This window comes from Streptomyces sp. NPDC043861, from assembly GCF_056435905.1.
The window spans coordinates 242294-298465 of record NZ_JBWKDP010000005.1 but is presented as its reverse complement, the minus strand read 5'-3'; the positions used below and the strand labels follow the sequence as shown (position 1 = coordinate 298465).

General features: G+C 71.6%; 56 protein-coding genes (1 of these 56 running past the window's edge). 37 read left to right on the top strand and 19 right to left on the bottom strand.

All coding sequences use genetic code 11. The annotated features are described in order from the left end of the window. The 10 genes in view from hisD to AC068D_RS14850 are tightly spaced (at most 57 nt apart) and all read left to right on the top strand, a layout consistent with a single transcriptional unit that may run on beyond the window. Nucleotides 1–1065, top strand: the 3' portion of a protein-coding gene (gene hisD, locus AC068D_RS14895) for a histidinol dehydrogenase (protein ID WP_478823414.1). 303 nt of this gene lie to the left of the window's left edge; 1065 of the gene's 1368 nt are visible here — the last part of the coding sequence; its start codon lies beyond the left edge, outside the window; its stop codon occupies nt 1063–1065. 41 nt (nt 1066–1106) lie between these two features. Further along, nucleotides 1107–2225, top strand: coding sequence for a histidinol-phosphate transaminase (locus AC068D_RS14890; RefSeq protein ID WP_478823413.1), 1119 nt, complete (start codon nt 1107–1109; stop codon nt 2223–2225). Beyond that, entirely contained in the window at nt 2222–2815 is a 594-nt protein-coding gene (gene hisB, locus AC068D_RS14885; RefSeq protein WP_478823412.1) for an imidazoleglycerol-phosphate dehydratase HisB, read from the top strand. Before AC068D_RS14890 ends, hisB begins: the two co-directional genes overlap by 4 nt. A 2-nt stretch (nt 2816–2817) precedes the next feature. Beyond that, on the top strand, nt 2818–2982 hold the full coding sequence (locus AC068D_RS14880) for a hypothetical protein (protein WP_478823411.1): 165 nt from the start codon (nt 2818–2820) through the stop codon (nt 2980–2982). Further along, nucleotides 2979–3620, top strand: a complete 642-nt coding sequence (gene hisH, locus AC068D_RS14875) for an imidazole glycerol phosphate synthase subunit HisH (RefSeq protein ID WP_478823410.1) — start codon at nt 2979–2981, stop codon at nt 3618–3620. Before AC068D_RS14880 ends, hisH begins: the two co-directional genes overlap by 4 nt. Nucleotides 3621–3622: 2 nt before the next feature. Continuing rightward, a complete protein-coding gene (gene priA / locus AC068D_RS14870; RefSeq protein ID WP_478823409.1) occupies nt 3623–4351 on the top strand; it encodes a bifunctional 1-(5-phosphoribosyl)-5-((5-phosphoribosylamino)methylideneamino)imidazole-4-carboxamide isomerase/phosphoribosylanthranilate isomerase PriA in 729 nt (242 codons plus the stop codon). Further along, complete coding sequence (locus AC068D_RS14865; protein WP_478823408.1) at nt 4348–4761, top strand: RidA family protein; 414 nt, start codon at nt 4348–4350, stop codon at nt 4759–4761. Before priA ends, AC068D_RS14865 begins: the two co-directional genes overlap by 4 nt. Beyond that, the gene (gene hisF / locus AC068D_RS14860) at nt 4758–5513 is read left to right on the top strand and encodes an imidazole glycerol phosphate synthase subunit HisF (RefSeq protein WP_478823407.1); all 756 of its coding nucleotides are present in this window, start codon (nt 4758–4760) and stop codon (nt 5511–5513) included. The genes AC068D_RS14865 and hisF overlap by 4 nt, the downstream gene beginning before the upstream one ends. Nucleotides 5514–5520: 7 nt before the next feature. Next, complete coding sequence (locus AC068D_RS14855; RefSeq protein WP_478823406.1) at nt 5521–6174, top strand: hypothetical protein; 654 nt, start codon at nt 5521–5523, stop codon at nt 6172–6174. 57 nt (nt 6175–6231) lie between these two features. Next, nucleotides 6232–7476, top strand: a complete 1245-nt coding sequence (locus tag AC068D_RS14850; RefSeq protein WP_478823405.1) for a serine hydrolase domain-containing protein — start codon at nt 6232–6234, stop codon at nt 7474–7476. Between the two features lie 4 nt (nt 7477–7480). Here AC068D_RS14850 and AC068D_RS14845 read toward each other — a convergent pair whose 3' ends face one another. Beyond that, complete coding sequence (locus tag AC068D_RS14845) at nt 7481–8122, bottom strand: TIGR03085 family metal-binding protein (protein ID WP_478823404.1); 642 nt, start codon at nt 8120–8122, stop codon at nt 7481–7483. 84 nt (nt 8123–8206) lie between these two features. Between AC068D_RS14845 and hisI the strand changes: the two genes are divergently transcribed. From hisI to lgt, 11 genes are all read left to right on the top strand, one after another. Next, the gene (hisI, locus tag AC068D_RS14840; RefSeq protein ID WP_478823403.1) at nt 8207–8566 is read left to right on the top strand and encodes a phosphoribosyl-AMP cyclohydrolase; all 360 of its coding nucleotides are present in this window, start codon (nt 8207–8209) and stop codon (nt 8564–8566) included. A gap of 11 nt (nt 8567–8577) precedes the next feature. Beyond that, nucleotides 8578–10089, top strand: a complete 1512-nt coding sequence (locus tag AC068D_RS14835) for an anthranilate synthase component I (RefSeq protein ID WP_478823402.1) — start codon at nt 8578–8580, stop codon at nt 10087–10089. Between the two features lie 23 nt (nt 10090–10112). After that, nucleotides 10113–10754 (top strand): TIGR02234 family membrane protein, encoded by a 642-nt coding sequence (locus AC068D_RS14830; protein ID WP_478823401.1) that lies wholly within the window; start codon nt 10113–10115, stop codon nt 10752–10754. A 94-nt stretch (nt 10755–10848) separates the two neighbouring features. Next, entirely contained in the window at nt 10849–11112 is a 264-nt protein-coding gene (locus AC068D_RS14825) for an HGxxPAAW family protein (protein ID WP_478823400.1), read from the top strand. A 205-nt stretch (nt 11113–11317) separates the two neighbouring features. Then, on the top strand, nt 11318–11788 hold the full coding sequence (locus AC068D_RS14820) for a DUF2752 domain-containing protein (RefSeq protein WP_478823592.1): 471 nt from the start codon (nt 11318–11320) through the stop codon (nt 11786–11788). Nucleotides 11789–11915: 127 nt separating this feature from the next. After that, on the top strand, nt 11916–12725 hold the full coding sequence (gene trpC, locus AC068D_RS14815) for an indole-3-glycerol phosphate synthase TrpC (protein WP_478823399.1): 810 nt from the start codon (nt 11916–11918) through the stop codon (nt 12723–12725). Between the two features lie 9 nt (nt 12726–12734). Further along, nucleotides 12735–12950, top strand: a complete 216-nt coding sequence (trpM, locus tag AC068D_RS14810; RefSeq protein ID WP_478823398.1) for a tryptophan biosynthesis modulator TrpM — start codon at nt 12735–12737, stop codon at nt 12948–12950. 70 nt (nt 12951–13020) lie between these two features. Further along, complete coding sequence (trpB, locus tag AC068D_RS14805; RefSeq protein ID WP_478823397.1) at nt 13021–14313, top strand: tryptophan synthase subunit beta; 1293 nt, start codon at nt 13021–13023, stop codon at nt 14311–14313. Next, nucleotides 14310–15122, top strand: a complete 813-nt coding sequence (trpA, locus tag AC068D_RS14800) for a tryptophan synthase subunit alpha (RefSeq protein WP_478823396.1) — start codon at nt 14310–14312, stop codon at nt 15120–15122. The genes trpB and trpA overlap by 4 nt, the downstream gene beginning before the upstream one ends. 95 nt (nt 15123–15217) lie before the next feature. After that, entirely contained in the window at nt 15218–16045 is an 828-nt protein-coding gene (locus AC068D_RS14795) for a DsbA family protein (RefSeq protein WP_478823395.1), read from the top strand. Between the two features lie 153 nt (nt 16046–16198). Continuing rightward, nucleotides 16199–17155: a prolipoprotein diacylglyceryl transferase gene (lgt, locus tag AC068D_RS14790; RefSeq protein WP_478823394.1), complete on the top strand. Its 957-nt coding sequence runs from the start codon at nt 16199–16201 to the stop codon at nt 17153–17155. Nucleotides 17156–17619: 464 nt separating this feature from the next. Here the strand turns inward: lgt and AC068D_RS14785 are convergent, their stop codons facing one another. From AC068D_RS14785 to AC068D_RS14755, 7 genes are all read right to left on the bottom strand, one after another. Further along, nucleotides 17620–18456: an HpcH/HpaI aldolase/citrate lyase family protein gene (locus tag AC068D_RS14785; RefSeq protein WP_478823393.1), complete on the bottom strand. Its 837-nt coding sequence runs from the start codon at nt 18454–18456 to the stop codon at nt 17620–17622. Continuing rightward, on the bottom strand, nt 18453–19685 hold the full coding sequence (locus AC068D_RS14780; RefSeq protein WP_478823392.1) for a CaiB/BaiF CoA transferase family protein: 1233 nt from the start codon (nt 19683–19685) through the stop codon (nt 18453–18455). The genes AC068D_RS14785 and AC068D_RS14780 overlap by 4 nt, the downstream gene beginning before the upstream one ends. Before the next feature lie 340 nt (nt 19686–20025). Further along, a complete protein-coding gene (gene rbsK / locus AC068D_RS14775) occupies nt 20026–20937 on the bottom strand; it encodes a ribokinase (RefSeq protein ID WP_478823391.1) in 912 nt (303 codons plus the stop codon). Continuing rightward, nucleotides 20934–22325, bottom strand: coding sequence for an ADP-ribosylglycohydrolase family protein (locus AC068D_RS14770; protein ID WP_478823390.1), 1392 nt, complete (start codon nt 22323–22325; stop codon nt 20934–20936). The genes rbsK and AC068D_RS14770 overlap by 4 nt, the downstream gene beginning before the upstream one ends. Then, on the bottom strand, nt 22322–23491 hold the full coding sequence (locus tag AC068D_RS14765) for an ADP-ribosylglycohydrolase family protein (protein WP_478823389.1): 1170 nt from the start codon (nt 23489–23491) through the stop codon (nt 22322–22324). Before AC068D_RS14765 ends, AC068D_RS14770 begins: the two co-directional genes overlap by 4 nt. 117 nt (nt 23492–23608) lie before the next feature. Beyond that, the gene (locus tag AC068D_RS14760; RefSeq protein ID WP_478823388.1) at nt 23609–24793 is read right to left on the bottom strand and encodes an ADP-ribosylglycohydrolase family protein; all 1185 of its coding nucleotides are present in this window, start codon (nt 24791–24793) and stop codon (nt 23609–23611) included. A gap of 497 nt (nt 24794–25290) precedes the next feature. Next, a complete protein-coding gene (locus tag AC068D_RS14755) occupies nt 25291–26301 on the bottom strand; it encodes an ADP-ribosylglycohydrolase family protein (RefSeq protein WP_478823387.1) in 1011 nt (336 codons plus the stop codon). 218 nt (nt 26302–26519) lie between these two features. On the opposite strand from AC068D_RS14755, the gene AC068D_RS14750 reads away from it, so the two are divergent. The 5 genes from AC068D_RS14750 (at nt 26520) to AC068D_RS14730 (ending at nt 35231) form a co-directional block, all read left to right on the top strand. After that, complete coding sequence (locus tag AC068D_RS14750; protein WP_478823386.1) at nt 26520–27248, top strand: VIT1/CCC1 transporter family protein; 729 nt, start codon at nt 26520–26522, stop codon at nt 27246–27248. A 754-nt stretch (nt 27249–28002) separates the two neighbouring features. Continuing rightward, nucleotides 28003–32562, top strand: a complete 4560-nt coding sequence (gene gltB / locus AC068D_RS14745) for a glutamate synthase large subunit (protein ID WP_478823385.1) — start codon at nt 28003–28005, stop codon at nt 32560–32562. Continuing rightward, nucleotides 32555–34015, top strand: a complete 1461-nt coding sequence (locus tag AC068D_RS14740; RefSeq protein ID WP_478823384.1) for a glutamate synthase subunit beta — start codon at nt 32555–32557, stop codon at nt 34013–34015. Before gltB ends, AC068D_RS14740 begins: the two co-directional genes overlap by 8 nt. A gap of 179 nt (nt 34016–34194) precedes the next feature. Next, nucleotides 34195–35025 carry a helix-turn-helix domain-containing protein gene (locus AC068D_RS14735; RefSeq protein ID WP_478823383.1) on the top strand — a complete coding sequence of 277 codons (831 nt, stop codon included), beginning with the start codon at nt 34195–34197 and terminating at the stop codon, nt 35023–35025. Then, on the top strand, nt 35022–35231 hold the full coding sequence (locus AC068D_RS14730; RefSeq protein ID WP_478823382.1) for a DUF397 domain-containing protein: 210 nt from the start codon (nt 35022–35024) through the stop codon (nt 35229–35231). Before AC068D_RS14735 ends, AC068D_RS14730 begins: the two co-directional genes overlap by 4 nt. Nucleotides 35232–35321: 90 nt before the next feature. Here AC068D_RS14730 and AC068D_RS14725 read toward each other — a convergent pair whose 3' ends face one another. Further along, nucleotides 35322–36233, bottom strand: a complete 912-nt coding sequence (locus AC068D_RS14725; protein ID WP_478823381.1) for a rhomboid family intramembrane serine protease — start codon at nt 36231–36233, stop codon at nt 35322–35324. Nucleotides 36234–36577: 344 nt separating this feature from the next. Here AC068D_RS14725 and AC068D_RS14720 point away from each other — a divergent pair, with 344 nt between their 5' ends. Continuing rightward, nucleotides 36578–37300: a vWA domain-containing protein gene (locus AC068D_RS14720; RefSeq protein ID WP_478823380.1), complete on the top strand. Its 723-nt coding sequence runs from the start codon at nt 36578–36580 to the stop codon at nt 37298–37300. Nucleotides 37301–37331: 31 nt separating this feature from the next. Here the strand turns inward: AC068D_RS14720 and AC068D_RS14715 are convergent, their stop codons facing one another. Both AC068D_RS14715 and AC068D_RS14710 read right to left on the bottom strand, forming a co-directional pair. After that, nucleotides 37332–37928, bottom strand: coding sequence for a GNAT family N-acetyltransferase (locus AC068D_RS14715; protein ID WP_478823379.1), 597 nt, complete (start codon nt 37926–37928; stop codon nt 37332–37334). Between the two features lie 74 nt (nt 37929–38002). After that, nucleotides 38003–38551, bottom strand: coding sequence for a hypothetical protein (locus AC068D_RS14710; RefSeq protein ID WP_478823378.1), 549 nt, complete (start codon nt 38549–38551; stop codon nt 38003–38005). A gap of 83 nt (nt 38552–38634) precedes the next feature. On the opposite strand from AC068D_RS14710, the gene AC068D_RS14705 reads away from it, so the two are divergent. Next, nucleotides 38635–39075: a GNAT family N-acetyltransferase gene (locus AC068D_RS14705; RefSeq protein WP_478823377.1), complete on the top strand. Its 441-nt coding sequence runs from the start codon at nt 38635–38637 to the stop codon at nt 39073–39075. Nucleotides 39076–39085: 10 nt separating this feature from the next. Here AC068D_RS14705 and AC068D_RS14700 read toward each other — a convergent pair whose 3' ends face one another. After that, entirely contained in the window at nt 39086–40120 is a 1035-nt protein-coding gene (locus tag AC068D_RS14700; protein WP_478823376.1) for an acyl-CoA dehydrogenase family protein, read from the bottom strand. An 85-nt stretch (nt 40121–40205) separates the two neighbouring features. Continuing rightward, entirely contained in the window at nt 40206–41357 is a 1152-nt protein-coding gene (locus tag AC068D_RS14695) for an acyl-CoA dehydrogenase family protein (protein WP_478823375.1), read from the bottom strand. Between the two features lie 63 nt (nt 41358–41420). On the opposite strand from AC068D_RS14695, the gene AC068D_RS14690 reads away from it, so the two are divergent. From AC068D_RS14690 to AC068D_RS14680, 3 genes are read left to right on the top strand one after another with little or no spacing between them, the layout of a single operon-like run. Beyond that, nucleotides 41421–42221, top strand: a complete 801-nt coding sequence (locus AC068D_RS14690; RefSeq protein ID WP_478823374.1) for an SDR family oxidoreductase — start codon at nt 41421–41423, stop codon at nt 42219–42221. A gap of 25 nt (nt 42222–42246) precedes the next feature. After that, on the top strand, nt 42247–42864 hold the full coding sequence (locus AC068D_RS14685) for a TetR/AcrR family transcriptional regulator (protein ID WP_478823373.1): 618 nt from the start codon (nt 42247–42249) through the stop codon (nt 42862–42864). Nucleotides 42865–42894: 30 nt separating this feature from the next. Continuing rightward, the gene (locus AC068D_RS14680; RefSeq protein ID WP_478823372.1) at nt 42895–44052 is read left to right on the top strand and encodes an acetyl-CoA C-acetyltransferase; all 1158 of its coding nucleotides are present in this window, start codon (nt 42895–42897) and stop codon (nt 44050–44052) included. Between the two features lie 22 nt (nt 44053–44074). Here the strand turns inward: AC068D_RS14680 and AC068D_RS14675 are convergent, their stop codons facing one another. Further along, the gene (locus tag AC068D_RS14675; RefSeq protein ID WP_478823371.1) at nt 44075–44716 is read right to left on the bottom strand and encodes an SIMPL domain-containing protein; all 642 of its coding nucleotides are present in this window, start codon (nt 44714–44716) and stop codon (nt 44075–44077) included. A 270-nt stretch (nt 44717–44986) separates the two neighbouring features. On the opposite strand from AC068D_RS14675, the gene AC068D_RS14670 reads away from it, so the two are divergent. Then, nucleotides 44987–45190, top strand: a complete 204-nt coding sequence (locus AC068D_RS14670; protein ID WP_478823370.1) for a cold-shock protein — start codon at nt 44987–44989, stop codon at nt 45188–45190. 93 nt (nt 45191–45283) lie between these two features. Then, nucleotides 45284–46855, top strand: a complete 1572-nt coding sequence (locus tag AC068D_RS14665; protein WP_478823369.1) for a DEAD/DEAH box helicase — start codon at nt 45284–45286, stop codon at nt 46853–46855. Between the two features lie 659 nt (nt 46856–47514). On the opposite strand, the gene AC068D_RS14660 is transcribed toward AC068D_RS14665, so the two are convergent. From AC068D_RS14660 to AC068D_RS14645, 4 genes are read right to left on the bottom strand one after another with little or no spacing between them, the layout of a single operon-like run. Next, nucleotides 47515–48591, bottom strand: a complete 1077-nt coding sequence (locus AC068D_RS14660) for an NAD(P)H-dependent flavin oxidoreductase (protein WP_478823368.1) — start codon at nt 48589–48591, stop codon at nt 47515–47517. Beyond that, entirely contained in the window at nt 48591–49343 is a 753-nt protein-coding gene (locus tag AC068D_RS14655; protein ID WP_478823367.1) for a CoA-transferase subunit beta, read from the bottom strand. Before AC068D_RS14655 ends, AC068D_RS14660 begins: the two co-directional genes overlap by 1 nt. Further along, a complete protein-coding gene (locus AC068D_RS14650) occupies nt 49340–50200 on the bottom strand; it encodes a CoA transferase subunit A (RefSeq protein ID WP_478823366.1) in 861 nt (286 codons plus the stop codon). The genes AC068D_RS14655 and AC068D_RS14650 overlap by 4 nt, the downstream gene beginning before the upstream one ends. After that, nucleotides 50197–50946: an enoyl-CoA hydratase family protein gene (locus AC068D_RS14645; RefSeq protein ID WP_478823365.1), complete on the bottom strand. Its 750-nt coding sequence runs from the start codon at nt 50944–50946 to the stop codon at nt 50197–50199. The genes AC068D_RS14650 and AC068D_RS14645 overlap by 4 nt, the downstream gene beginning before the upstream one ends. 66 nt (nt 50947–51012) lie before the next feature. On the opposite strand from AC068D_RS14645, the gene AC068D_RS14640 reads away from it, so the two are divergent. Together AC068D_RS14640 and AC068D_RS14635 are read left to right on the top strand one after the other, a co-directional pair. After that, nucleotides 51013–51789 carry an SDR family oxidoreductase gene (locus AC068D_RS14640; protein WP_478823364.1) on the top strand — a complete coding sequence of 259 codons (777 nt, stop codon included), beginning with the start codon at nt 51013–51015 and terminating at the stop codon, nt 51787–51789. Beyond that, on the top strand, nt 51779–52708 hold the full coding sequence (locus tag AC068D_RS14635; protein WP_478823363.1) for an SDR family oxidoreductase: 930 nt from the start codon (nt 51779–51781) through the stop codon (nt 52706–52708). Before AC068D_RS14640 ends, AC068D_RS14635 begins: the two co-directional genes overlap by 11 nt. A gap of 236 nt (nt 52709–52944) precedes the next feature. On the opposite strand, the gene AC068D_RS14630 is transcribed toward AC068D_RS14635, so the two are convergent. Then, on the bottom strand, nt 52945–53415 hold the full coding sequence (locus AC068D_RS14630; protein WP_478823362.1) for a MarR family winged helix-turn-helix transcriptional regulator: 471 nt from the start codon (nt 53413–53415) through the stop codon (nt 52945–52947). A 124-nt stretch (nt 53416–53539) separates the two neighbouring features. On the opposite strand from AC068D_RS14630, the gene AC068D_RS14625 reads away from it, so the two are divergent. Both AC068D_RS14625 and AC068D_RS14620 read left to right on the top strand, forming a co-directional pair. Then, nucleotides 53540–55012, top strand: a complete 1473-nt coding sequence (locus AC068D_RS14625) for an MFS transporter (protein WP_478823361.1) — start codon at nt 53540–53542, stop codon at nt 55010–55012. A 100-nt stretch (nt 55013–55112) separates the two neighbouring features. Beyond that, nucleotides 55113–56030 (top strand): hypothetical protein, encoded by a 918-nt coding sequence (locus tag AC068D_RS14620; RefSeq protein WP_478823360.1) that lies wholly within the window; start codon nt 55113–55115, stop codon nt 56028–56030. Nucleotides 56031–56172: the final 142 nt, after the last annotated feature.

Sequence of the window (56172 nt, the reverse complement as noted above, 5' to 3'; positions counted from 1 at the left end):
CAGCGCCGCGACACGCACACGACCCAGGTCGTTCCCGGCGGCACGGTGACCGAGAAGTGGGTGCCGGTCGGGCGTGTGGGTCTGTACGCGCCGGGCGGACGTTCCGTCTACCCGTCCTCCGTGATCATGAACGCGGTTCCGGCGCAGGAGGCGGGCGTCGAGTCCATCACGCTCGCGTCGCCGCCGCAGAAGGAGTTCGGCGGGCTGCCGCACCCGACGATCCTCGCCGCCTGTGCACTGCTCGGCGTCGACGAGGTGTACGCCGCCGGGGGCGCCCAGGCCGTCGCCATGTTCGCGTACGGCACCTCGGGACCCGACGGGTGCGCGCCGGCCGACATGGTGACCGGCCCCGGCAACATCTGGGTAGCCGCCGCTAAGCGCTACTTCACCGGCCGCATCGGCATCGACACCGAGGCCGGACCGACCGAGATCGCGGTGCTCGCCGACGCCACCGCCGACCCGGTCCACGTGGCGGCCGATCTGATCAGCCAGGCCGAGCACGACCCGCTGGCAGCGGCCGTCCTCGTCACCGACTCGCCCGAGCTCGCGGACGCCGTCGAGCGGGAGCTGGAACCGCAGATCGCGGCGACCAAGCACGTCGAGGACCGGATCGTGCCCGCGCTGTCCGGCAAGCAGTCCGCGATCGTCCTCGTCGACGGCATCGCGGAGGGCCTGCGCGTCGTCGACGCCTACGGTGCCGAGCACCTGGAGATCCAGACGGCCGATGCGACCGCAGTCGCGAACCGGGTCCGCAACGCGGGCGCGATCTTCGTCGGCCCCTGGGCCCCGGTCTCCCTCGGCGACTACTGCGCGGGCTCCAACCATGTGCTGCCCACCGGCGGCTGCGCATGCCACTCCTCCGGACTCTCCGTCCAGTCCTTCCTGCGCGGCATCCACATCGTGGACTACACGCGTGATGCGCTCGCCGAGGTCACCCACCACGTGGTGACCCTGGCGGAGGCGGAGGACCTTCCGGCGCACGGCGCGGCGCTGAAGGCACGGTTCGGTGGGGCCATCCCCACGCGCGAAGCGCAGTGGGGGAGGAAGGTACCCGAGAGCAAGTGAGCACGAAGCAAGTGAGCACAGAGCGCGTGGGCACGGAGCACATGAGCACGAGCGACGTCGGCATCGACGACCTCCCCATCCGGGACGAGCTGCGGGGCAAGTCTCCCTACGGCGCGCCCCAGCTCGCCGTACCCGTGCAGCTCAACACCAACGAGAACCCCTACCCGCTGCCCGAGCCGCTGGTCGAGCGGATCGCGGAGCGGGTCAGGGAGGCCGCCCGCGGCCTCAACCGCTACCCGGACCGCGACGCGGTGGAACTGCGCACCGAGCTCGCCAGGTATCTCACGCGCACCGGGAAGCACCCGGTCGCCCTGGAGAACGTCTGGGCGGCCAACGGATCCAACGAGGTCATCCAGCAGCTGCTGCAGACCTTCGGCGGCCCGGGCCGTACGGCCATCGGTTTCGAGCCCTCGTACTCGATGCACGGTCTGATCGCCCGAGGCACCGGTACCGGCTGGCTCTCCGGACCCCGCAACGACGACTTCACCATCGACGTACCGGCGGCCGCGGCGGCCATCGCACAGCACAGGCCGGACGTCGTCTTCATCACGTCCCCCAACAACCCGACGGGGACCGCCGTCGACGCCGCAACGGTTCTCGCCCTGTACGACGCCGCCCAGCAGGCCAGGCCGTCGCTGGTGGTCGTCGACGAGGCGTACGTCGAATTCAGCCACCGTCCCTCGCTGCTGCCGCTGATCGAGGGCAGGCCGAATCTGGTCGTCTCACGGACCATGTCCAAGGCCTTCGGCGCGGCGGGGCTGCGCCTCGGCTATCTCGCCGCGCACCGGGCCGTGGTCGACGCGGTCCAGCTCGTACGGCTGCCGTACCACCTCTCCGCCGTCACCCAGGCCACGGCGCTGGCCGCCCTGGAGCACACCGATACGCTGCTGAAGTACGTCGAGCAGCTCAAGGAGGAGCGGGACCGGCTGGTCGCCGAGCTGCGCGCGGCCGGTTATGAAGTGACCGAGTCCGACGCCAATTTCGTCCAGTTCGGACGCTTCGACGACTCCCATGACATGTGGCAGAAGATCCTCGACCGGGGTGTCCTCGTCCGTGACAACGGCGTACCGGGGTGGCTGCGGGTCACTGCCGGCACCCCCGAAGAGAACGACGCGTTCCTCGACGCGGTCCGTGAGTTGAAGAAGGAGCAGAGCGCATGAGCCGCGTAGGGCGCGTGGAGCGCACCACGAAGGAGACCTCCGTCGTCGTCGAGATCAATCTCGACGGCACCGGAAAGGTCGATGTGTCGACCGGGGTCGGCTTCTACGACCACATGCTGGACCAGCTCGGCCGCCACGGTCTGTTCGACCTCACCGTCAAGACCGACGGCGACCTTCACATCGACTCCCACCACACCATCGAGGACACCGCCCTCGCGCTGGGCGCCGCCTTCAAGCAGGCCCTCGGCGACAAGGTGGGGATCTACCGCTTCGGCAACTGCACCGTGCCCCTGGACGAGTCGCTCGCCCAGGTGACCGTGGACCTCTCCGGCCGTCCGTACCTCGTGCACACCGAGCCGGAGAACATGGCGCCGATGATCGGCGCCTACGACACGACGATGACCCGGCACATACTGGAGTCCTTCGTCGCCCAGGCGCAGATCGCGCTGCACGTCCATGTGCCGTACGGCCGCAATGCCCACCACATCGTGGAGTGCCAGTTCAAGGCGCTGGCCCGGGCCCTGCGGTACGCCTCCGAGCGCGACCCGCGCGCCGTCGGAATCCTGCCTTCGACGAAGGGTGCGCTGTAACCGTGACGGGACTCTCCACCCTGCTGATCGTCGTCGGGCTCTTCCTGGTCGGCGGCATCATCTCCTTCGCCAGGCAGCAGATGCCCAAGGGCCTGATCGTGCTGCTCTCCATCGGCGCCGCGCTGTGTCTCGCCGCGGGCGTCCTGCGCCTGGACGTGTGGTCATGACCGAGCGCAAGAAGGTCGTCGTCTTCGACTACGGTTTCGGCAACGTCCGGTCGGCCGAGCGGGCCCTTGCCCGCGTCGGCGCGGACGTCGAGATCACCCGTGACTTCGACACGGCCATGAACGCCGATGGACTCCTCGTCCCCGGCGTCGGGGCCTTCTCCGCCTGCATGGAGGGGCTGACGGCGGCGCGCGGTCACTGGATCGTCGACCGCCGGCTCTCCGGCGGCCGGCCGGTCATGGGCATTTGCGTCGGCATGCAGATCCTCTTCGAGCGCGGTATCGAGCACGGGGTCGAGACGGACGGTCTCGACGAGTGGCCCGGCACGGTCACGCCGCTCAAGGCACCGGTCGTCCCCCACATGGGCTGGAACACCGTCAAGGCTCCCGAGGACAGCGAACTGTTCGCCGGGCTGGACGCCGACGCCCGCTTCTACTTCGTGCACTCGTACGCCGTGCACGAATGGTCCCTGGAGATCACCAACCCCGCGATGCGCGCCCCCAGGGTCACCTGGGCGACTCACGGCGAGCCGTTCGTCGCGGCCGTCGAGAACGGCGCCCTGTGGGCGACCCAGTTCCACCCCGAGAAGTCCGGCGACGCCGGCGCCCAGCTCCTCACCAACTGGATCGAGACCCTCTGATCATGGCTCAGAAGCTTGAACTCCTTCCCGCCGTGGACGTCCGCGACGGCCAGGCCGTCCGGCTCGTCCACGGAGAGTCCGGTACGGAGACCTCCTACGGCTCCCCGCTGGAGGCCGCCCTCGCCTGGCAGCGCGCGGGGGCCGAGTGGCTGCATCTGGTGGACCTCGACGCGGCGTTCGGGACCGGCGACAACCGGAATCTGGTCGCCGAGGTGACCGGGGCCATGGACATCAAGGTCGAGCTGTCCGGCGGCATCCGCGACGACGCCTCGCTCGCCGCGGCCCTCGCCACCGGCTGCACCCGCGTCAACCTGGGCACTGCCGCCCTGGAGACCCCCGAGTGGGTCGCCAAGGTCATCGCCGAGCACGGCGACAAGATCGCGGTCGGTCTCGACGTGCGCGGCACGACGCTCCGCGGCCGGGGCTGGACCCGTGACGGCGGCGACCTCTACGAGACGCTGGCCCGTCTCGACTCCGAGGGCTGCGCCCGGTACGTCGTCACCGACATCGCCAAGGACGGCACCCTCCAGGGCCCCAACCTGGAGCTGCTGCGCAATGTCTGCGAGGCCACCGACAAGCCCGTCGTCGCCTCCGGCGGTGTCTCGTCGCTGGACGACCTGCGCGCGATCGCCGAGCTGGTCCCGCAGGGGGTGGAGGGCGCGATCGTCGGCAAGGCGCTCTACGCCGAGGCGTTCACCCTCGAAGAGGCGCTCGAGGCGGTGTCGCGATGAGCGACGCCGTCCGCCGCGTCGCCGGCAGCGGTCCCTGGGAGGAGGCCTTCGGGTACTCCCGGGCGGTCGAGCTGCCGAACGGCATGGTGCTGGTCTCCGGCTGTACGTCGGTGATCGACGGCGTGTTCGCCGACGGCGGTCCCTACGAGCAGGCGGTCAACTCCTTCAACGTCGCTCTCGACGCGCTGAAGGAGCTCGGCCTCGGCACCGGGGACGTGGTGCGCACGCGGATGTACCTCACGCACGCCCGTGACGTGGACGAGGTGGGCCGGGCCCACAAGGAGCTGTTCGGCGCTGTGCGGCCCGCCGCATCGATGCTCATCGTCTCCGGCCTCGTGGACCCGCGCCTGGTCGTCGAGGTCGAGGTCGAGGCGATCCGGCCCGCCGGAGAATTCGGAGGAGCGGCATGACCCTGGCGGTCCGAGTCATCCCCTGCCTGGACGTGGACAACGGCCGGGTGGTCAAGGGGGTCAACTTCCAGAACCTTCGGGACGCGGGCGACCCGGTCGAGATGGCCAAGCTGTACGACGCCGAGGGCGCCGACGAGCTGACCTTCCTGGACATCACGGCATCGTCCGGCGACCGCGAGACGACGTACGACGTGGTGCGCCGCACCGCCGAGCAGGTCTTCATCCCGCTCACGGTGGGCGGCGGCGTCCGCTCGGCGGACGACGTCGACAAGCTGCTGAGGGCCGGCGCCGACAAGGTCGGAGTCAACACGGCGGCCATCGCCCGCCCCGAGCTGATCCAGGAGATCGCCGAGCGCTTCGGCCGCCAGGTGCTCGTGCTGTCGGTGGACGCCCGCCGCACGCCCGGGGGCACGTTCGAGGTCACCACGCACGGCGGCCGCCGCGGCACCGGCATCGATGCCGTCGAGTGGGCCCACCGGGCCGCCGAACTGGGCGCGGGCGAGATCCTGCTCAACTCGATGGACGCGGACGGCACCAAGGACGGCTACGACACCGAGATGATCGCCGCCGTGCGGAAGCACGTCACGGTCCCCGTCATCGCCTCCGGCGGTGCGGGCAAGCTCGCCGACTTCCCGCCGGCCGTCGCGGCGGGTGCGGACGCGGTCCTCGCGGCATCGGTCTTCCATTTCGGCGATCTGCGGATAGGGCAGGTCAAGGAAGCCCTCCGGGACGCCGGGCACCCCGTCCGGTGACCGGAAGGTGAGGAGTTCCTGGGACCGCCGGCTCGGCTGGACCCGCGGACTCGTGTCCGAGGATCCCGCCGAGCATGCGGCGGCGCTGCGGCGCCACATCGCCCTCCACGCCGTCCTCGACGAGCCGGTGCCGCGCGGGCACCGTCGCCGGCTGCGGTTCCGGCACTCCATGAGGAGGTACCGGGCGCGCAGGCACCTGCTTCCGGGCGGCCTCTGGTCCGGCCTGCACGAGGTCACCGAACTCGTGCGGCCGCCACGGCTCCCCTACGCACTGAACCTGCTCGAGTGGGAGGCCCGCCACCCGCAGGAGTGGACCGCTCATGCCAAGGACTGGGGCACGAAGGAGCAAGTCCTGCGCAGTCTCACGCGCGCGCGGCCGGACGAGACGACACGAGCGCGCCTGGCCGCGCTCGTCCTGCTCGTCGTGGACCGCCCCTACCGGTGCAAGGACCGGCACTACGTGGGCGTCGCACGCGCGGTGGACAGCCCCTCGCTGCGCGCCGGTCTGGAGACGCTGGCCGCCTCGTCCACCCCGTGGGCCCGGCTGCACGCCGCGTACGTGCTGAAGCTGCTGGCCGATCCGGCGATCCCCAACACCCGTGCGACGTGGGAGCGCCATCTCGCCGCCGATGCCGCCGGGGAGCCGTGTCCCGCACGCTGAGCCCGCCGGTTCCCCACCGGCATGGCTCGGTCCGGCCGATTGGTCGACAATGTCCGTATGGGACGCATGTGGTCCGCCACACTTCTCCTGGCCGGGACGCTCGTGGCCGCGAGCCTCCAGGCCACTGCCACTGCCGACGCGGCCGCCCCCGCCCCTTCCGCACCGGGCAACGGGCGGCCTTGCGTCAGTTCCCCGAAACCCACGGACGGACCGTCCCGCGAGGTCCTGCGGATCGCCGAGAGCGCCAAGAAGGAGCTGGGGCTCAATTCCGTGCTGCTGCGGGTCACCAGGCAGGGCGAGGAGGTCGTCACGGCGGGCCTGGGGGAGTCGATGACCGGAGTCCCCGCCACACCCGCCATGCACTTCCGCTCGGGATCGGTGGCGATCGCCTACATGGGCACCGTCCTGATGCAACTGGTGGAGGAGAAGAAGGTCGGACTCGACGACCCCGTCTCCCGGTGGCTGCCCGACCTGCCGCACGCGGACGAGATCACCCTGCGGATGCTCGGCGACTCCACCTCGGGCCTCGCCGACTACGTCACCGACCCCGCGTTCGTCGCCGCGCTGGAGGCCGCCCCCTTCCGCCAGTGGACGTCCGGGGAAACGGTGGACTACTCGACCAGCCGTCCTCTCCTGTACGAGCCGGGCACCAACTGGAGCTACTCCCACGCGAACTTCCAGCTCCTCGGCGCTGCTCTGGCGAAGATCACCGGAACGCCGCTCGACGACCTGCTGGAGCAGCGCGTGATGGGGCCCCTGGGCCTGGACAACACCAGTAACAGCTTCACCCCGGACATCCCCGGACCGGTGCTGCACGCCTTCACCGCCGAACGGGGAAAGTACGAGGAGTCCACCTTCTGGAACCCGTCCTGGACCACGGCTCCCGGTGCCGTGCAGACAACGAACATCTGCGACCTGGCCCGCTCTGCGACCGCCATCGGCTCGGGGGAGCTGCTCTCGCCTGCCGCGTTCCGGACCCAGCTCGACCCCGGCACCGTCGGCCTCGGCAAGGCCACGAAGAAGTGCCCTGCCACGGTCTGCCGCACCAACACCCGAGCCGGGCACTTCGGCATCGGCGTACTCGTGGTGAACGGCTGGGTCGTCCAGAACCCGTCGTTCTCCGGGTACGCCGCCGCGCAGGGCTATCTCCCCGCCGAACGTCTGGCCATCGCGGTCGCGACGACGCACGGGCCCAGGACCCCGGAGCGCAACAGCGCCGAGACGATCATGGGCCGGATCGCCGAGGCCCTCGCCCCGGACCACCCGGGCCCGGTCACCCCGGCGATCCTGCCGCCCTCCTGACGGGCTACAGCCCGCTCATCCCCAGCTGGGCCGTGCCGATCCTGGCGATCGCGTCCTTGTCGCCCTCGAGCTCCACCCTGGCCGCGTCCTGCCGCCCGAAGGCGAACATCGTCAGCTCACCGGGCTCGCCGGTCACCGTGACGACCGGAGCGCCACGGTGGGCCACGGCCGTCTGGCCGTCGGGGCGGCGCAGCACCACGCCCACCGGTGCCTTGCGCCCGAGGAGCCTGGCGGCCCTCTCCAGCCGGGACCACAGTGCGTCCGCGAAGACCGGGTCGAGATCCCGCGGGGTCCAGTCGGGCTGGGCCCGCCGTACGTCCTCGGTGTGCACATAGAACTCGACCGTGTTCGCCCCCTCGTCCACCTGCTTGATCGCGTACGGCGACATCCTCGGCGGACCGGTACGGATCAGCTGGATCAGTTCCTCGTACGGTTTCGCGGCGAACTCGGCCTGCACCCGCTCCAGACGGTTCCTCAGCGGACTCAGCAAGATCCCAGCGGCCGCGTCCGGGCGGCGCTCACGCACCACAACGTGGGCCGCCAGATCACGGGTGTTCCACCCCTCGCACAGGGTCGGTGCCTCGGGGCCCGCCGCCTCCAACAGATCGGCGAGCAGAAGCCGTTCACGCTTGGCATGGGTCGACATGCCGGCCAGCCTACGGCCGTCGCGCCGAGTCCGCCCAGTGGACGCACCGCCGGACGGGGCGTGCGGGCGCGGCACAATGGCTTCATGACCAGTACGCCCCGTGCACTCGACCCCGCCATCGCCGCCCGCCTCAAGCGCAGCGCCGACGGCCTGGTTCCGGCCATCGCCCAGCAGTACGACACCGGTGAGGTGCTCATGCTCGGCTGGATGGACGACGAGGCCCTGCACCGCACCCTCACCACCGGGCGGGCCACGTACTGGTCGCGCAGCCGCCAGGAGTACTGGGTCAAGGGCGACACCTCCGGCCACGTGCAGCACGTCAAGGCGGTCGCGCTCGACTGCGACGCCGACACCGTCCTGGTCAAGGTCGACCAGATCGGCTCCGCCTGTCACACGGGCGACCGCACCTGCTTCGACGCCGACGTGCTGACGCTGGGCCAGTAGGGTCGTACGCCATGGATCTCGAGACCTTCCGCAAGCTGGCGGCCGACCGCCGTGTCATCCCCGTCAGCCGCCGCCTCCTCGCCGACGGCGACACCCCGGTCGGCCTCTACCGCAAGCTCGCGGCTGAGCGGCCCGGCACCTTCCTCCTCGAATCCGCCGAGAACGGCAGGTCCTGGTCCCGCTACTCCTTCGTCGGCGTACGGTCCGCCGCCACGCTCACCGTCCGCGACGGCCAGGCCCACTGGCTCGGCACCCCGCCCGTGGGCGTCCCCACGGACGGTGACCCGCTCAAGGCGCTCAGCGCCACGGTCGAGGCCCTGCACACTCCCCCCACGCCCGGCGGTGTCGGCGGGGACATGCCGCCCTTCACCGGCGGCATGGTCGGCTACCTCGGCTACGACATCGTCCGGCGGCTGGAGAAGATCGGCGAGCACGGCCGGGACGATCTGCGGCTGCCCGAGCTGACCATGCTGCTCACCTCGGACCTCGCCGTCCTCGACCACTGGGACGGCAGCGTCCTGCTGATCGCCAACGCGATCAACCACAACGACCTCGACACGGGCGTCGACGAGGCGTACGCGGACGCCGTGGCCCGTCTCGACGCCATGGAGGCCGACCTGGCCCGGCCCGTCGACGGCCGGCCGCACGCCCTGCCGCCGTCCGAACTGCCCCCGTACTCCGGGCCGATGTGGAGCGGTGAACAGTTCCAGGACGCCGTCGAGGACATCAAGGAGCGCATCCGCGCGGGCGAGGCCTTCCAGGTCGTGCCCTCCCAGCGCTTCGAGACCCCGTGCGCGGCGAGCGCCCTCGACGTCTACCGGGTGCTGCGGGCCACCAACCCCAGCCCCTACATGTATCTGCTGCGCTTCCCCCACGAGGACGGCGGCTTCGACGTCGTCGGCTCCAGCCCGGAGGCGCTGGTCAAGGTCGAGGACGGGCGCGCCATGGTGCACCCCATCGCCGGGACCCGCCCGCGCGGCGCCACCCCGCAGGAGGACCAGGCGCTCGCCGAGGAACTGCTCGCCGACCCCAAGGAGCGCGCCGAGCATCTGATGCTGGTCGACCTGGGGCGCAACGACCTGGGCCGCGTCTGCGAGCCCGGCTCGGTCGAGGTCGTCGACTTCATGTCGATCGAGCGGTACTCGCACGTCATGCACATCGTCTCGACCGTGACCGGCAAGGTCGCCGAGGGGCGTACCGCCTTCGACGTGCTGACCGCCTGCTTCCCCGCGGGCACGCTGTCCGGCGCCCCGAAGCCCCGGGCCATGCAGATCATCGAGGAGCTGGAGCCGTCCCGGCGCGGACTGTACGGCGGCTGCGTCGGCTACCTGGACTTCGCGGGCGACTCCGACACCGCCATCGCCATCCGCACCGCCCTGCTGCGCGACGGCACCGCTTATGTGCAGGCCGGAGCGGGGATCGTCGCCGACTCGGATCCCATGGCCGAGGACGCCGAATGCCGCAACAAGGCGGCCGCGGTGCTGCGTGCCGTGCACACGGCGAACCGGCTGAACGGCAACTGAACGCATAAGGGATAGTGGGGTGCGTGAGTGCTGCATCCGTACCCCAGCCCCGTACCGAGAGCGCCACGGCCGCCGCGAGCAGTCGGCGCGGTCTCGCGGCCGCACTGCTGCTCGGCGCCGTCGGCGCCGCCGTGGTGCTCCTCGCCTCCGGTCAGCCCTGGGCCGCGGGCACGACAGAGACGCTCGGTGCCGATGTGCGGCTGGAGGCCGGCGGCCGCGACGTCACCGGTGTGCCGGCCGCACTCGCCGTCGTCGGCCTGGCCGCACTCGTCGCGCTCTTCGCGGTCCGCGGCAAGGGCCGGCTGCTCGTCGCCGTCCTGCTCACCCTCAGCGGTGCGGGCGTGGCGATCGCCGCGTACGACAGCGTCTCCGGGACCGCGGCGCTCGACGACCAGGCACGGCGGACCACCGGGGACAGTGCGGCCGTGGTGGACTCGCTCACCCACACCGCGTGGCCGTTCGTCAGCGCCGCCGCCGGACTGCTGATCCTGGCCGCGGGTGTGCTCGCCCTGCGGTACGGCGCGTCCTGGCCCGCGATGTCCGGTCGCTACGAACGCGACGGAGGCGGAGGCGCCCGCAAGGCCCGCCCGGTGGCTGATCCGGACCGGCCCGAGGAGCTGTGGAAGGCCCTCGACCGCGGCGAGGACCCCACCCGCGATCAGTGACGACCCCCACGTCCCGGCAGCCCCGGGCGTACGGGACAATGGGGTACGAGCGCCCGGCTCACCCCACAGCGCACCACCGACGAGGAGCACATTCATGGCGGGCAGCAGCCACGGACACACCCCGGCCGCCTGGACCGGCGTCATCATCACCATCATCGGCTTCTGCATCGCGGGGGGCTTCATGGTGGCGGCCAACCCGCTCGGCTTCTGGGCCGGAATGGCGGTGACCCTGCTCGGCGGCGTCGTCGGCCTCGCGATGAAGGCCGCGGGACTCGGCATGCCGAAGCAGCAGGCCATCCGGGTGCAGTCCGCCGCCCCGGTCGCGCAGCCCACCCCGGCCGAGGCCACGGCCTCCTGACCCGGCGGGGCCCCGAGCACCCCTGAGCGCTCCGAGCGAGGCGCAGTCCGGCGAGCCCGGGCTGCGCCTCTCGGCATGCCCGGGGGACAATTACTGGGTGGATGCCATTCCTGCCGCCGCCGCTGTCCCGGACGAGCCCTCCGTGACGGGGCCCGCACCCGTACCCACGTCCGGCACCGGGCACGACGCCGGGCCGTGGTTCCGGGTGGCCTCCGATCCCGGCTCCGTGCCCGGCCCGGCACCCGACCTCGCGCCGGGGCGGCCCGGGGGCGGTTCCGTCCCGCTCGCGCGGCGGCTCGCCTCGCCACTGGCCACCATGGCGGGTGTGGTCGCCGCCTTCGCCTACGTGGGCACGGTCGACCCCAACGAGCCCGGCCACTACCCCGTCTGCCCGCTGCTGCGGATCACCGGGATCTACTGTCCCGGCTGCGGCGGCCTGCGCAGCGCCCATGCCTTCGCCCATGGCGATCTCGGCGCGGCACTGGGCGCCAACGCCCTCGCCACCGCCGGCTACGGGATCTTCGCCGTGCTCTGGGCCCTCTGGCTCGTGCGCTCGGCGCGTGACCGGCCCCTGCGGATCGGCCTCGCTCCCGTCTGGTGGTGGGGTCTGGGAGGAATTCTGCTGGTCTTCACCGTCGTCAGAAATCTTCCGTTCGGGGCGGTCCTCGCCCCATGACCCGCAGTAAGCGGTTCCAGGTAGTGGGACGCCCGTCAACCGGATGCGGGGCCTACGCCCTCCTACGGATACCATCGACATTGCTGACAGTGATCCACCATCAACCTCCCGGAAGGGGGCCGCTCGCGTGAGTGTGCTCGACGAGATCATCGAAGGCGTGCGCGCGGACCTCGCGGAGCGGCAGGCGCGGGTCAGCCTCGAGGAGCTCAAGGAGCGTGCCGCCAAGGCGCCCCAGGCCAAGGACGGCATCGCCGCGCTGCGTGGCGAGGGCGTCAAGGTCATCTGCGAGGTGAAGCGCTCCAGCCCCTCCAAGGGCGCGCTCGCCGCGATCGCCGACCCGGCCGCACTCGCCGCCGACTACGAGGCGGGCGGCGCAGCCGTCATCTCCGTCCTCACCGAACAGCGCCGCTTCGGCGGCTCGCTCGCGGACCTCGAGGCCGTGCGGGCCAGGGTGGACATCCCGGTGCTCCGCAAGGACTTCATCGTCACCTCGTACCAGCTGTGGGAGGCTCGCGCGTACGGCGCCGACCTGGCCCTGCTGATCGTCGCCGCACTCGACCAGGAGGCACTCGTCTCACTGATCGAGCGGGCCGAGTCGATCGGCCTCACCCCCCTCGTCGAGGTCCATGACGAGGAGGAGGCCGAGCGGGCCGTGGAGGCCGGGGCCAAGGTCATCGGTGTCAACGCGCGCAACCTCAAGACCCTCGAGGTGGACCGCGCCACGTTCGAACAGGTCGCACCCGAGATCCCGGCGGGCATCGTCAAGGTCGCCGAGTCCGGCATCCGCGGCCCGCACGACCTGATCGCGTACGCCAATGAAGGCGCCGACGCGGTCCTGGTCGGGGAATCCCTGGTCACCGGTCGTGACCCGAAGGCCGCCGTGGCCGATCTGGTCGCCGCCGGCGCCCACCCGGCCCTGCGGCACGGGAGAGGCTGAGCCCCACCCATGACCTCCGTCGTCCGTCGCGCATCCGCCACCCGGCCGGGTTTTCGTCGCCCGGCCGGAGCGGCTGCCCCGGCACGCCTGCCGCACGCGCCCCTGGCGCGCGGCTGCCGCCCCCGCGGCTGCCGGGCCCCGGCGCGGCGGGTGCACGGACGACGTGTCCGGTATGTCATCGGCGACGAGCCCGGCCAGGTCAACGGCATGCGATGGCGTCGCTGAGCCACGCGCTCAGCGATCACACGTCATCACCATCACTTCTTCCGGCTTTCAGCTCACAAGGAGTTCTGGCATGCCCAGCGACTACTTCATTCCCGACCCCGAGGGCCTGGTGCCCGACGCCAAGGGCTACTTCGGGGACTTCGGCGGCAAGTTCATCCCCGAGGCGCTCGTCGCCGCCGTCGACGAGGTGGCCGTCGAGTACGACAAGGCCAAGGCCGATCCCGCGTTCGCGGCCGAGCTCGACGATCTGCTCGTCAACTACACGGGGCGCCCCAGCGCCCTGACCGAGGTCCCCCGCTTCGCCGAACACGCGGGCGGAGCGCGGGTCTTCCTCAAGCGCGAGGACCTCAACCACACCGGCTCCCACAAGATCAACAATGTGCTGGGGCAGGCCCTGCTCACCAAGCGCATGGGCAAGACCCGGGTCATCGCCGAGACCGGCGCCGGGCAGCACGGCGTCGCCACCGCGACCGCGTGCGCGCTCTTCGGCCTCGACTGCACCGTCTACATGGGGGAGATCGACACCGAGCGCCAGGCGCTGAACGTCGCCCGGATGCGCATGCTCGGCGCCGAGGTCATCCCGGTGAAGTCCGGCAGCCGCACGCTCAAGGACGCCATCAACGAGGCGTTCCGCGACTGGGTCGCCAATGTCGACCACACCCACTACCTCTTCGGCACGGTCGCGGGCCCGCACCCCTTCCCGGCCATGGTGCGCGACTTCCACCGGGTCATCGGTGTGGAGGCCCGCCGCCAGATCCTGGAGCGGGCGGGCCGCCTCCCGGACGCCGCGGTGGCCTGTGTCGGCGGCGGATCCAACGCCATCGGCCTGTTCCACGCCTTCATCCCGGACACCGGCGTACGGCTCGTGGGCTGCGAGCCCGCGGGCCACGGCGTCGAGACCGGCGAGCACGCGGCCACGCTGACCGCCGGTGAGCCGGGCATCCTGCACGGCTCGCGCAGTTACGTCCTCCAGGACGACGAGGGCCAGATCACCGAGCCGTACTCGATCTCGGCCGGGCTCGACTACCCGGGCATCGGCCCGGAGCACTCGTACCTCAAGGACAGCGGGCGCGGTGAGTACCGGGCGGTGACCGACGACGCCGCGATGCAGGCGCTGCGGCTGCTCTCCCGCACGGAAGGGATCATCCCGGCCATCGAGTCCGCGCATGCGCTGGCCGGTGCGCTGGAGATCGGCAAGGAGCTCGGCACGGACGGACTGATCGTCGTCAATCTGTCCGGCCGCGGGGACAAGGACATGGACACCGCCGCCCGCTACTTCGGGCTGTACGAAGCAGAGGCCGACGCTGCCGTCGAGGCCGACGCGGCGGGCGAGATCGCCGAGATCGAGGGGGACGCCAAGTGAGCGGGAACATTCGGCTGCTGAGCGACACCCTGGCGCGTGCGAAGTCCGAGAACCGGGCAGCGCTCATCGCGTACCTCCCGGCCGGTTTCCCGACCGTGGACGGAGGCATCGAGGCGGTCAGGGCCGCGTTCGACGGCGGTGCGGACATCGTCGAGGTCGGTCTGCCGCACAGCGACCCGGTCCTCGACGGCCCCGTCATCCAGACCGCCGACGACATCGCCCTGCGGGGCGGGGTCAGAATCGCGGACGTCATGCGTACGGTTCGCGAGGCGCACGAGGCCACCGGGAAGCCGGTCCTGGTGATGACCTACTGGAACCCGATCGACCGGTACGGCATCGAGCGCTTCACGGCCGAGCTCGCCGAGGCGGGCGGCGCGGGCTGCATCCTGCCCGATCTTCCGGTCGAGGAGTCCGCCGTGTGGCGCGAGCACGCGGACAAGCACGGCCTCGCCACGGTCTTCGTCGTCGCGCCGAGCAGCAGGGACGAACGGCTGGCGAAGATCACGGCGGCGGGTTCCGGCTTCGTCTATGCCGCCTCGCTGATGGGTGTCACCGGCACCCGTGAATCGGTCGGCGCCCAGGCCCAGGATCTGGTCGGGCGCACCCGCGCCGCGACGGATCTGCCCGTCTGCGTCGGGCTGGGGGTGTCCAACGCAGAACAGGCCGCCGAGGTCGCGGGCTTCGCCGACGGCGTCATCGTCGGCTCGGCCTTCGTCAAGCGCCTGCTCGACGCGGACGGCCACGCGGCCGGTATCGCCGCCGTGAGGACACTGGCGGGCGAGCTCGCCGAGGGCGTGCGCAAGCGCTGAGGGCCCGGCAGGTTCCGGCCGCATTCCGCTCACCCTTACGGGTGGACCTCGGGCGGGGAGGCACATACGTGCCTCCCCGGTTCGTTGCTGTGGGCGTGAGCGAGAACAACCGTGACGGGAAGCGGGCCGCGCGAGAGCGGCTCCAGCAGGAGCGCGAGCTGAAGCAGGCACGCGAGAGACGACGACGCCTGTTGATCGTGTCCGCGGCTGTGGTCTGCGTGCTCGGTCTGGCCGCCGTCGTGGGTGTGATCGCGGCCAACACCGGGGACGAGCCCACCCCCTCGTCCCAGGCGGGCCCGGTCGTTGCGCCCAGCGGCGCCCAGGGAGAGGAGCGGCTCGCGATCCCGGCCGGCGCGAGCGACGCGCCGTCCACGCTCACGGTCTGGGAGGACTTCCGCTGCCCGGTGTGCGCCCAGTTCGAGAACGTCCTGCGGGACGCCGTCCACGAGCTGACGGACTCCGGACAGCTCAAGGTCGACTACCACTTCGCCACGATCATCGACCGGAACCTGGGCGGCACCGGCTCCCTGCGCGCGGCCAATGCGGCAGCGTGCGCCCAGGACGCCGGGAAGTTCGTTCCGTACCACGATGTGCTGTACCAGAACCAGCCACCGGAGCCGGACGACGCCTTCGCGGACAACAACAAGCTCATTGAGCTCGCAGGGAAGGTCGAAGGACTGGACACACCCGGATTCCGCAAGTGTGTGGAGCGGGGAACGTACGACGACTGGGTGAACAAGTCGTCGGAGGTCTTCCAGAACAGCGACTTCAGCGGCACCCCGACGGTGCTGCTCAACGGTGAGTCCGTCTTCCCGCAGAAGGACGGCGAGCCGATCTCCCCGGAGAACCTGAAGAAGTGGGTGACCGAGGCGAACAAGGGGAAGCAGCCGGGTACGGCACAGCCGAGTCCGGCCGGATCCTGAGAGGCCGGGAAGCCACTTCACGGCGTCCTGGGGCGCCCTTGCCGGTCCCGTGCCGCGTCCGGTGAGGGACGGTGCCGTTCGACTGCTCGTTATGCAGACGTTGCCGGGTGGGTTGCGACGGGTCCTGCCCGGCAAGGTAGCGTCGGACCTGCCATGGACCTTGCCTACATTCCCAGCCCGTCGACCGGTGTGATCAATCTCGGACCGGTTCCGCTGCGCGGCTACGCCTTCTGCATCATCATCGGCGTCTTCGTTGCCGTCTGGTACGGCAACAAGCGCTGGATCGCCCGCGGCGGCAAAGCCGGCACGGTGGCCGACATCGCCGTCTGGGCGGTGCCGTTCGGTCTCGTCGGCGGTCGCCTGTACCACGTGCTCACCGACTATCAGCTGTACTTCAGCGACGGTGAGAACTGGGTCGACGCGTTCAAGATCTGGGAGGGCGGCCTCGGTATCTGGGGTGCGATCGCCCTCGGCGCGGTCGGTGCCTGGATCGCCTGCCGCCGACGGGGCATCCCGCTCCCGGCGTACGCGGACGCCATCGCACCCGGTATCGCCTTCGCCCAGGCGATCGGCCGTTGGGGCAACTGGTTCAACCAGGAGCTGTACGGCAAGCCGACGGACCTGCCCTGGGCCCTCAAGATCACCGAGGGCGCGAACCGCGAGGCGGGTCTGTACCACCCGACATTCCTCTACGAGTCCCTGTGGTGCATCGGTGTCGCCCTGCTGGTCATCTGGGCGGACCGCCGCTTCAGGCTCGGACACGGCCGGGCGTTCGCGCTGTACGTCGCCGCCTACTGCGCGGGCCGCGGGTGGATCGAGTACATGCGCGTCGACGAAGCCCACCATGTCCTCGGCCTGCGGCTGAACGTCTGGACCGCGATCGTCGTCTTCGTGCTCGCGGTGGTCTACATCGTGGTCTCGGCGCGGCTGCGGCCGGGCCGGGAAGAGGTCGTCGAGCCGCCGAAGCCCGGCTCCGGAAAATCCGCCGCCTCCGGCACCGGCACCGACGACACGCGGTCGGACGAGGCCGCTGAGGACGCTGCTCTCGCGGGCCTGGACACGGACCACGACGGCGACCCGGCGGACTCCGGGTCCGCCCACAGGGGCTGACCGCCCCGCATACGCGCCCGAGGGCCGCCCGACCGCCATGGCCGGGCGGCCCTCCGCGTGTGCGGGGCGTGCCCCGCGCGGACTCCGGTCGTACGGGCAGACCGCCGAACCACCCCCCGCACGGCCACGACGCCCCGCCCAGGACCGTGACCGCGGCGCTCGTTCGTGTGCTGCGGCGGGGCATGGGGCGCCGTGGCGGGGCGGTGGCCGCTGGGGCCTCTCGTTTGGATCTTGCCGGGCTCGCGTGCGCCGGCAGGCACGCTCGCAGCGTTCGCCAGTCGCCCACGCCTCCGCGTGGGTTCCTTCCCCTGGATCGGGCGCCTTGCGATCGCACCGCACCGGACCCCGCTCACCCGATCCAGCCCGATCCAAACGAAAGACCCCAGGGCTGGGGCGGTGCGGCACGCCGTGCGGTGCGTACGGGATCGGGGCAGCGGCAGGGGAGCGACTCGCCCCCTGCCCGCTCATTCGCCGCGGCGGGCCAGGGAGAGCGTGCGGTGGGCCGTCGCCACCACCGCTGCGTCGACGAAGCGGCCGTCGGGAAGGGCCAGCGCGCCCGCGTCCGTCTCCGCGGCCTTGACGATCTCCTCCGCTTCCTCCACTTCCTCAGGGCTCGGGAGGTAGGCCCGCTCGATGACCGGGAGCTGGCGAGGGTGGATCGCCGCGCGGCCCAGGAAGCCGACTGCCCGGCCGTGGGCGCAGGACTCGGCCAGCCCGTCCAGGTCACGGATGTCGGGATACACCGATTGCGACGGCGGGGGAAGTCCGGCCGCGCGGGCCGCGACCACGACACGGCTGCGGGGCCAGTCGAGGCCACGGTCGTCCCGTACTCCCAGATCGGCACGGAGATCCGCCTCGCCGAGCGCGATCCCCCGGACCGCGGGATCGGCGGTCGCGATCGCGTAGGCGTGCTCCACACCGGACGCGGACTCCAGGAGGGCATACAGGCCCGTGCCCGGTGCGAGCGCCGCCGGACCTCTGATGTCAGAGGGGTGAGTCACCTTGGGGATGCGCAGGGCGGACAGGCCGGGGAGTCCGGCCAGGGCCGCGATGTCCCGCTCCGCGTGGATCCGGACATGGACGGGGACCGGCTGGGGGGAGGCGAGCAGTTCGGCGGTCGCCGCCAGGGCGTAGTCCTTGCGTAGGGGAGGGACCGCGTCCTCAAGATCGACGATCACGATGTCGGCTCCGCAGGACAGCGCCTTGTGCACGACATCGGGATGGTCCCCGGGGGCGTAGAGCCAGGTCAGCGGAGTGGTCTCGGGCGTGAGGGGGAAGGGCTGGTGCGGGTGGGCGGTCATAGGGCGCCTTCGCTGCGCAGGGCGGCGATCCGCGCGGGCGTGAACCCGAGCTCGCCGAGCACCGCGTCCGTGTCCGCACCGTGCGGCCGGCCGGCCCAGCGAATCCCACCGGGTGTCTCGGACAGACGGAAGAGGATGTTCTGCATACGGATCGGCCCGAGCTCCGGGTCGGGTACTTCGGTGACGGTGTCGAGCGCGCGGTACTGCGGATCGTCCATGACGTCGCGGATGTCGTAGACGGGTGCGATCGCGGCCTCGGCCTTGTCGAACGCATCGAGGACCTCGTCACGGGTGTGCCGGGCGATCCATGTGCCCACTGCCTCGTCGAGCACGGCCGAGTGCTCGGCCCGCCCGCTGCCCGTGGCGAACCACGGCTCGTCCGCCAGCTCGGGGCGGCCGACCAGCCGCATGACCCGTTCGGCGACGGACTGGGCCGAGGTGGACACGGCGAGCCAGGAGCCGTCGGCGGCCCGGTAGGTGTTGCGCGGGGCGTTGTTGCGGGAGCGGTTGCCGCTGCGCGGCTGGACGTAGCCGAGCTGGTCGTACCAGATGGGCTGGGGACCGAGGACGGTGAGGATGGGTTCGATGATGGCCATGTCGACCATCTGGCCGCGCCCGGACGCGGCCCGGGCGGTCAGCGCGGTCATGACGGCGTAGGAGGTGGCGAGAGCGGCGATCGAGTCGGCGAGACCGAAGGGCGGCAACGTGGGCGGGCCGTCGGGTTCGCCGGTGATGGCGGCGAACCCGCTCATCGCCTCGGCGAGGGTGCCGAAGCCGGGGCGATGGCAGTATGGGCCGAACTGACCGAAGCCGGTGACCCGCGCCAGGACGAGCCGGGGGTTGGCGGCGTTCAGCTCCTCCCAGCCGAGCCCCCACTTCTCCAGGGTGCCCGGGCGGAAGTTCTCGATCACGACATCGGCGGTGGCGGCGAGCCGCAGAAGGGTGTCCCTGCCGCCGGGCGTGGACAGATCGAGCGTGATGGTGCGCTTGTTGCGGCCGAGCAGTTTCCACCACAGGCCGACGCCTTCCTTGTCGGGCCCGTGCCCGCGTGAGGGGTCGGGTCTGCGAGGGTGTTCGACCTTGATGACGTCGGCGCCGAAGTCGCCGAGCATCGTCGCCGCGAGCGGCCCGGCGAAGAGCGTGGCGAGATCGAGGACGCGCAGTCCGGCGAGCGGACCGTCCCCGGCGGGGTGATGGGCGGCGACAGCGTCGGCGTCGGGCTCGTGCATGGGGGCTCCAAGACTTCTTGTGAGGCTCCTGCGGGGCGACTTCTCCTGCCGGGACGGCGCCGCAAGGGCTGTCCGTGTTCCCCGGCGGGCGCACGACGACAGCTACGGCACTCCACCGGCTACCGCTGGGAGGCACCGCCACGCTGCGTTGTCGAATCGCCCGAATGCGCCCGGTACAAGGACATTCTCCCCCGGCTGTCGGTCGGGTGGGGGCACCCCCGGCGGAGCCAGGGGGAGTGTGCCACCGCCTTGCGATGGTTCCTCTCGGCCCTGGTGGGCCGGGCGGACCCCATGCATCCGACGCCGCGCGCTGATCCACCGGGGATTGCGGGACAGCCCTTCAGGCGGTGAACGGGGCGCCGTCGTCCGCCGCCGCGTCGATCTCCGGCCGGGTCGGCATCGAGGACGAGGCGCCCGGACGCTGGACGGAGAGCGCGGCGGCCGTCGATGCCCAGGCCATCGCCGCGGGCATCGTCCTGCCCTCGACGAGGGCCACCGTGAGGGCGCCGACGAAGGTGTCGCCCGCTGCGGTCGTGTCGACGGCGCGGACACGGGGGGCGGGCACGGTGACGGGTTCGGCGCCCCGCGCGGCGTAGAGACTACCCGCCGCACCGAGAGTGATCACCACCTCGGGCACCTGGCGGAGCAGTGCCTCGGCGGCGGCGCGCGGGTCGGTGGTGCCGGCGAGGACGGCGGCCTCGTGCTCGTTCGGCACCAACAGATCGGTGGCGGCGAGCAGTTCGGGAGGCAGGGTCCGGGCGGGTGCCGGGGTGAGGACGGTGCGTACACCGTGCCGCCGGGCGGCCTCGGCGCCGGCGATCACACCGGCCAGGGGGAGTTCGAGCTGGAGGAGGAGAGCGTCCGCGGTGGCGATGAGGCCCTCGTCGCCGGGGGTGAGGTGATCCACGGTGCCGTTGGCGCCCGGGACGACGACGATCGCGTTGCCGCCCTCGTCGTCGACGACGATGTGGGCGGTGCCGGAGGGGCCCTCGGCGGTGCGCAGGAGGTCGGTGTCGACGCCGGAGCCGTCGAGCGTGGCCCGCAGACGTACGCCGAAGTCGTCGGTTCCCACGGCCCCGATCATCGACACATCACCGCCTGCCCGGGCGGCGGCGACGGCCTGGTTGGCGCCCTTGCCGCCGGGGACCGTACGGAACTCGCGTCCGGTGACGGTCTCCCCGCGCTGGGGTGCCTTCGCGACATAGGCGACGAGGTCCATGTTGGTGCTGCCGAGCACCACGATGCCGGTCATGGGCGGGGGTCCTCCCGGGGAGTGAGCTGGGCGCGCGTGAGGTGGGCGAGGGAGTCGAAGCCGATGCCGTCGAAGCCGCCGACCGTGGTGGAGAGGCGGTTCTTCAGCGGTGCGGTCCACCGCTCGGGCAGCAGGTCCGGATGCGCGGTCAGCAGTCCGGCGAGCGAGCCGGCGGTCGCGCCGTTGGAGTCGGTGTCCCAGCCGCCGGACACGGCACGGCAGATGGAGCCGGTGAAGTCGCCGTCGGCATGAGTGAGGGCGGCGGTCAGCAGGGCGGCGTTGGGAATGACGTGCACCCAGTGATAGGTGCCGTAGGCGGCGTGGAGACGGTCCACGACATCATCGAAACGGGCATGCGCGGCGGCCGTTTCGATGCCGAGACGGATGGCTTCGGCAAGGCGTGAGCGGGGCGGCACGACCCGGAGCCCGGTGCGCAGGCACCGGTGGACGTCCGCGGTGCCCGTCGCCGCCTCGGCGAGTGCGGCGGCGACGAACATGGCGCCGTACACCCCGTTGGCGGTGTGCGTCAGCGTCGCGTCCCGGTGGGCCTGCGCGGCGGCAGCTGCCGGGTCGCCGGGGTGGGTCCACCCGTGCACGTCCGCACGGATGGCGGCGCCGATCCACTCCCGGAACGGATTGTGGTGGGCCGCGGTGTCCGGGGGCTCCAGTCCCGAGAGGAGATTGCGGTACGCGACGCGCTCGGCGGTGAAGGTGCGGCCGGCGGGGAGTTCGTCGAGCCAGAGCTGCGCGACGTCGGTGGTGCGGAAGCCGTGTCCGTACCGCTGGAGGAGGAGCAGGTTGAGCAGCGGGTAGTTGAGGTCGTCGTCCTCGGGCATGCCGTCGATGTTCTCGGCCAGGGAGGTGGCTGCGGAACGCCGGTTCCACGGATGCTCGGCGAGCACCCCGGCCGGGACCCCCCTGGCGGTGAACCAGGTGTCGAGCGGCCAGTTGCCGGTGGCACGGGCGAGGGCCCGGATGCCGTGGAGGGGCAGCTTCTCGACGGGCTTGCCGAGCAGACACCCGGCGGCGCGGCCGAGCCAGGAGGCGTGGAGCCGGCGGAGCAGGGAGGTGCTCCCCTCGGCCGGCCGGTCCTCCCCGGGCGGCGGCCAGGAAGGGCAGGCGTCACGGATCCGGCGCAGTGGGGTGGGCTCCAGTTCCGCCAACGGCGAGGGGCGGTCGGCCAGTTCGTCCAGCAGACGGTGCGCCAGGGCGCGCACTCGGGGGGAGGCGGGGGCGGGTGACGCGCCGGCGGCCGCAGGGGCGGGGGCACCGCCCGCTGCGTGCCAGCAGCGGGCGATGTCCGAGGCGTCGCGGCCGTCCTCCTCGGCCTGGCGGAGTTCATGACCGAGCAGGTCCTCGGGCTGGACCCAGGTGAGGCGGAGATTCATCGGCCGTCCGTCAGTCGGGCGAAGGCCGATTCATGGGCCCGGCGGCGTTCGGTGTCGCGGTCGAAGATCTCGTACGCGACCTCGGTCAGTGTCCGCGCCGGGGCGTGCAGATCGAGACGGCTGGCCTCCGCGACGGTCTTCACCCAGTCGGTCGGGATCGGTTCCTCGCCGGACAGCGCCCCCGCGATCGCTCCCGACATGGTGGCGATCGAGTCGCAGTCACGGCCGTAGTTGACGGAGCCGAGAACCGTACGGCGGTAGTCGCCGTCGCCGACGAGCAGCATGCCGAGGGCGACCGGGAGTTCCTCGATGGCGTGCAGCCGGGACGGTCGGCGGGCGGCGAGGGACGGTGACCGGTAGTCGGGGCCGACCGTGTCGAAGGGGGCGACGGCCTCCCGAACGGGACGCAGCGCGGACTCGAAGTCACGGTGCCGGGAGGCGACTTCGGCCACCGCTTCGACGGCCGCCCGGGTGCCGTCCTTGGCGAGGGCGAGACAGGCGTCGACGACGCTGCGCGGGCTCGCGTCCGGTGTGCAGGCCGCGGCCACCGCCGCCGCGAACACGCCCGCGGCCTCGCGGCCGTACGAGGACTGGTGGGCGCCCGCGATGTCCAGTGCCTCGGTGTACGCGGCCGCCGGGTTGCCTGCGTTGACCAGGCCGACGGGCGCCATGTACATCGCCGCACCGCAGTTGACGATGTTGCCCGTCCCCGCCTCCCGCGGGTCCACATGACCGTAGTGGATGCGGGCGGCGAGCCACTTCTCGGCGAGGAAGATCCGCTGGAGGGGAAGGGCCTCGGCCTCGAGCTCGGGGATCCAGCGGGGGTTGGTGATCAGGTCGGGAACGAGATGGTCGGCGATCGCATAGGCGTCTAGGTGATCGCGGACCTTCGCATAGACGCGTACGAGCGCGTGCGTCATCAAGGTGTCGTCGGTGACGTGCCCATTGCCCTTGTGGTACGGGGCGATGGGACGGGCGGTGCGCCAGTCCTCACCGTGCCACGGGCCGACGATGCCGCACACACGCCCGCCGTGGCGTTCCACGATCTGCTCCGGGGTGTAGCCCTCGACAGGGCCGCCGAGGGCGTCGCCCACCGCCGCCCCGACGAGGGAGCCCGCGATCCGGCCGTCGAGTGCCGTGACCGTCGGGAGCGCTGAGAGTGTCATGCCCGAATTGTCCACCCGGAGTGCTTGCGGGCGGGGTATGCCGGGTCGGGGATTCGGTGTCCGGTGCAGGCGGACGTGCAGGACGGCCGGCCGCGAGCGGCGTGAGGAGCAGCCGGGTCATGGGCGGGTCGCGCGGGCGAGCAGCCCGGCGAGTTCCACGAGATCCCTGCCCGCGAGGCGGGGCAGGGCGCATCCGGCGAGCGTGCGGCAGGCGTCCCGCCATGCGGCGGGCACCGCATCGCCGCCGCCGAGTGCACCGGTCAGCGCCCCGGCGAGCGCGGGCGCGGAGTCGGCGACCCGGGACAGACAGGCCGCGGCGGGAATCGCTCCGGTGACCTCGCCGCGGGCGGCGATGGCGAGGGCGAGGGCGACGGGTACGGTCTCGGCCGCAGCGATCCCGTAGCTGTAGACGTGGTCGACGATCTGGTGCTCCAGGAGCGGCACGAGGGAGAACGCGTCCTCGGCGTCGCGCGCGAGCTTGACGGCGTGCCGGGCGTTGCGGCCGATCTCGGTCGCCTCGGGGAGCTCGGCGAGGGCGGCGTCGACCGCCGCGCCGACGCGTGAGCCGCCGAGGGCCGCCGCCACAGCCGCCGCCATCGCGCGGGCGCCATGGACGCCGTCGCCGTCCTGGGTGTAGCGGGCGTCGAACTCCGCCAGTTCGGCGGCGGCCCGTGGGTCGCCGGGGTGGACGGCGGCGAGGACCACGGCGCGTACACAGGCGGCGTCGTCGAAATAGTGCGGGTTGTCGTGTCCGGTGGCGGGCGGGCGCAGACCGGTGGCGAGATTGCCGAGACCGGCGCGTACGGAGATCCGGGCACGAAGGGGCAGTACGGCGGATTCGACCTCGGGGGCGCGGGCGGCGGCCGCGGCGACCTTACCGGCGAGGGAGTTCCAGGCGAGGTCGACCGCCGCACGCATATGCCGGTCACGATCGGGCCCGTCGAAGTGGCCGGCGGCGGTGATGACCGTCTCGGCGGCGAAGGCGGCCCACTCGGCGTCGTCGGAGGGCCCGAGCCGAAGGGGCTCTGGCGGCTGGTTGAGGGCGATGGGGACGGGGAGGGTGGTCGTGGCGTTCTGTTCGGCGAAGGTGTCGAGCTCACGGGTGAGCCGCCGGGTCCACTCGGGCATCCGGGCGGCCCGGTGCCGCGCCGCCGGCCAGCCGGCGGCGTCGCCCGAGGCGAGACCGAGGAGCAGCCCTTCGACCCGGGTGCGGTGGGCGGGAGTGCTGTCCGGGCCGTGCCGTGCCTCCTTCTCGGTGCCCTGCGATGCGGGCGGACCTCCGGGGCCCGCGCCCGGGGGCATGTCCCCGTTCCGCGCCTCCCCCGGCCAGGCTGTCCGGGAGGCACTGCCAACCCCCGGTGGCTCAGGAGGACGCAGGACGACGGACCCCGCACCGCGGCCCGGGACCCGGGGCGGGGCACCGGCTGCCCGGGCGGGGCGCACCGCCGCGCGGGGCGGCTCGGCGACGGGGCTCCGGAGATCGTCCCCGGTCCGCTGCGGCCCACCCGGGCGCGAGGGAGCCGGCCCGGGGCCCCGGTGCCCGGGCGCCCCGTGCCCCTCGACGGGGTCGCCGGGACCGGCGGTGGCTGCCGTGCCCTCGTCCTCCGGTGCCTCGTGCGCCGGGGGAGGGGCGTCCGGGAACACCGTCCGGGTGTCCTGGCGGGTCCCGTCGGGGTGGGGCGCCTCGGCGAGTGCGTCGTGGAGCTCCGAGGTCCCGGCGGGGTCGGTGCCGTCCTCGACGGCGAGGAGGTCCGGGGCGATTTCCGGGGGCTCCGGAGCCGAGGGCTCGGGTGCGGGGTCTAGAGGGCCGGGGGGCATGGGAGGGCCTCGGTGTCGTCGTCGGGAGTGAGAAGGTCCGCGATGTCCAGGACGTGGTAGCCGCGCATCGAGGGGAGGCAGCTGCCGCGGACCGGGCCGATCGCGGCGGCCCAGTCCGCAGGAATGGAGCCGGCGCCCGACATGGCGCCGGCGAGGGCTCCGGCCACCGCCGCCGTCGTGTCGGCGTCACGGCCCATGTTGACCGCGGTGAGGACCGATGTACGGAAGTCGCCGCGGGCGGCGGCGAAGGCGCCGAAGGCGAGGCCCACGGCCTCGGGGGCCAGGTCCGTCCAGGGGTAGCCGCCGATGACGACCGCGGAACGGACCGTGCGCTCGCGGGTCAGCGGATCGGGCTCCAATCGTTCCGCCGCGACGACGGCCCGCCGCATGGAGCGTGAGGTCCAGGAGTCCATCGGGACGACCGACAGTGCGGCGCCGATGATCCCGGCCGGCCCCTCGCCCGCCACCGCGGCCGCGACCCCCGCCGCCACCGCCTGGCCGCCGTAGATGCCCTCTCCGTCGTGGCTGACGCAGCCGTCGATGGCGACCAGCCGTGCCGCCTCCGCGGGGTCACCTGCGGCGAAGACGCCGAAGGGTGCTGCCCGCATGGCGAGTCCGTCGCTCCAGGCATGGCGGTGCTGGGCGGTGATGGGAGCCGCAAGGCCGCGGCGGAGGTTCTCCAGGGTGCCTCGTTCGCTGAAGCCGGCCCCGCGGAACGGCCCCTCGTCGAGGTCCGCGATCCAGTGGTGCCAGGCATTCTCAACATGTGAGACGGTCAGTGCGGAGCCGTGCCGGGCGAGCAGCAGCCCCGAGAAGATCGCGTACTCGGTGTCGTCGGTGCCCGCCGGGCTGTCCGTCACAAAGCCCTCGATCCGGCCCCACCGGCGCCGGATCTCGGACGGCCGCATGTTCTCGGCGGGCGCCCCGAGCGCGTCACCGACAGCAAGCCCGAGCAGTGCGCCGCGGGCCCGATCGCATGCAATCCACTCCAACGCGTCACCCCTTCGTGCGGCACCGAGCCTGTCCTGGATCTCTGCCACATGGGGTGCGCCGCGCTCTGCCGGTCGACCGCGTGTCACTCGGCTGACCGTAGGTAAGTAAAGCCTGCCTTGCTGGCGAGCCCCTTACATCGCGCGTACTTTCGAGGTGTTGCGGGAGCGGGACGCCATGCGAACCGCCCTGGACGGCGAACAACAACAAGGGGAGAGCTGTGTCCATCATCGAGACCGAGGCGACGCTTCACGAAGCACACCGCGACAATCACACGCACCGCGATGTGAATGGCGGCTGGCTGCGTCCCGCGGTGTTCGGTGCGATGGACGGACTCGTCTCCAACCTCGCCCTGATGACCGGTGTCGCGGGCGGGGCCGTGTCCCAGCAGACCCTCGTCATCACCGGGCTCGCGGGACTTGCTGCCGGCGCCTTCTCCATGGCTGCCGGTGAGTACACCTCCGTGGCCTCGCAGCGCGAGCTCGTCCAGGCCGAACTGGACGTCGAACGCAGGGAGCTGCGCAAGCATCCCGTGGACGAGATGGAGGAGCTGGCCGCGCTGTACGTGGCCCGCGGTGTCGAGCCGCGGCTCGCCCGCGAGGTGGCCATGCAGCTGTCCAGGGACCCCGATCAGGCGCTGGAGATCCATGCCCGCGAGGAGCTCGGGATCGACCCGGACGACCTGCCGTCGCCCGCCGTCGCCGCCGTGTCGTCCTTCGGATCGTTCGCGCTCGGTGCGCTGCTGCCCGTGCTGCCGTATCTCCTCGGCGCCAGCGCGCTGTGGCCTGCGGTCCTGCTCGCACTCGTCGGCCTCTTCGCCTGCGGCGCGCTCGTCGCCCGGGTCACCGCCCGCGGTTGGTGGTTCAGCGGTCTGCGACAGCTCGCACTGGGTGGTGCGGCGGCCGCGGTGACCTATGCGATCGGGACCCTGGTCGGGGCTGCGGTCTGACCCCGGCCCGGGTGGCGCGGTCCGGGTCTTCGGGCCTTGGCCCCCGCCCGGTGGTGACGTCGGTCCCGGCCCGGCAGCGCGGTCCGGGTCCCGGGCCTTGGCCCCCGCCCGGCGTGCCCGGGGCATGCGGTCCGCAGTCGGCTCCGGTCGGCTGCGGAGTGCGACGGCTGGGCGAGCCCCCGGCGCCGGGCCCGTGCCGTCCGGTCGTGGTGCCGTCCGGTCGTCGGGTCGGGCCATGGCGGACGTTCGGTCCTCGGTCCGGTCCTGGCGACGGCCGGCCGCCTTCGGTGCCGGTCTCGGTCCGGTCCTGGCGGCGGCTGCCTTCGGTGCCGGTCCTCGGTCCGGTCCTGGCGGCGGCTGCCCTCGGTGCCGGTCCGCAGGCCGGGGCGTGGCATCGGTCCGGCAGGTCCTTGTGACGTACATCCCGGTGCTGGATCCGGTTCCCGGTGGGACACTGTCCGTGGCTCCACATGTCAGCCGTTACTCGGCGGTTTCGAATCCTTAACCGCCGGGCATATGCCGTAAGCGCTGTGGGCAATGAAGCCTGCTCTGCGCCGCGGGTGCCGGATGTCGATCTGTCCGTACCCGTCCCCACCTGCGCCGCTACCCACAACCCCCGAGCGGTGTCCGCATGCTGGAACGGGCTATCCGCTTCCCGAGAAGCACTCCATCATGTAACCTGCACGAAATTTCGCGGAGGGCCAACGTCGTCCCTCTGGCACTTGCATATGCCACGACGACGACGGGAGAGCCGATGCGTTCCGACGCCTGGTCGCCCATGGACGGTCGCCCCGCTCCGCAGGGGATGTACGACCCCCGTAACGAACACGACGCCTGTGGTGTCGGGTTCGTGGCCACCCTCACCGGTGTAGCCAGCCATGAGCTGGTCGAGCAGGCGTTGACCGTTCTGCGCAACCTGGAGCACCGCGGCGCCACCGGTTCGGAGCCCGACTCCGGTGACGGTGCCGGCATCCTCCTCCAGGTCCCGGACGCGTTCCTCCGCGAGGTCGCCGGGTTCGAGCTCCCCGAAGCCGGCTCGTACGCCGTCGGTATCGCCTTCGTCCCCGAGGGCACTCAGGACGAGGCCGTCTCACAGATCGAGACGATCGCCGCCGAGGAAGGACTGGACGTCCTCGGCTGGCGCGAGGTCCCCGTCGCTCCCGAGCTTCTCGGCGCCACCGCCCGTTCGACGATGCCGGTCTTCCGTCAGCTGTTCGTCGCGGACCACACCAGCAGCGGCATCGCCCTGGACCGCAAGGCCTTCGTGCTGCGCAAGCGCGCCGAGCGCGAGGCCGGCGTGTACTTCCCGTCGCTCTCCGCCCGCACCATCGTCTACAAGGGCATGCTGACCACCGGCCAGCTGGAGCCCTTCTTCCCGGACCTCTCGGACCGCCGCTGCGCCACCGCCGTCGCGCTCGTCCACTCCCGGTTCTCCACGAACACGTTCCCGAGCTGGCCGCTCGCGCACCCCTACCGCTTCGTCGCCCACAACGGCGAGATCAACACGGTCAAGGGCAACCGCAACTGGATGCGCGCCCGTGAGTCGCAGCTGGTCAGTGATCTCTTCGGCAGCGAGAAGCTGGACCGGATCTTCCCGGTCTGCACACCGGACGCCTCCGACTCCGCCTCCTTCGACGAGGTCCTCGAACTGCTCCACCTCGGCGGCCGCTCGCTCCCGCACAGTGTGCTGATGATGGTCCCCGAGGCGTGGGAGAACCACGACTCCATGGACCCGGCCCGGCGCGCCTTCTACCAGTACCACTCCACGATGATGGAGCCCTGGGACGGCCCGGCCTGTGTCACCTTCACCGACGGCACCCAGGTGGGTGCGGTGCTGGACCGCAACGGTCTGCGCCCCGGCCGCTACTGGGTGACCGACGACGGTCTCGTCGTCCTCTCCTCCGAGGTCGGTGTGCTCGACATCGACCCCTCCAAGGTCGTCCGCAAGGGCCGCCTCCAGCCCGGCCGGATGTTCCTCGTCGACACCGCCGAGCACCGCATCATCGAGGACGACGAGATCAAGGCGGCCCTCGCGGCCGAGCAGCCGTACCAGGAGTGGCTGGAAACCGGGATCATCGAGCTCGAGGACCTGCCCGAGCGCGAGCACATCGTCCACACCCACGCCTCGGTCACCCGCCGTCAGCAGACCTTCGGCTACACCGAGGAGGAGCTGCGCGTCCTTCTCGCACCGATGGCCCGCGCCGGCGCCGAGCCGATCGGTTCCATGGGCACGGACTCGCCGATCGCCGCGCTCTCCGAGCGCCCGCGCCTGCTGTTCGACTACTTCACCCAGCTGTTCGCGCAGGTCACGAACCCGCCGCTGGACGCCATCCGCGAGGAGCTCGTCACCTCACTGATCTCTTCGCTCGGCCCCGAGGGCAATCTGCTGGAGCCGAACGCGGCCTCCTGCCGGTCGGTCACCCTGCCGTTCCCCGTGATCGACAACGATGAGCTCGCCAAGCTCATCCACATCAACGCCGACGGCGACATGCCCGGCATGAAGGCTGCGACGCTCTCCGGCCTCTACCGGGTCTCCGGAGGCGGCGACTCCCTCGCCGCCCGTATCGAGCAGATCTGCGCCGAGGCCGACGCCGCGATCGAGAGCGGCGTCCGCCTGATCGTGCTCTCCGACCGGCACTCCGACGCCGAGCACGCCCCGATCCCGTCGCTGCTGCTCACCTCCGCCGTGCACCACCACCTCATCCGCACCAAGCAGCGCACCCAGGTGGGCCTGCTGGTCGAGGCCGGTGACGTCCGCGAGGTGCACCATGTCGCGCTGCTGATCGGCTACGGCGCCGCCGCCGTCAACCCCTACCTGGCCATGGAGTCGGTCGAGGACCTGCTGCGCGCCGGTACGTTCCTCGAGGGCATCGAGCCCGAGCAGGCCATCCGCAACCTGATCTACGCCCTGGGCAAGGGCGTGCTGAAGGTCATGTCCAAGATGGGCATCTCGACCGTGGCCTCCTACCGCGGCGCCCAGGTCTTCGAGGCCGTCGGTCTCGACGATGCCTTCGTCGACACGTACTTCGTCGGTACGGCCACGAAGATCGGCGGCGCCGGTCTCGACGTCATCGCCAAGGAGGTCGCCGCCCGCCACGCCAAGGCGTACCCGGCCAGCGGCATCGCGCCCGCGCACCGTGCGCTGGACATCGGCGGCGAGTACCAGTGGCGCCGGGAGGGCGAGCCGCACCTCTTCGACCCGGAGACGGTCTTCCGCCTGCAGCACGCCACGCGCAGCAAGCGGTACGACATCTTCAAGCAGTACACCGACCGTGTGAACGAGCAGTCCGAGCGCCTGATGACGCTCCGCGGCATGTTCGGCTTCACGTCCGACCGCGAGCCGATCTCCATCGACGAGGTCGAGCCGGCGGACGAGATCGTCAAGCGCTTCTCCACCGGCGCCATGTCGTACGGCTCCATCTCCAAGGAGGCGCACGAGACCCTCGCCATCGCCATGAACCAGCTGGGCGGCAAGTCCAACACCGGTGAGGGCGGCGAGGACCCGGACCGCCTGTACGACCCGACGCGGCGCTCGTCGATCAAGCAGGTCGCCTCCGGCCGCTTCGGCGTCACGTCCGAGTACCTGGTCAACGCCGACGACATCCAGATCAAGATGGCCCAGGGCGCCAAGCCCGGCGAGGGCGGCCAGCTGCCCGGTCACAAGGTCTACCCGTGGGTCGCCAGGACCCGGCACTCCACCCCCGGTGTCGGCCTGATCTCCCCGCCGCCGCACCACGACATCTACTCCATCGAGGATCTGGCCCAGCTGATCCACGACCTCAAGAACGCCAACCCCGTGGCACGCATCCACGTGAAGCTGGTGTCGGAGGTCGGTGTCGGCACGGTCGCCGCGGGTGTCTCCAAGGCGCACGCGGACGTCGTCCTCATCTCCGGCCACGACGGCGGCACCGGCGCCTCCCCGCTGACGAGCCTGAAGCACGCGGGCGGCCCCTGGGAGCTCGGCCTCGCCGAGACCCAGCAGACGCTGCTGCTCAACGGCCTGCGCGACCGTATCGTCGTCCAGACCGACGGCCAGCTGAAGACCGGTCGCGACGTCGTCATCGCCGCGCTGCTCGGCGCCGAGGAGTTCGGTTTCGCGACCGCGCCGCTCGTCGTCTCCGGCTGCGTGATGATGCGCGTCTGCCACCTCGACACCTGCCCGGTCGGTATCGCCACGCAGAACCCGACCCTGCGGGAGCGCTTCTCCGGCAAGGCCGAATTCGTCGTGAACTTCTTCCGGTTCATCGCCGAGGAGGTCCGGGAGCTGCTGGCCGAGCTGGGCTTCCGCACGCTCGAGGAGGCCGTCGGCCACGCCGAGCTGCTGGACACCACCCGCGCCGTGAACCACTGGAAGGCCCAGGGCCTCGACCTCGAGCCCCTCTTCCACGTGCCCGACCTGCCCGAGGGCGCCGTGCGCCACCAGCTGGTCGAGCAGGACCACGGCCTGGAGAAGGCCCTGGACAACGAGCTGATCAAGCTGTCTGCGGACGCACTGGCCGCGGCCTCCGCCGAGGAGGCCCAGCCGGTCCGCGCCCAGGTCGCGATCCGGAACATCAACCGGACCGTGGGCACGATGCTCGGCCACGAGGTGACCAAGAAGTTCGGCGGTGCGGGCCTGCCCGACGACACCATCGACATCACCTTCACCGGTTCGGCGGGCCAGTCCTTCGGTGCGTTCCTGCCGCGCGGTGTCACGCTGCGTCTGGAGGGCGACGCCAACGACTACGTCGGCAAGGGCCTCTCCGGCGGCCGCGTCGTCGTCCGCCCGGATCGCGCCGCCGACCACCTGGCCGAGTACTCGACCATCGCGGGCAACACCATCGGCTACGGGGCGACCGGCGGCGAGCTGTTCCTGCGCGGCCGCACCGGCGAGCGCTTCTGCGTCCGCAACTCCGGTGCGCTGGTGGTCTCCGAGGGTGTGGGCGACCACGGGTGCGAGTACATGACCGGCGGCCACGCCGTCGTGCTCGGCGAGACGGGACGCAACTTCGCGGCCGGTATGTCCGGTGGCATCGCGTACGTCATCGACCTCGACCGGGACAACGTCAACGCCGGCAACGTGAACGCCGTCGAGGCCCTCGACGACACCGACAAGCAGTGGCTGCACGACGTCGTGCGCCGCCACCACGAGGAGACGGGCTCCACCGTCGCCGAGAAGCTGCTTGCCGACTGGTCCACGGCCGTGGACCGGTTCAGCAAGATCATCCCGACCACGTACAAGGCAGTGCTCGCCGCCAAGGACGCCGCTGAGCTCGCCGGTCTCTCCGAGCAGGAGACCACCGAGAAGATGATGGAGGCGGCGACCAATGGCTGATCCCAAGGGCTTCCTGACCACCGGGCGCGAGGTCGCCAAGACCCGTCCCGCCGGTGAGCGCGTCAAGGACTGGAACGAGGTCTACGTCCCGGGCTCCCTGCTGCCGATCATCAGCAAGCAGGCCGGGCGCTGCATGGACTGCGGTATCCCGTTCTGCCACAACGGCTGTCCGCTGGGGAACCTCATCCCCGAGTGGAACGACTACGCCTACCGCGAGGACTGGCAGGCCGCGAGCGAGCGGCTGCACGCCACGAACAACTTCCCCGAGTTCACCGGCAGGCTCTGCCCCGCCCCGTGCGAGTCCGCGTGCGTGCTCGGCATCAACCAGCCCGCCGTCACCATCAAGAACGTCGAAGTCTCGATCATCGACAAGGCGTGGGACGCCAATGACGTCAAGCCGCAGCCGCCGGACCGGCTGTCGGGCAAGACGGTCGCGGTCATCGGCTCGGGCCCGTCGGGTCTCGCCGCCGCGCAGCAGCTGACCCGGGCGGGCCACACGGTCGCGGTGTACGAGCGCGCCGACCGCATCGGCGGACTGCTGCGCTACGGCATCCCCGAGTTCAAGATGGAGAAGCGGCACATCAACCGGCGTATCGAGCAGATGCGCGCGGAGGGCACCAAGTTCCGCACGGGCGTGGAGATCGGCCGCGACATCGACGCGGCCAAGCTGCGCCGCCGGTACGACGCCGTCGTCATCGCTGCCGGTGCCACGACCGCCCGCGATCTGCCGGTGCCGGGCCGTGAACTGAACGGCATCCACCAGGCGATGGAGTACCTGCCGCTGGCCAACAAGGTCGTCGAGGGCGACTACGTGGCTCCGCCGATCACCGCCGAGGGCAAGCACGTCGTGGTCATCGGCGGCGGCGACACCGGCGCGGACTGCGTCGGCACGGCCCACCGCCAGGGCGCGGCCTCCGTCACCCAGCTGGAGATCATGCCCCGGCCGGGCGACGAGCGGAACGCCAACCAGCCCTGGCCGACGTTCCCGATGCTCTACAAGGTGACGTCCGCGCACGAGGAGGGCGGTGAGCGGGTCTACTCCGTCTCCACCACCCATTTCGAGGGCGACGAGGACGGCAACGTCCAGTTCCTGCACCTTGCAGAGGTCGAGTTCGTGGACGGTAAGCTGACCCAGAAGCCGGGCACGGAGCGGAAGATCCCCGCCCAGCTGGTCACCCTCGCCATGGGATTCACGGGCACGGACACCGAGAACGGTCTGGTCTCCCAGTTCGGCCTGCAGCTGGACGAGCGCGGCAACGTCGCGCGCGACGCGGACTTCGCGACCAACGTCGACGGCGTCTTCGTCGCCGGTGACGCGGGCCGTGGCCAGTCGCTGATCGTCTGGGCCATCGCCGAGGGCCGCTCGGCGGCGCGCGGGGTGGACCGGTACCTCACGGGCGTCAGCGAACTGCCGGCCCCGATCCGCCCGACGGACCGTGCACTGACGGTCTGACCCGAATACTGCCCGTACAACGGCGTACGGAACAGACGCGGCGCCTGCCAGTCCCCGACCGGACAAGGGCAGGCGCCGCGGCATGTGCTCCGCGTATCCTGGAGTTCGCCCTCACTCAGTGACCGCCCGCGGCTACGCTCGGTGAGACCGGCGCTGCCTGCGTGGAGGGGGCCTTGGCGATGACCGAGCCCAGGAACACCGATCCGTACACCGACCCGAGGGCCTTCTACGGCTCCGAGCTGCGTCGTCTGCGCGAGGCCGGGGGGCTCTCGCAGGAGCAGCTGGGAGAGCGGGTCTTCTGCTCCGCGACCTACATCGGGCAGTTCGAGAACGCGACGAGACGGCCCCAGCTGGAGATGTCGAAACAGCTCGACGAGGTCCTGGGGAGCGGGGAGCACCTCCAGCGGCTGTGCCGCCTCGCCCGCACCACGAAGGTGGCGGACTACTTCGCGGACGCGGCGGAGTTGGAGCGGATCGCGAAGATGATCTGCGAGTACGCGCCGGTGCTGGTGCCGGGGCTGCTCCAGACGGAGGCGTACGCGCGGGCGATCACGCGCACCGCCACTCCGTTCGCGTCGCAGGAGAGCGTGGAGGAACGGGTCCGGGCCAGGATGGACCGCCAGGGCATCCTGGACGAGCCGGGGCGGCCGGTGCTGTGGGAGATCGTCCACGAGGCTGTGCTCCGGGCACCGATGGGTGGGCCCGAGACCATGGGCGAGCAGCTTCTGCACATCGCCGAACGGGCGCGGAGCCGGGGGGTGGTGGTGCAGGTGCTTCCGTTCGCCGCGATGAACGAGGCCTTCATCGACAGCATGATCTCCGTTTTGTCCTTCGATGACGCTCCGACAGTCGTCTACATGGAGGGGGCGGGCAGCGGCCGGCTCATCGACGATCCCGCCCTGGTCGAGCACTCCCAGAGGGCATACGATCTCGCCAGGGCCGCCGCACTGTCGCCGATGGCGTCCCTCGACCTGCTGGAATCGGTGGCGGAGGACTACAGGAACGCATGAACACCGCAGAGTTGAGCCATGCCGTCTGGCGCAAGTCGTCCTACAGCGATGGCACGGGCGGCAATTGCGTCGAGGCCGCCGACAACCTTCCCGGCGTCGTCCCCGTCCGCGACAGCAAGAACCCCGAAGGCCCCACGCTCGTCTTCCCGGCCGCGGGCTGGACGTGCTTCGTCACCGCAGTCAGGAACGGCGCCCTCGCGGGCTGACGTCCCCGGATCGGGTCCCGGCGCGAGACCGAGCCCGCAGCACGGGGCAGAGGGCGGCGATGCCTGCGGGGCGCGGCGGAGTCGTACGGGTCATGCCGCACCCGTCAGCGCCGAGGTCTTCAGCAGCACCAAGGTGACGAGCAGCGCCAGCATGGCGACGCCCGCAGCCGCCTGGATCAGGGTGCGGCGGCCCCGGGGGGCGTAGGCGAAGGCCAGGGTGAGCGCGCCGCCCGCGAGCAGGCCGCCCAGGTGACCCTCCCAGGAGGTGAATCCGGCGGAGATCACCATCCAGATCAGGAAGCCGGCCATGAAGCGGTTGACGGCCTGCATGTCGTGGTTCAGCCGGCGGCTGGTGACGTAGAAGGAGCCGGCCAGGCCGAAGACGGCACCCGAGGCGCCCACTGCGAGGTCGCCGGGGGAGATGAGGTAGACGAGGACGGAGCCGCCGAGTGCCGAGAGCAGGTAGAGGGAGAGGAAGCGGGCCCGTCCGAGCCGGCTCTCCACGACCGGACCCAGGCTCTTGAGCGCGAACATGTTCAGAACGACATGGATGATGCCGAACGTCGTCTCCGTCGCGTTCAGATGCAGGAACGCGCCCGTGAGCAGCCGGTACCACTCGCCGGCCGCGACGCCCACCATGTCGTAGTCCCCGAAGACGGGGCCGGGCTCGTAGATGTAGAACTCCCCGGAGGGGTCCGCCAGGCCGGCGCCCAGCATCCCGAACCGGTCGACCAGTTCGGGGCGCACCAGCTCACCAAGGTACAGAACGAGGTTGAGGGCGATCAGCGCGTACGTCACCGTCGCGGACGCACCGACCCTTCCGCCGAAAGCCGTGCGCGCCTGCCGGATGCTCTTGTGCCCCTCCTTCACACACTCCACGCACTGGTGGCCGACAGCCGCCTCCCGCATGCAGTCGGGACAGATGTAGCGGTCGCAGCGGGTGCAGCGCACATGGCACTCCACCTTGGGGTGGCGGTAGCAGGTGGTGACATCGGCTTGCACAGCCGGCTCCTCGGGCTTCACGGTCGTACGGACGGTCAGCCGGTGGGGACGGCGGCGAACAAAATAGCGAACACCGTCAGTTGTCATGGAGTCGGGGCCGGTCTGCCGGCTCGTGGCGCCCTTGCGGCGTCCGGGGCTCGCGTCCGGGGCTCGCGTTGCGGGCTCGGGACCGGTGCCGGGGCTCCGGGTGATGCTCCACGGCCGCCGGACAGTTCCCCGGGCGATCGCGGCGGCCACGCCCGTACCCCGAGTGCGGCTGGGCCGTCTGCGAGGGTTCCCGTACATTCCTCCGCGTCGGCACACCCAGGCGAAGTCGGCACACCCCGGTGAAACGGAGACGCGCAATGGCGGCGATCAGCCTCCGCAAGATAGAGGAATCCGCCCCGGCCCTCGTCGGCCTCTACAGGAGCGCGGGCGTCTCGCTCGAGAAGCACGGGCTGAACGGCCGTCGCGTGGCGGTTTATCTGGTGGTCGACTACTCCGGATCGATGAAGCCGTACTACGAGGACGGCAGCGTCCAGGCACTCGCCGACCGGGTGCTGGGCCTCTCGGCGCACCTCGACGACGACGGGCGGGTGCCGGTCGTCTTCTTCTCCACGGACATCGACGCGGAGACCGAGATCGCGCTCGCGGACCACGAGGGCCGGATCGAACGGATCGTGTCCGGGCTGGGCCACATGGGCAGGACGAGCTATCACCTGGCCATGGACGCGGTCATCGACCACTATCTGGACAGCGGGTCCACGGCCCCCGCGCTCGTCGTCTTCCAGACCGACGGAGGGCCGATCAACAAGCTCGCCGCCGAGCGTTATCTGTGCAAGGCGGCCAGGCTGCCGATGTTCTGGCAGTTCATCGGCTTCGGCGACCCGGGCAGCCGGCAGTTCGAGTTCCTGCGCAAGCTGGACGAGCTGGCCGTGCCTGCCAAGCGGCCCATCGACAACGCGGGCTTCTTCCACGCGGGTCAGGACCCGCGTCGCGTCCCGGACGCGGAGCTGTACGACCGGCTCGTGTCCGAGTTCCCGACGTGGCTCGAGAACGCCAGGGCGATGGGCATCGTCCGCTCCTGACCGTACGGGCTTCGATGCGCGCCAACGTCCCTCAGTCGAGGTCCCAGGCCCTTGGTCTGGCCAGCGCCTCCCACTCGGGGCGCAGCAGCGCCAGGACCGCGAGATCGTGCCGCTTCCCCCGGTGCAGACACGCTGAGCGGCGTATTCCCTCCGGTACGAACCCCGACTTCGCCAGGACGGCCAGTGCGGCGGCGTTCTCCGTGTGGGTGAAGGCTTCGAGCCGGTACAGGGGCAGTTCGCCGAAGGCCAGATCGACCAGCGCGTCGAGCGCGTCCGTGCCGTGCCCCTGCCCGCGGTGCGCCGGGTCCATCATCAAGTGGATCTCCGCTGTGCCGTCGGCGAGATCCTGGTCGGCCAGCGCGATGCAGCCGACCGGCGTACCGTCCGGCAACAGCACCAGGAAGCCGTCGTGGTTGTTGTCCTCGGCGTTCCGTTCCAGGCGTTCACGGGCCGAGTCGGCCGAGGACGGCCAGACACCGAACTCGTGCGCGGTCACCGGGTCCAGTCGCCACCGGTGCATGATCTCCGCGTCGTCGGTCTCCACGGCGGCCAGGCCGACCGTCCTGCCCCGCCAGGAGGGTTCTCTGTCGGGGGTTTCGTCTTTCGGCTCCGCCGCGTACGCGCTCACCCGACGCACCCTACGGACCGGCCGGCCCCCGGCCAACGGATTTGTCGGGGCCGGCCCCTCGCAGGAGGAGATGCCTACGGCAGGTCCCGTCCGGCACCGCGGACCGTTCGGCGGTCCACTGCTGTCTGCGGTGTCGTGCGGGGCAGCTCGGTGAGCGGGTCCTCGGCACGGTGGACGGGGTGCGCGAGTGCACTCTCGTAGGCGGCGCGGGGGAAGACGAACGGTCCCATGGACAGTTGGCCCCAGTCGGGACGGTAGGGCTGCCGGAAGCCGGACCAGACGACGGTCTCGGGAGTGACGGTGAGGTGCGCGAGGAGTGGCCAGCACTGCCAGACACCGCAGGTGCAGCCCAGCACCGCCGTCGCACCGGTGGTGTCGTGGCGCAGCCCGGGTCCGCCCTCACCGAGGAAATGGCTTCGCGGATCGCCGAGTTCGGCCTGGGTCAGGCCGGCGTACTGGGAGAACAGGAACTCCTCTCGTTCCTCCGGTGTCGTGTCGTCCTGGTTCTCCACTCGCCATGGCTCGCGCGTGGCGTCCGCGGCATGGACACGCAGGTCCGACCCGTCGATTCGGACGCCCCACTGGAGGGCCGGCGCGTAGGTGAAGAACTCGATGCGCTGCATGGGAGTCATCATGCAGGCCCGGGCGGGGCGCCCCCACCTCATTGCGGTTGACGTCCTCCGCCGCGTCCGGGTTCTGTGGTGCGATGTCGCACCTACGCATCGAACAGCCGCACGACGACCGCACGTTCAAGGACTGGCAGCACGTCCACAATGTGATCATCCCCGTCCACACCCTGTCCCTCGACGAGGTGCGCGAGCGCTCCGGGCGCAACCATCTGGAAGTTGCCTACTCCGGCGACGCCCTCGTCGGCTGCACGACAGTACGCCCGCCCACCGGCGACAGCTCCGCGGCCACCGTGATCGCCCGGGTGCTCCCGGCTCATCGGGGGCAGGGGTTCGGCGAGGAACTCCACGGGCGCGGGCTGGACCGGGCGCGGTCACTCGGCGCAGACACGATCGAGACGGTGGTGCTGGCCTCCAACGAGGACGGACTGCGGTTCGCGCGCAAGCACGGCTTCGTCGAGTTCGAGCGGTATCTGCTGCCCGGTTCCGACATCCCCTGGGTCGAGTTGCGACTGGCCTGAACCGGGGCGGTCAGGCCGCCAGCACGGCGGCCCGGCACTGGGCCGGGGTGCCCCATGCGTCGCGCAGGGGCCGTGCCTTGCGCAGCCACAGGGAGAGATCGAGCTCCTCCGTGTAGCCGACCGCACCGTGCAGCTGAAGTGCGGTGCGGGCAGCGGTGTAGGCCGCCTCGCCGGCCGCCACCTTGGCCGCGGCGATATCGCCGGGGGCCATGGAGAGCGCCGCCCCGAAAACCAGGGGACGGGCGAATTCGAGCGCGATGAGGGTGTCGGCGAGCCGGTGTCCGACCGCCTGGAACGACCCGATCGCGGTACCGAACTGGGTGCGCTGCCTGACGTGGGAGACCGTTCGCTCCAGCAGGGCGAGCCCGACGCCGAGGGACTGCGCGGCCGTGGCGAGCCGGGCCCAGTCACCGGCCGTCCGCGCCGCGGACACCACGTCCGGCCCGGCAGCCAGCACCTCACCGTCCCGGTCGGGCACGGCCAGACGCCGCGCCGGATCGGCCGAGGCCCGCACCGGCCCGTGCCCGCGTGCGGCACGCAGCCGGAACGGCCGCCCGTCCCCGGCCGGTCCGTCTCCTGGTGGTCCGTCCCCGGCCGGCCCGTCGGTCTCCGGGCCGGCCACGAGGATGTACGCCGCCGAATCGGCGTCCAGAGCGTACGTCCCCGAGCCCGGCAGCCTCAGTGTCGCCGTCACCTCGCCCGCCGCGATGGCCGGCAGGAGCCGCTTCGCCGGGGCCGGATCGCCCAGCTCCGTCAGCAGTGCAGCAGCGGCTGCCGTCTCCACGAGCGGTCCCGGCACCGCATGGCGCCCCAGTTCCACGAACGCGATGGCCAGTTCGACGGGGAGCGGCCCGACACCCTCGTACGCCTCGGGGACGGCCAGTGCGAACACCCCGGCATCCGCCAGCCTGGTCCACAGGGCCCGTCCGGGCCCGGGGTCACCGGCGGCCCAGGCCCGTGTCACCGCGGCTGTGTCCGCGGCCGACAGCATGGCGTCCAATGCACGGGCGAACGTCTGTTGCTCGTCGGTCGGCAGGAACTTCACGGGGCGCCTCCTCCTGGGACGGTGCCGGACGGGGGTGCGGGTGCGGACGCACCAGGGGCGAGGGGCCGCGCCCGTCGCCCCGCCCTCACCGGCGTCCTCTGGGAAGGCCGAGCAGCCGCTCGGCGATGATGTCGCGCTGGATCTCGTTCGTGCCCGCATAGATCGGCCCGGCGAGCGAGAAGACGTGCCCCTCCGCCCACCCGCCGGGCCCGTCCGCCAACTCGCCCTCTCCGCCCAGCAGATCGAGCGCGGTCTCGTGCAGGGCGATGTCGTACTCCGACCAGAAGACCTTGTTGAGGCTGGACTCGGCGCCGATGGTTCCGCCCGCGGCGAAGCGTGAGGCGTGGGCACAGGTGAAGAGCTGGTACGCCCGTGCGCCGATCACCGCGTCCGCGACACGGTCGCGCAGGGCGGTGTCGGAGAGGTCTCCGGCCGAACGCCACAGCTCGGCCAGGCGGTTCGCGGCGGCCAGGAAGCGGCCGGGGGAGCGGAGCATCAGCCCGCGTTCGTTGCCGGTCGTCGACATGGCGATACGCCAGCCCTGACCCGGCTCTCCGATCACGTCCGCGTCCGGTACGAAGACGTCGTCCAGGAACAGCTCGGCGAACGCCGGCTTGCCGTCGAGGCGCCTGATCGGGCGCACGGTGACACCCGGCGCACGCAGGTCGAACATGAGGTATGTCAGGCCGTGGTGGGGCCTGGCCGCGTCGGGGTCCGTGCGGAAGATGCCGAACGCCCGGTCCGCGAAGGCCGCCCGTGACGACCAGGTCTTCTGGCCCGTGAGCAGCCAGCCGCCCTCCGTCCGCACCGCCCGGGACCTCAGCGACGCCAGGTCCGAGCCCGCCTCCGGCTCCGACCAGGCCTGGGCCCAGATCACCTCGCCCGTCGCCATGGGCGGCAGTACGCGCGTCCGCTGTTCCTCGGTTCCGTGGTCGAAGAGGGTCGGGGCGAGCAGGCTGATGCCGTTCTGGGAGACCCGGCCGGGAGCGCCCGCAGCGTGGTACTCCTCCTCGAACACCAGCCAGTGGAAGATGTCGACGCCCCGGCCTCCGTACGCCCGGGGCCAGGACACGGCCGACCAGCGGCCGGCGCCCAGCTCCGCCTCCCACTCGCGGTGCGCGGCGAAGCCCTCCTCCGTCTCCAGCGAGGGCAGCGGCCCGGAGGGGACATGGGAGTGCAGCCAGTCACGGGCGAGTGCCCTGAAGGCGTCCTCGGCCGCCGTGTGCGTCAGGTCCATGAGTGCCCGCTCCCCTCTCCGTGCACCTTCCCTAACAAGTGTTTGGTAGGTTAGCCTGCCGCTGTGACGGACAACAAGGCTCGGTACGTCGGGGGCCACGCGCTGCTGGAGGGCCGCACGGCCGTCATCACCGCCGCCGCCGGAGCCGGAATCGGCGGGGCCACCGCGCGCCGCTTCCTGGAGGAGGGTGCGCGTGTGCTGATCAGCGACGCGCACACACGCCGGCTCAAGGACACGGAGCGGGCGCTCGCCGGGGAGTTCGGGGCGGACGCGGTCGCGTCCCTGCCGTGCGACGTCACCGACGAGGCCCAGGTGCAGGTCCTCTTCGACGCGGCGGTTCGACTCCACGGCCGCCTCGATGTCGTCGTCAACAACGCGGGCCTCGGGGGGACCGCCGCTCTCGCCGACATGACCGACGAGCAGTGGGGTCGCGTCCTCGACGTCACCCTGGGCGGTACGTTCCGCTGCACACGCGCCGCCCTGAGGGCCTTCCGCGACGCCTTCCACGGCGGTGACGGCGGCGGGGTGATCGTCAACAACGCGTCCGTCGTCGGCTGGCGCGCCCAGGCGGGCCAGGCCCACTACGCCGCGGCGAAGGCGGGCGTCATGGCCCTCACCCGCTGTGCAGCGCTCGAAGCGGCGGAGTACGGGGTCCGTGTCAATGCGGTCTCGCCGAGCCTCGCCATGCATCCGCACCTGGTGAAGGTCACCTCGGCGGAGCTGCTGGAGGAACTCACCGCACGTGAGGCCTTCGGCCGGTACGCCGAGCCCTGGGAGGTCGCCAACGTCATCGTCTTCCTCGCCAGCGGCTACTCCTCGTACATGACCGGCGAGACGATCTCGGTGAGCTCCCAGCACGCATAGATCCGGGCAGGACCAGAATGGACACGTGCCTACCACCAAGAAGAAGACCCAGGTGACCGCCTCACCCGAGCGCCGCCGCGAACTGCTCGGCACCGCCGCCGAGGTGTTCGCCGCGCAGGGCTACAACGCCACCACCGTCCGCAGGATCGCGGACGAGGCGGGCATGCTCGCGGGCAGCCTCTACTACCACTTCGATTCCAAGGAATCGATGCTTGACGAGATCCTCTCCACCTTCCTCGACGAACTCTGGGCCGGCTACGACGCCGTCCTCGCTGCCGGGCTCGGGCCCCGGGAGACGATCGAGGCCCTGGTCACCGAATCCTTCCGCGAGATCGACCGGCACCGCGCGGCGGTCGCCATCTACCAGAAGGAGTCCAGGCACCTCACCGAGCTGCCGCGCTTCCACTATCTCGCCGACTCGCAGCAGAAGTTCGAGAAGGCGTGGCTGGGGACGCTGGAGCGCGGGGTCGCCGCGGGCGCCTTCCGAGAGGACCTGGACATCCGGCTCACCTACCGGTTCGTCCGCGACACCGTGTGGGTCGCGGCGTCCTGGTACCGGCCGGGCGGCGGGCACAGCCCCGACGAGATCGCCCGTCAGTATCTGTCGATGGTGCTGGACGGCATCTCCGTACGCGACACATGACATGACCCCCCAGCCGACCGAGGAGTTGCCATGGCGGAGGCCTACATAGTCGAAGCGGTACGCACCCCGGTGGGCCGGCGCAGGGGCGGCCTCGCCGCCGTGCACCCGGCCGACCTGGGCGCACATGTCCTGAAGGCCCTGGTCGAGCGGTCCGGCATCGACCCGGCCGGCGTCGAGGACATCGTCTTCGGCTGTCTGGACACGGTCGGCCCCCAGGCCGGTGACATCGCCCGCACCTGCTGGCTGGCGGCGGGCCTGCCCGAGGAAGTGCCCGGCGTGACCGTCGACCGCCAGTGCGGATCGTCGCAGCAGGCGGTGCACTTCGCCGCCCAGGGCGTCATGTCCGGAACGCAGGACCTCGTGGTCGCGGGCGGCGTACAGAACATGACGCAGATCCCGATCGCCTTCGCCTCCCGACAGGCCGCCGAGCCGCTCGGGCTGACCGAGGGGCCGTTCCTCGGCTCGCAGGGCTGGCGCGCCCGTTACGGCGACGCGCCCGTCAACCAGTTCCACGGCGCCGAGCTCATCGCCGCGAAGTGGGGAATCTCCCGCCTCGACATGGAGGAGTTCGCCCTCGCCTCCCACCGGCGGGCGATCCGCGCGATCGACGAGGGGCGCTTCGCACGCGAGACCGTCGCGTACGGGGACGTGACCGTGGACGAGGGCCCGCGCCGCGACACGACCCCGGCGAGGATGGCGGCCCTCGAGCCGGTCGTGCCGGGCGGCACGATCACCGCGGCCTGCTCCTCCCAGGTGTCGGACGGCGCAGCGGCGATGCTGCTCGCGAGCGAGCGGGCGGTCCGCGACCACGGCCTCACCCCGCGTGCCCGTGTCCACCACCTCTCGGTCCGCGGCGAGGACCCGATCCGGATGCTCTCGGCCCCCATTCCCGCGACGGCCCACGCGCTGAAGAAGACCGGCATGTCCATCGACGACATGGATCTCGTCGAGATCAACGAGGCCTTCGCCCCGGTCGTCCTCGCCTGGCTCAAGGAGACCGGAGCCGATCCCGCCCGCGTCAACGTCAACGGCGGCGCCATCGCCCTCGGCCACCCGCTGGGCGCGACCGGCGTCAGGCTGATGACGACACTGCTGCACGAACTCGAGCGCACGGGCGGCCGGTTCGGGCTCCAGACGATGTGCGAGGGCGGCGGCCAGGCGAACGTGACGATCATCGAGCGGCTCTGAGCGGAGCCGGACGGACCGCCGATCAGCCGATCAGCGAGAACCCGAGCTGCACCCCTGCCGCAACCTCCACCATGCCCGGCGCGAGGTGGGCCTGCCCGCGGCCGCCCGCGCTCGGGCTGTGACCGCGGGCGTAGGGCGAGACCGACTCCGGGTCCACGTCCTCGACATGGACGACGGGGCCGAGCGTCACGCCCGCCGCCTCGGCGTACACGGCCGCCTTGCGGCGGGCCGCCTCGACGGCCCTGCGGCGCGCCTCGTCACGCAGGGCGGGCTTGTCGCGCACATCGAACGCGACCTCCTCGACGTGGTTGGCGCCCGCGTCCACCGCGTCCACGATGAGTTCCTGGAGCCCGTCCAACGCGGAGGTCTCGACGGTGAAAGCCGCCTGGCAGCGATAGCCGAGGAAGGTGCGGCCGGCGCCGTACCCGTCGTACGCGGAACTCAGACTCAGCTGCGAGCCGGACACCGAGGCATCGGATATGCCGTGTCCGCGGAGGGTTTCACGCACTGCGGCGACAGCGGTGTTGGCCTTGTCGAAGGCCTTGTCCGGGGTCGGCGCGAGCAGATCCACCTCCAGCTTCAGACGGGCGAACTCGGGCGACGCGAGAACGCTGCCCGAGCCGAACACGCTGAGTCCCCACGGCTTGTCGATCTTTGTTGTCATGTCGCGCATTCAAGCACCGGCACGCTCCCCGGGAGGCCGCAACCGGACCTTTGCGGCACGGGCGGTGTGCTTGATGACGTGCATCACCATGCTGTGGGAGGACCCGGCCATGCTTTCGCAGGGTCCCGAGGCCGGAGTGTGCTACTGTCGCAGGGTTGCAGTTTTGGTACCCATGAACTTTATGTGCGCCTGACGGGAAATGTTCGTCAGGCGCATTTTTGTTTTCCGGAGTCTCCGGGATGGGGCCTCTACCTAATCAGGAGATACAGCATGGCCACCGGCACCGTGAAGTGGTTCAACTCGGAAAAGGGCTTCGGCTTCATCGCGCAGGACGGCGGCGGCCCCGACGTCTTCGCCCACTACTCGAACATCGCGTCCTCGGGCTTCCGTGAGCTCCAGGAGGGTCAGAAGGTCTCCTTCGACCTCACCCAGGGCCAGAAGGGCCCGCAGGCGGAGAACATCGTCCCCGCCTGATCCCGGAGCGCGTAGCTCGCAGCCGGGACCCGCGCCTTGGTGGTGCGGGTCCCGGTTTGTGCTGTTCATGAGGTCCAGGAAGGTACTCCCCCGATGACTCGTCCCGAACGCCCCAACGCCGGCCAGGCCCGCAAGCGCCCGTCGGACTCCCGCGGAAGGGCGGCCGCAAGGACTTCCCCGAAGCCCGCTTCGAGGACTTCCGCGAAGGCCCCCGCCCGCAGGGCCACGCCCGTGGGGGAATTCACCCTCCCGGAAACCGTCACACCCGCACTGCCCCCAGTCGAGGCGTTCGACGAGCTCGACATGCCCGCGGCCCTGCTGAAGACCCTGGTCGCCCAGGGGGTGACCGAGCCGTTCCCCATCCAGGCCGCCACCCTGCCGAACTCCCTCGCGGGCCGCGACCTCCTGGGCCGCGGACGAACCGGGTCCGGCAAGACCCTCTCCTTCGGTCTCTCGCTGCTCGCACGCACCGCCGGTCGGCGAGCCGAGTCCGGCGCGCCGCTCGCCCTGGTCCTCGTGCCCACGCGTGAACTTGCGCAGCAGGTCGCCGATGCCCTCACTCCGTATGCGACGGCCGTCAATCTGCGTCTGACGACGGTCGTCGGAGGCATGTCGATCACCAAGCAGGCGGGCTCGCTGCGGCGCGGTGCCGAGGTGCTCGTGGCGACGCCCGGGCGGCTGAAGGACCTCATCGAACGCGGTGACTGCCGGCTGGACCAGGTCGCGATCACCGTGCTCGACGAGGCCGACCAGATGGCCGACATGGGCTTCATGCCGCAGGTGACCGCGCTGCTGAAGCAGGTGGAGCCGGGCGGGCAGCGGATGCTGTTCTCGGCCACGCTGGACCGCAACATCGACCGGCTGGTGAAGCAGTTCCTCAGTGACCCCGTGGTGCACTCGGTGGACCCGTCCGCCGGCGCGGTGACCACGATGGACCACCATGTGCTGTACATCGCCGACGAGACGGACAAGAAGGCGGTCACCACACGCATAGCGGCCCGTGACGGCCGGGTCATCCTCTTCCTGGACACCAAGCGGTCCGTGGACCGGCTCGTGAAGCGGCTGCTCGCCAGCGGCGTACGGGCGGCCGGGCTGCACGGCGGCCGCTCGCAGCCGCAGCGCAACCGCACCCTCGACCAGTTCAAGAGCGGTCACGTCACCGCCCTGGTGGCGACCAACGTCGCGGCTCGCGGCATCCATGTCGACGACCTGGACCTCGTCGTGAACGTCGACCCGCCGACGGATCACAAGGACTATCTGCACCGAGGCGGTCGAACCGCTCGTGCAGGCGAGTCGGGCAGCGTCGTGACGCTCGTGCTGCCGGAGCAGAAGCGCGAGATGACCCGGCTCATGTCGGACGCGGGCATCAGTCCGCGGACGGCCAGGGTGAAGTCCAGCGACGAGGAGCTCGCCCGGCTGACCGGTGCGCGCGAGCCGTCCGGTGTCGCCGTCACCATCGACGTGCCGCAGCCGCAGCAGGCCGCCGCGCCGTCGCGGCCGAAGCGCAAGGGTGCCCAGAGCGGCACCACTCGTGGCCAGGCAGGACGCAGCCAGGCGGGGCGTGGCCGGGCGGGGCGTGCCGAAGGCGGCCGCGCCCAGGGCAGAGGCCACGCGTCCGGCGCCGCCCGTGGCGGTGGGGGAGGCCGACGGCCTGCCGCCAGGTAGCCCTCCGGCACCGGGTGGCCCTGCCGGCCCAGCCCGGACGGGATCGCGGGGGCCGACCGCGGCCGTCGTCCGTGCGGACGGCCCGTTCCCGGCGGACGGGCCGTAGCCCGTGGACGGCCCGGGAGGCCGCGACGACTCCGTCCGGCCGTTCCTGGCGGACGGGCTGTAGCCCGTGGACGGCCCGGGAGGCCGCGGCGGCTCCGTCCGGCCGTTCCTGGCGGACGGGCCGTTCCTGGCGGACGGGCTGTAGCCCGTGGACGGCCCGGGAGGCCGCGGCGGCTCCGTCCGGCAGTCCGTCCTCGTCGCCGAACCCGAACCCGAACCCGATCTCGAACGGGACGCGGAGGCCGACGGCCGCCCGCCGCCCGGACCCCGCCGTTGACGACACCGGTCTCGGGCCGGCCCGCGCGGCACATCGTCCCCGACCGTCCCGGCCGCGCCGGGCCCCTCTCCGTCGCCCTTGCGGTGGCCGTCCGGGGCCGGCGGACCTGATCGCACCCCGAGTGCGGGATCAGGCGGACACCGCCGCGCCGCAGCTGTGCGGCACCTGCCCTGGGCGGACACGAGGGCCACGAGAGCGGCAGCACCCGCGGCCGGCCCGTGCAGCGCTCAGCAGGGTGCGTCGGGTGAGCGGGGCGGGAGGCGCACCGGAACTCCCGTCAGGGGCGAGCGGGCCGACTCGCCCCCGCCGCCGCAGTCTGCAGGGTGCGGAGCACACACTCGGCCTCGGACATCACCCGGGCGACGAGCTCCTCGCAGCTGGGCAGGTCCTCGATCACGCCCGCGATCTGCCCCGACGCCATGACACCGACGTCGGTACGGCCGTCGACCATGGACGCCTTCAGGAGCATCGGGGTGTTCGCGGCGAGCAGGACCTGGCTCCAGGACAGGTCCTTGCCGTGTCTCATCGCGACACCGTCGCGCACCATGGCGGCCCAGGACAGCCCGGAGAGCTTCCTGAACCCGGCGGCGCTGCGCGCCGCGTGCAGCAGAGCCCTGATGCGGCCCGACCGTTCCAGGGCGTCGACGAGGTCCGTGCGGAGCATGCGGTGCGGGAGCCCGTCCACGGCCCTGGTGACGGTGATGTCCTTGACGGACGCGGCCAGGTACCGGGCCTTGACGGCATCGGGAACCGTCGAGTCGGAGGTGAGGAGGAAGCGGGTGCCCATGGCGATGCCCGCCGCTCCGTAGGCGAGTGCGGCCACCAGGCCGCGCCCGTCGTGGAAGCCGCCCGCAGCGACCACCGGGATGCCGACCGCGTCGACGACCTGGGGCAGCAGCACGGTCGTGGCGACGTCACCGGTGTGTCCACCGCCCTCGCCGCCCTGCACGATCACCGCGTCCGCTCCCCATGCGGCGACCTTCTCTGCGTGGCGGCGGGCGCCGACGGACGGGATGACGACGACGCCCGCCTCCTTGAGCTCCGCGATGAGTTCACGCGAGGGGGCGAGGGCGAAGGAGGCGACGCGTACGCCTTCGTCGATGATGATCCGCACCCGCTCCCGGGCGTCCCCGGCGTCGGCACGCAGATTGACCCCGAAGGGCGCGTCCGTGCGCGACTTGACCTCGCGCACGGCCAGCCGCAGCTGCTCGGTCGTCATGGTGGCGGAGGCGAGGATGCCGAGGGCCCCTGCCCTGGCGGACGCGGACACGAGCCGGGGGCCCGCGACCCAGCCCATGCCGGTCTGGACGAGGGGATGTGCGACTCCGACCAGCCTGGTGAGTGCCGTCTCCATCAGGACCTGACCTCTCGGTCCCGGGTGCCGGCCGGGTCGAGGACCTCACGGATGAGGCGCAGCTCGGCTTCGGCCGGGGCACGGGTGGACGGGACGTCGTCACCGATCGTCAGGTCGAAAGCGGTGGCTTCCACGACCTGCTCGACAGTGACGCCCGGGTGCAACGAGGCCAGCCGCATCGAGCGGTCCGGGGTCGCGAAGTCGAAGACCCCGAGGTCGCTCACCACACGGGGGATGCGGTGGAACCGCGCGCCGGCCGCATGGTCGTAGCCGACCCCGCTGATCATGTCGACCTTCTCGACGAAGACACGGCGGGAGTGCCGTGGCACCCAGTAACTCACGGGATTGTTGAGGGTGTTGACGGGGGCGCCGCGAACCCCGAGCAGCTGGCGCGCAGGCCGGGCCCAGTCCCCGATACAGGAGATGTTCTGGTTGCCGAACCGGTCGATCTGGCTCGCGCCCATCATGACGTGCCGCTTTCCGCCGGTGACCATGGTGAGGTGGCGCCGGTACGGCAGCCACCCCTCGACCGTGCCGTCGAGGCCGACGAGCATGGCCTCGCCGTCCGTCATCAGCAGATCGGGGGAGAAGGTGCACTTGGCGAGGCGCGCGCCGATCGACGGAATCAGCCCCATCGGGCTGGCCAGCACCTCGCCGTTGTCGCGCCATGCCTCGGCACAGGCGATCACGCAGTACTCGGACCGGGTGGGCGCGGGGATCGGGGCGTGGCCGACGCCTGCCGTGGGGCTCATCGCTGCTCCTCGTGCCAGGCCTGCACGGCCGTCCGGTAGGCGTGTTCGTCCGGGCCGGACAGGAAGCGCCCGGCGAACTCCGGCCAGGGCATGGTCGCGTACAGCTTCTGGAAGGCCTCGTCGCGGTCGTGGTCGGGGGCGCAGGACGTGAAGTGCGCGCCGTTGGTGGCCTCGACGACGCCGGTGACGCTGTGCCGGCCGATGAGGAGGGTATGCGGGGCGGCCTCCTTGGTCAGCTCGGCCGTCTCGACGAGCCGTTCGCAGGAGATGTACGCCTCGTCCGCCGCCTCGCAGTAGAGGTCGTCGAAGTAGGGGTCGGGGCCCAGGTACTGGCCGTTTCCGAGCCGGTCGGCACGGTTCACATGGACGAGCGCGGCATCCAGTCGCAGGGCGGGGACGGCGACGAACTCCTCACCGGCACTCTCGTCGTCGTACGGGGACCGGACGGTCCGCAGTCCGGGATTGACGCGCATGACGTCCGAGCCGAGACCCGCCCGGACCGGCAGGAACGGCAGCCGGTTGGCGGCCGCGTGCAGACCCCACATGAACATGGCCTCGTCGAGTTCCGTCATCTCGAAGGCGCCGCGCTCGCGTGCGGCGCGGAAATGCGGCTCCAGCGGGATCGAGTCGAGGGTGGCGAAGGGTGCGACGAGCTTGCGGATGCGGCCCGCGGCGGCGAGGAGGCCGACGTCGGGGCCGCCGTACGAGACCACGGTGAGGTCGCCGACCGTGCTCCGCAGCAGTGCCCTGACCAGGGCCATGGGTTTGCGGCGTGAGCCCCAGCCGCCGATGCCGATCGTCATTCCGCTGCGCAGACGGGAGACCACCTCGTCCGTCGTCATCGTCTTGTCGGTCACGGCTGCTGTTCCTTCCCGAACGTGTCACGCACCCGGCCGGCGGTCCCGGCGAGACCGGCCTCGAAGGTGAAACCCTGCTCGAAGCGGTAGCTGCGGTGGACGTCCACGGGGTCGATGCCGTTGATGGCTGCCTTGGCCAGCCGGATGAGATGGCCGTCCTTCCTAGCGATCTCGCCGGCCAGTTCCAGGGCCGCGGTGCGAAGCCCGTCGCGCGGTACGACCTTCCACACCGAGCCGTGGGCGTGGAGTTCCGCTGCCGTCGCCGTGCGCGAGGTGTAGTACAGGGCGCGCATCAGATGCTGCGGAACGAGCCGGGCGAGATGGGTCGCCGCACCGAGCGCGCCCCGGTCCAGCTCGGGCAGCCCGAAGGTCGCGTCGTCGGAGGCGACGATCGCGTCGGCGTTTCCGACGAGGCCGATCCCGCCGCCCAGACAGTAGCCGTGGACGGCGGCGACGACGGGCACCTCGCACTCGTAGACCGACGCAAAGGCCTCGTAGCAGCCGCGGTTGGCGCCGATGAGAGCGTGATGCGAGGTGTCGCGCTGAAGTTCCTTGATGTCGACGCCCGCGTTGAAACCCCGGCCGGCGGCGGCCAGGACGACACAGCGGATCTCCGGGTCGCGGCCGGCGGTGCGGATGGCGCCGGCCAGGTCGTACCAGCCTTGGACGGGCAGGGCGTTGACGGGCGGGAAGTCGACCGTGACGACGCAGACGCCCTTCCCCGGGCTTGCGGTGGAGACACCCATGGACGGATCAGCTACCTTTCCACCAAACGTTTGTTAGGTGATGCTGTGTCAGGAAGGTAGCAGCCGATGGAGCTGGACGGGAGGGTCGCTGTCGTCACCGGCGGCACGCGCGGCGTCGGTGCGGGGATCGCTCGGGCGTTCCTGGCCGCGGGGGCCGAGGTCGTCGTCTGCGCCCGCAGGCCGCCCGCCGCGCCGGTCGAAGCCGCCGGGCGGACCGCACGCTTCGCGTCCCTGGACCTGCGGGACGCGGCCGCCGTGGGTGACTTCTTCACCGAGGTCGTACGGCGCCACGGGCGACTCGACACCCTGGTCAACAATGCGGGAGGAACGCCCTACCGGCTGCTGGGCGAGGCACCGGCGCAGGGGCACGCACGGGTGGTGGAACTCAACCTGGTGGCACCGATGACGGCATCGCTGGCCGCATACGCACATCTGCGCGCGGTGCGGGGCTCCGTCGTGATGATCGGCAGCGTGAGCGCGACGCGGCCGTCGCCGGGCACGGCCGCGTACGGGGCGGCGAAGGCGGGACTGGACAGCCTCGCACGATCGATGGCGGTGGAGTGGGCGCCGGAGGTACGGGTGAACACGCTGGTGCCCGGGATGGTCCGCACGGAGCTGTCCCATCTGCATTACGGCGACGAGGCGGGGCTCGCGGCGGTCGGCCGTACCGTGCCGCTCGGCCGGCTGGCCGAGCCGGACGAGATCGGGGAAGCGGCGGTGTTCCTTGCGTCGGAGCGGGCCGGCTATGTCAGCGGGGCCTCACTGCTGATGCACGGGGGCGGCGAGCGTCCCGCATTTCTGGATGCAGCAACTGTCAACAAGGAGAGTCGAGATGGCCGCTGAGCGTGCTTCCGGGATCTGTGCGGGCCGGGTCGTGATCGTGACGGGCGGGGGCCGGGGGCTCGGGCGGGCGCATGCGCTGGCCTTCGCGGCGGAGGGGGCGAGGGTCGTGGTGAACGACCTGGGGGTCGGCCCGGACGGCTCCGGTGCTTCCGTCACACCCGCGGAGCAGGTTGCCGAGGAGATCAGGGCGCTCGGTGGCGAGGCGGTCGCGCACGGCGGGGACATCACGACCGCGGAGGGGGCCCGGTCGCTGGTGGCGGACGCGCTCGAGGCCTTCGGTCGACTCGACACCCTGGTCAACAACGCGGGCTTCCTGCGCGACCGGATGCTGGTCAACCTCGACGAGGAAGACTGGGACGCGGTGATGCGCGTCCATCTGAAGGGCCATTTCCTGCCGTTGAAGCACGCGGCGGCGCACTGGCGCGCCGAGGCGAAGGCCGGCCGTGACGTGGCGGCCAGGGTCGTCAACACATCCAGCGGAGCGGGCCTGCTGGGCTCGGTCGGCCAGGGCAACTACAGCGCGGCGAAGGCGGGCGTCGTCGCTCTCACCCTGGTCGCGGCCGCGGAGCTGTCCCGTTACGGCATCCAGGTCAATGCCATCGCCCCTGCGGCACGCACCCGGATGACCGAGGAGACCTTCGCCGGCGCGATGGCGGCGCCGTCCGGGCCGGGTGCCTTTGATGCAATGGCTCCCGAGAATGTCTCGCCGCTGGTCGTCTGGCTCGGCTCCATGGCCTCGGCCGGAGTGACCGGCCGTGTCTTCGAGGCCGAGGCGGGCCGCATCACCGTCATGGAGGGCTGGCGGCCCGGCCCCACCGCCGACCGGGGCTCCCGCTGGACACCTGCCGAGGCGGGGGAGGCGGCACTGAAACTGCTGGCGTCGGCCGAGCCGCCCCAGCGGGTGTACGGCGCGCGGTAGTTGTGCGGGGTCCGTGGCGGCGTTCGGTGAGTACTCCGTAGCCATGTACGCCCTGAGCCGGTCCGTGGTGCTCGGGCCGGAGCGCCCCGGCCCGCACCACGCTGCGACAGCAGGCCGGTCGCGACGATGTCCACCCGCGCACCGGGCCGCACCCGAGCCGTGCCGGCGACCGACTCCGGACCGACGAGGTGCGGGAGGACCGTGAGGGCGGTGCGAGGGGCTCGGCGGTGCGCGGGTCAGTCGTGCAGACGCCTGGTCGCGGCGCGCTGGCGCTCGTTCGACCCCTTCAGGAAGCGGGTCACCACCGCAAGCTCCTCCGTCGTGAACTCCTCGTAGAGGGCGGCCACTTCCCGCGCCCAGTCCTCGAAGAGCGGGGCGAGCTCGGCGAGTTTCTCCGGCCGGGACTCGACCAGCACCCGGCGTTTGTCCGTCGGATGCTTCACACGGCGGACGTAGCCCTTCGCCTCGAGGCGGTCGACCAGCCCGGTCACCGAGGCGGGGGCCAGGCCCGAGCGTTCGGCGAGGTCCTTGGCCGTGAGGGGGCCGTGCCGCTGCAGGAGGTCGAGGGTCTTCGTCTCGGTGGGGCCGAGGCCCTGCTTGGCCGCGATCGCCGTGTGGAAGGCGACGGCCGCCGCGCTGGTGTCGCGGCCCGTGGCGGTCAGGTCCGCGATCACATCGGCCCGTCGTGAGCTGTCGTCCCCGGTCATGGGGTCAGCCTAGCAAAATATTTCGTTCGAGCGAACGAAGGACTTGTGTGCCCAGGTGGTCTGTGCAAGTCTTTCGTTAGGTCGAACGAAATAAATATGCACCTCGGAATCCACGGGAGTCGGGATGACCACCACAACGACCGGCACCACCGCCGCACCGCCCGCGGCACTCCACCCGCGCCGCTGGGCCGCCGCCGCCGTCATGATGGTCGCCGCTCTGATGGACCTGCTGGACGTGACGATCGTCAACGTGGCGATCCCCTCCGTCGGCCGCGACCTCGGTGCCTCCGCGAGCGCACTGCAGTGGACGGTCTCCGGTTACCTGCTCGGCTTCGCCGCGACGCTCATCGTCTCCGGGCATCTCGGCGACCGGTACGGCCGCAGGGCGCTCTTCCTCGGCGGTACCGCGGGCTTCGGTGTCGCGAGCCTGGCCTGCGGCGTCGCACAGACCCCGGGGCAGCTGATCGCGGCCCGCGCGGTCCAGGGGGTCATGGCCGCGCTGCTCATGCCCCAGGTCCTAGGGTCCTTCCGCACGCTCTTCCACGGCAGGGAACGGGGCGCCGTCTTCGGTGTGTACGGAGCAGTCGCCGGCTTCGCCTCCGCGATCGGGCTGCTGCTGGGGGGTGTGCTCACCGACGCCGATCTCTTCGGCTGGGGCTGGCGCTCCGTGTTCCTGGTGAACGTGCCGGTCGCCGTCGTGACGTTCACCGCCGGGGCCCTCCTGGTGCCCGCGACGAGGGAGCGCTCGGCGGGCCGTCCGGACGTCCTGGGCAGTCTGGTGCTGGCGGGTGGCCTGGTCGCCATGGTGCTGCCGCTGGTCCAGGGGCGCGCCAACGGCTGGCCGGCGTGGGGCTGGATCTGCCTCGCCGCCGGCGCGGCGACCGTCGTCGCGCTGGCGCTCGTCGAGGCGCGGCGCCGCGCCTGGACCGTGCCGCTGCTGCCCGCCCGGGCCTTCCGGCTCCCGGCGTTCTCGGTGGGTGCCGCCGTGCAACTGCTGTTCGCGGTCGGTATGCAGGGCTTCTTCCTGGTCTTCGCGATCTGGCTGCAGGGGAGCGAGGGGTACACCCCGACACAGGCCGGCATCGTCGCGGTCGCCTTCTCCGTCGGCGGTTTCCTCACGGCTCCGGCCGCCGACGCCCTGGCCGTCAGGGCCGGACGGCTGGTGCTGATCGCCGGCTCGCTGATGATGGCCGGTGGCTTCGCCTGGGTCTGGTACGCGGTGACCCGCTCCGACGAAACGCCCATCGGCGCCTGGCCGCTCGTCCCCGGCCTGGTCGTCGCCGGAGCGGGCCTCGGCTTCCTGGTCGTCCCGCTGGTCAATGTCGTGCTGTCCGCCGTACCGGCCGACATGGCGGGCGGTGCGTCCGGGATCTTCTCCACGGCCCAGCAGTTCGGCGGTGCTCTCGGCGCCGCCGTGATCGGCACCGTGTTCTTCGGGCACACGGCGAGCGGCGGCGGTCCGACGGGCGCGCTGTCGGCGGCGATGCCATGGGTGGTCGCGGCATTCGTCCTCTGCGCCGCGCTCTGCCCCGCCCTCCCGCGCACCGCGGTCGCACAGGGCGGCCAGTGCTGTGACCGGAAGGGTTCACGCTCGTGACCCCGTCCGCCCGGCCGGGCGAACCCGTCGGTCCCTGCACGGCGATCACACTGCACCACCGCCGTTTCCACATCAGTTCCACTGCCTGAGGAGGCTCTTCGTGAACACCAAGAAGCTGCGCACCGCTGTCCTCGTCCTGGCCACGCTGGTGGCCGCAGGCCCGGCCGCACCGGCCGTGGGTGCGACCCCGGGGCCGGCAGTCCGGCAGACCGCCGGGCAGGGCGCCAGGCCCGTCCTCGAAGTCACGGCCGGTTCCGGCGACTTGACCGCACCCGGTGCCACGCATCCCGGCCCGGCCACGTTCCGTGTCAGCGCAACCGATCCGAGGTCAGGGCATGTGGGGCTGATCCGGCTGCGTGAGGGCGCCACGCTCGACGAGTTCCGCGCCGGTCTGCGCAAGGCGTTCTCCGACGACCCGGCCGATGTCGTCGAGGGCAACAAGGAGGTGACCGCACTGGCCGAACTGGTGGGCGGTGCACTGACCCTGCCGGGAAGGCCCGGGACGTTCACCACGGTGCTGCGGCCCGGTGCGTATCACCTGCTCGAGTACCGGGACTTCCAGGACGGCACGGTACCGGCCGGGCAGGAACGCATCCGAGCGCTCACGGTCTCGGGCACCCCGCTGGGCCGGCCGGCGCCGGCCGGGGCGACCGTCGTCTCGGAGACCGTTCCCGGCGTCGGCCCCCGATTCCGGGCGCCACGCACCCTCCGCGCCGGTGAGCCCGTCCGCTTCGTCAACATCATGCCCGGACAGGTCAACGAGGCCGTCTTCTACGAGCTGTTCCCGGGCAAGACGGACGCCGACGTCCAGAAGTTCTTCACCGAGCCGGACTGGAACGACCTGCCCTTCGACCCGTCGGCGAACATCGGGTCCCCGCCGCTCTCGCCCGGCCGCTCGACCGTTCTCGGGTTGCCGCTCACGCCCGGCAGGTGGGCCCTGGTCACCTGGGTAGGCAGCGCGGTCGACGGCGGCAAGCTCGCCGCGAAGGGCATGCACACGGTCATCACGGTCCGCTGACGGACGGCGGATCACGGCGAGTCGGGCGTGGGGGGGGGGGGGGGGGGGGGGGGGGGAGGAGGGGGAGGGGGGGGGGGGGGGGGGGGGAAGGGGGGTGTGCTGCACAAGGGCATTGCCGAGCGCACCGGGCTGAGCATCGGTC

Excerpts from the sequence above, each read along its gene's own strand:
- AC068D_RS14890 (WP_478823413.1), top strand. The coding sequence starts at position 1,107 with ATGAGCACGAGCGACGTCGGCATCGACGACCTCCCCATCCGGGACGAG.
- hisB (WP_478823412.1), top strand. The coding sequence starts at position 2,222 with ATGAGCCGCGTAGGGCGCGTGGAGCGCACCACGAAGGAGACCTCCGTC.
- hisH (WP_478823410.1), top strand. The coding sequence starts at position 2,979 with ATGACCGAGCGCAAGAAGGTCGTCGTCTTCGACTACGGTTTCGGCAAC.
- priA (WP_478823409.1), top strand. The coding sequence starts at position 3,623 with ATGGCTCAGAAGCTTGAACTCCTTCCCGCCGTGGACGTCCGCGACGGC.
- AC068D_RS14865 (WP_478823408.1), top strand. The coding sequence starts at position 4,348 with ATGAGCGACGCCGTCCGCCGCGTCGCCGGCAGCGGTCCCTGGGAGGAG.
- hisF (WP_478823407.1), top strand. The coding sequence starts at position 4,758 with ATGACCCTGGCGGTCCGAGTCATCCCCTGCCTGGACGTGGACAACGGC.
- AC068D_RS14850 (WP_478823405.1), top strand. The coding sequence starts at position 6,232 with ATGGGACGCATGTGGTCCGCCACACTTCTCCTGGCCGGGACGCTCGTG.
- AC068D_RS14845 (WP_478823404.1), bottom strand. The coding sequence starts at position 8,122 with ATGTCGACCCATGCCAAGCGTGAACGGCTTCTGCTCGCCGATCTGTTG.
- hisI (WP_478823403.1), top strand. The coding sequence starts at position 8,207 with ATGACCAGTACGCCCCGTGCACTCGACCCCGCCATCGCCGCCCGCCTC.
- AC068D_RS14835 (WP_478823402.1), top strand. The coding sequence starts at position 8,578 with ATGGATCTCGAGACCTTCCGCAAGCTGGCGGCCGACCGCCGTGTCATC.
- AC068D_RS14825 (WP_478823400.1), top strand. The coding sequence starts at position 10,849 with ATGGCGGGCAGCAGCCACGGACACACCCCGGCCGCCTGGACCGGCGTC.
- trpM (WP_478823398.1), top strand. The coding sequence starts at position 12,735 with ATGACCTCCGTCGTCCGTCGCGCATCCGCCACCCGGCCGGGTTTTCGT.
- trpB (WP_478823397.1), top strand. The coding sequence starts at position 13,021 with ATGCCCAGCGACTACTTCATTCCCGACCCCGAGGGCCTGGTGCCCGAC.
- lgt (WP_478823394.1), top strand. The coding sequence starts at position 16,199 with ATGGACCTTGCCTACATTCCCAGCCCGTCGACCGGTGTGATCAATCTC.
- AC068D_RS14785 (WP_478823393.1), bottom strand. The coding sequence starts at position 18,456 with ATGACCGCCCACCCGCACCAGCCCTTCCCCCTCACGCCCGAGACCACT.
- AC068D_RS14780 (WP_478823392.1), bottom strand. The coding sequence starts at position 19,685 with ATGCACGAGCCCGACGCCGACGCTGTCGCCGCCCATCACCCCGCCGGG.
- rbsK (WP_478823391.1), bottom strand. The coding sequence starts at position 20,937 with ATGACCGGCATCGTGGTGCTCGGCAGCACCAACATGGACCTCGTCGCC.
- AC068D_RS14770 (WP_478823390.1), bottom strand. The coding sequence starts at position 22,325 with ATGAATCTCCGCCTCACCTGGGTCCAGCCCGAGGACCTGCTCGGTCAT.
- AC068D_RS14765 (WP_478823389.1), bottom strand. The coding sequence starts at position 23,491 with ATGACACTCTCAGCGCTCCCGACGGTCACGGCACTCGACGGCCGGATC.
- AC068D_RS14760 (WP_478823388.1), bottom strand. The coding sequence starts at position 24,793 with ATGCCCCCGGGCGCGGGCCCCGGAGGTCCGCCCGCATCGCAGGGCACC.
- gltB (WP_478823385.1), top strand. The coding sequence starts at position 28,003 with ATGCGTTCCGACGCCTGGTCGCCCATGGACGGTCGCCCCGCTCCGCAG.
- AC068D_RS14740 (WP_478823384.1), top strand. The coding sequence starts at position 32,555 with ATGGCTGATCCCAAGGGCTTCCTGACCACCGGGCGCGAGGTCGCCAAG.
- AC068D_RS14735 (WP_478823383.1), top strand. The coding sequence starts at position 34,195 with ATGACCGAGCCCAGGAACACCGATCCGTACACCGACCCGAGGGCCTTC.
- AC068D_RS14730 (WP_478823382.1), top strand. The coding sequence starts at position 35,022 with ATGAACACCGCAGAGTTGAGCCATGCCGTCTGGCGCAAGTCGTCCTAC.
- AC068D_RS14720 (WP_478823380.1), top strand. The coding sequence starts at position 36,578 with ATGGCGGCGATCAGCCTCCGCAAGATAGAGGAATCCGCCCCGGCCCTC.
- AC068D_RS14710 (WP_478823378.1), bottom strand. The coding sequence starts at position 38,551 with ATGCAGCGCATCGAGTTCTTCACCTACGCGCCGGCCCTCCAGTGGGGC.
- AC068D_RS14705 (WP_478823377.1), top strand. The coding sequence starts at position 38,635 with ATGTCGCACCTACGCATCGAACAGCCGCACGACGACCGCACGTTCAAG.
- AC068D_RS14695 (WP_478823375.1), bottom strand. The coding sequence starts at position 41,357 with ATGGACCTGACGCACACGGCGGCCGAGGACGCCTTCAGGGCACTCGCC.
- AC068D_RS14680 (WP_478823372.1), top strand. The coding sequence starts at position 42,895 with ATGGCGGAGGCCTACATAGTCGAAGCGGTACGCACCCCGGTGGGCCGG.
- AC068D_RS14675 (WP_478823371.1), bottom strand. The coding sequence starts at position 44,716 with ATGACAACAAAGATCGACAAGCCGTGGGGACTCAGCGTGTTCGGCTCG.
- AC068D_RS14670 (WP_478823370.1), top strand. The coding sequence starts at position 44,987 with ATGGCCACCGGCACCGTGAAGTGGTTCAACTCGGAAAAGGGCTTCGGC.
- AC068D_RS14665 (WP_478823369.1), top strand. The coding sequence starts at position 45,284 with ATGACTCGTCCCGAACGCCCCAACGCCGGCCAGGCCCGCAAGCGCCCG.
- AC068D_RS14660 (WP_478823368.1), bottom strand. The coding sequence starts at position 48,591 with ATGGAGACGGCACTCACCAGGCTGGTCGGAGTCGCACATCCCCTCGTC.
- AC068D_RS14655 (WP_478823367.1), bottom strand. The coding sequence starts at position 49,343 with ATGAGCCCCACGGCAGGCGTCGGCCACGCCCCGATCCCCGCGCCCACC.
- AC068D_RS14645 (WP_478823365.1), bottom strand. The coding sequence starts at position 50,946 with ATGGGTGTCTCCACCGCAAGCCCGGGGAAGGGCGTCTGCGTCGTCACG.
- AC068D_RS14640 (WP_478823364.1), top strand. The coding sequence starts at position 51,013 with ATGGAGCTGGACGGGAGGGTCGCTGTCGTCACCGGCGGCACGCGCGGC.
- AC068D_RS14635 (WP_478823363.1), top strand. The coding sequence starts at position 51,779 with ATGGCCGCTGAGCGTGCTTCCGGGATCTGTGCGGGCCGGGTCGTGATC.
- AC068D_RS14630 (WP_478823362.1), bottom strand. The coding sequence starts at position 53,415 with ATGACCGGGGACGACAGCTCACGACGGGCCGATGTGATCGCGGACCTG.
- AC068D_RS14625 (WP_478823361.1), top strand. The coding sequence starts at position 53,540 with ATGACCACCACAACGACCGGCACCACCGCCGCACCGCCCGCGGCACTC.